This is a genomic window from Rhodococcus gordoniae (genome assembly GCF_001646655.1).
GTDB classification, from domain to species: Bacteria; Actinomycetota; Actinomycetes; order Mycobacteriales; family Mycobacteriaceae; genus Rhodococcus; species Rhodococcus gordoniae.
This window is the reverse complement of sequence record NZ_LPZN01000032.1, coordinates 1-56,080: the sequence shown is the minus strand read 5'-3', so window position 1 is coordinate 56,080 and position 56,080 is coordinate 1. Positions and strand designations below refer to the sequence as shown.

The 56,080-nt window shown below is 67.4% G+C and carries 54 protein-coding genes and 2 pseudogenes (1 of these 56 cut by a window edge); 19 read left to right on the top strand and 37 right to left on the bottom strand.

Annotated elements, in window-relative coordinates; genetic code table 11:
• The 6 genes from A8G18_RS13760 to A8G18_RS13735 form a co-directional block, all read right to left on the bottom strand.
• Window positions 1–356, bottom strand: partial view of a (2Fe-2S)-binding protein gene (locus tag A8G18_RS13760; RefSeq protein ID WP_064064321.1) — the 5' portion only. 316 nt of this gene lie to the left of the window's left edge; the window shows 356 of its 672 coding nt (coding positions 1–356); it begins with the start codon at window positions 354–356; the stop codon falls past the left edge of the window.
• Window positions 353–1,267: an FAD binding domain-containing protein gene (locus tag A8G18_RS13755; protein WP_064064320.1), complete on the bottom strand. Its 915-nt coding sequence runs from the start codon at window positions 1,265–1,267 to the stop codon at window positions 353–355. Before A8G18_RS13755 ends, A8G18_RS13760 begins: the two co-directional genes overlap by 4 nt.
• Before the next feature lie 87 nt (window positions 1,268–1,354).
• Window positions 1,355–2,803: a uracil-xanthine permease family protein gene (locus A8G18_RS13750; protein WP_064064319.1), complete on the bottom strand. Its 1,449-nt coding sequence runs from the start codon at window positions 2,801–2,803 to the stop codon at window positions 1,355–1,357.
• A 177-nt stretch (window positions 2,804–2,980) separates the two neighbouring features.
• Complete coding sequence (locus tag A8G18_RS13745; RefSeq protein ID WP_064064318.1) at window positions 2,981–4,663, bottom strand: helix-turn-helix domain-containing protein; 1,683 nt, start codon at window positions 4,661–4,663, stop codon at window positions 2,981–2,983.
• Between the two features lie 53 nt (window positions 4,664–4,716).
• A complete protein-coding gene (locus tag A8G18_RS13740) occupies window positions 4,717–5,811 on the bottom strand; it encodes an XdhC family protein (RefSeq protein ID WP_064064317.1) in 1,095 nt (364 codons plus the stop codon).
• 43 nt (window positions 5,812–5,854) lie between these two features.
• Window positions 5,855–7,252, bottom strand: a complete 1,398-nt coding sequence (locus tag A8G18_RS13735; RefSeq protein WP_064064316.1) for an amidase — start codon at window positions 7,250–7,252, stop codon at window positions 5,855–5,857.
• A gap of 141 nt (window positions 7,253–7,393) precedes the next feature.
• On the opposite strand from A8G18_RS13735, the gene A8G18_RS13730 reads away from it, so the two are divergent.
• Window positions 7,394–8,569 carry an MFS transporter gene (locus tag A8G18_RS13730; RefSeq protein ID WP_064064315.1) on the top strand — a complete coding sequence of 392 codons (1,176 nt, stop codon included), beginning with the start codon at window positions 7,394–7,396 and terminating at the stop codon, window positions 8,567–8,569.
• Here A8G18_RS13730 and A8G18_RS13725 read toward each other — a convergent pair.
• Window positions 8,539–9,090: an alpha/beta fold hydrolase gene (locus A8G18_RS13725; protein WP_245207876.1), complete on the bottom strand. Its 552-nt coding sequence runs from the start codon at window positions 9,088–9,090 to the stop codon at window positions 8,539–8,541. The genes A8G18_RS13730 and A8G18_RS13725 overlap by 31 nt on opposite strands.
• 257 nt (window positions 9,091–9,347) lie before the next feature.
• Window positions 9,348–10,319 carry an LLM class F420-dependent oxidoreductase gene (locus A8G18_RS13720; RefSeq protein WP_064064339.1) on the bottom strand — a complete coding sequence of 324 codons (972 nt, stop codon included), beginning with the start codon at window positions 10,317–10,319 and terminating at the stop codon, window positions 9,348–9,350.
• A gap of 106 nt (window positions 10,320–10,425) precedes the next feature.
• On the opposite strand from A8G18_RS13720, the gene A8G18_RS13715 reads away from it, so the two are divergent.
• The gene (locus A8G18_RS13715; RefSeq protein WP_064064314.1) at window positions 10,426–11,181 is read left to right on the top strand and encodes an MOSC domain-containing protein; all 756 of its coding nucleotides are present in this window, start codon (window positions 10,426–10,428) and stop codon (window positions 11,179–11,181) included.
• Between the two features lie 6 nt (window positions 11,182–11,187).
• Here A8G18_RS13715 and A8G18_RS13710 read toward each other — a convergent pair whose 3' ends face one another.
• Window positions 11,188–12,621 (bottom strand): acyl-CoA synthetase, encoded by a 1,434-nt coding sequence (locus tag A8G18_RS13710; protein ID WP_026002989.1) that lies wholly within the window; start codon window positions 12,619–12,621, stop codon window positions 11,188–11,190.
• A gap of 140 nt (window positions 12,622–12,761) precedes the next feature.
• Here A8G18_RS13710 and A8G18_RS13705 point away from each other — a divergent pair, with 140 nt between their 5' ends.
• The 3 genes from A8G18_RS13705 (at window position 12,762) to A8G18_RS13695 (ending at window position 14,516) form a co-directional block, all read left to right on the top strand.
• Window positions 12,762–13,499 carry an IclR family transcriptional regulator gene (locus tag A8G18_RS13705; RefSeq protein WP_064064338.1) on the top strand — a complete coding sequence of 246 codons (738 nt, stop codon included), beginning with the start codon at window positions 12,762–12,764 and terminating at the stop codon, window positions 13,497–13,499.
• A 124-nt stretch (window positions 13,500–13,623) separates the two neighbouring features.
• Complete coding sequence (locus tag A8G18_RS13700) at window positions 13,624–14,298, top strand: hypothetical protein (RefSeq protein WP_064064313.1); 675 nt, start codon at window positions 13,624–13,626, stop codon at window positions 14,296–14,298.
• Window positions 14,298–14,516: a helix-turn-helix domain-containing protein gene (locus A8G18_RS13695; RefSeq protein ID WP_016932798.1), complete on the top strand. Its 219-nt coding sequence runs from the start codon at window positions 14,298–14,300 to the stop codon at window positions 14,514–14,516. The genes A8G18_RS13700 and A8G18_RS13695 overlap by 1 nt, the downstream gene beginning before the upstream one ends.
• A 98-nt stretch (window positions 14,517–14,614) precedes the next feature.
• On the opposite strand, the gene fahA is transcribed toward A8G18_RS13695, so the two are convergent.
• From fahA to A8G18_RS13675, 4 genes are all read right to left on the bottom strand, one after another.
• Window positions 14,615–15,799, bottom strand: a complete 1,185-nt coding sequence (gene fahA / locus A8G18_RS13690) for a fumarylacetoacetase (protein ID WP_064064312.1) — start codon at window positions 15,797–15,799, stop codon at window positions 14,615–14,617.
• On the bottom strand, window positions 15,796–16,677 hold the full coding sequence (locus A8G18_RS13685) for a hypothetical protein (RefSeq protein ID WP_064064311.1): 882 nt from the start codon (window positions 16,675–16,677) through the stop codon (window positions 15,796–15,798). Before A8G18_RS13685 ends, fahA begins: the two co-directional genes overlap by 4 nt.
• The gene (locus A8G18_RS13680; RefSeq protein WP_064064310.1) at window positions 16,674–17,876 is read right to left on the bottom strand and encodes a homogentisate 1,2-dioxygenase; all 1,203 of its coding nucleotides are present in this window, start codon (window positions 17,874–17,876) and stop codon (window positions 16,674–16,676) included. Before A8G18_RS13680 ends, A8G18_RS13685 begins: the two co-directional genes overlap by 4 nt.
• Before the next feature lie 116 nt (window positions 17,877–17,992).
• Window positions 17,993–18,520, bottom strand: a complete 528-nt coding sequence (locus A8G18_RS13675; protein ID WP_064064309.1) for a MarR family winged helix-turn-helix transcriptional regulator — start codon at window positions 18,518–18,520, stop codon at window positions 17,993–17,995.
• Between the two features lie 157 nt (window positions 18,521–18,677).
• On the opposite strand from A8G18_RS13675, the gene A8G18_RS13670 reads away from it, so the two are divergent.
• The 3 genes from A8G18_RS13670 to A8G18_RS13660 are packed head-to-tail and all read left to right on the top strand — an operon-like array spanning window position 18,678 to window position 21,091.
• Complete coding sequence (locus A8G18_RS13670; protein ID WP_064064308.1) at window positions 18,678–19,328, top strand: DedA family protein; 651 nt, start codon at window positions 18,678–18,680, stop codon at window positions 19,326–19,328.
• Window positions 19,329–19,337: 9 nt separating this feature from the next.
• The gene (locus tag A8G18_RS13665; protein WP_064064307.1) at window positions 19,338–20,429 is read left to right on the top strand and encodes a sensor histidine kinase; all 1,092 of its coding nucleotides are present in this window, start codon (window positions 19,338–19,340) and stop codon (window positions 20,427–20,429) included.
• A complete protein-coding gene (locus A8G18_RS13660) occupies window positions 20,417–21,091 on the top strand; it encodes a response regulator transcription factor (RefSeq protein WP_064064306.1) in 675 nt (224 codons plus the stop codon). Before A8G18_RS13665 ends, A8G18_RS13660 begins: the two co-directional genes overlap by 13 nt.
• A gap of 13 nt (window positions 21,092–21,104) precedes the next feature.
• Here A8G18_RS13660 and A8G18_RS13655 read toward each other — a convergent pair whose 3' ends face one another.
• From A8G18_RS13655 to A8G18_RS13630, 6 genes are all read right to left on the bottom strand, one after another.
• A complete protein-coding gene (locus A8G18_RS13655; RefSeq protein WP_064064305.1) occupies window positions 21,105–21,509 on the bottom strand; it encodes a hypothetical protein in 405 nt (134 codons plus the stop codon).
• Between the two features lie 133 nt (window positions 21,510–21,642).
• Window positions 21,643–22,974 (bottom strand): MFS transporter, encoded by a 1,332-nt coding sequence (locus tag A8G18_RS13650; protein ID WP_064064304.1) that lies wholly within the window; start codon window positions 22,972–22,974, stop codon window positions 21,643–21,645.
• 36 nt (window positions 22,975–23,010) lie between these two features.
• Window positions 23,011–24,471 carry an FAD-dependent oxidoreductase gene (locus A8G18_RS13645; RefSeq protein WP_064064303.1) on the bottom strand — a complete coding sequence of 487 codons (1,461 nt, stop codon included), beginning with the start codon at window positions 24,469–24,471 and terminating at the stop codon, window positions 23,011–23,013.
• Window positions 24,468–25,265: an SDR family NAD(P)-dependent oxidoreductase gene (locus A8G18_RS13640; protein WP_064064302.1), complete on the bottom strand. Its 798-nt coding sequence runs from the start codon at window positions 25,263–25,265 to the stop codon at window positions 24,468–24,470. Before A8G18_RS13640 ends, A8G18_RS13645 begins: the two co-directional genes overlap by 4 nt.
• Window positions 25,258–26,088 carry an SDR family NAD(P)-dependent oxidoreductase gene (locus A8G18_RS13635; protein ID WP_064064301.1) on the bottom strand — a complete coding sequence of 277 codons (831 nt, stop codon included), beginning with the start codon at window positions 26,086–26,088 and terminating at the stop codon, window positions 25,258–25,260. Before A8G18_RS13635 ends, A8G18_RS13640 begins: the two co-directional genes overlap by 8 nt.
• Before the next feature lie 48 nt (window positions 26,089–26,136).
• Window positions 26,137–26,565: a nuclear transport factor 2 family protein gene (locus tag A8G18_RS13630; RefSeq protein WP_064064300.1), complete on the bottom strand. Its 429-nt coding sequence runs from the start codon at window positions 26,563–26,565 to the stop codon at window positions 26,137–26,139.
• Window positions 26,566–26,745: 180 nt separating this feature from the next.
• Between A8G18_RS13630 and A8G18_RS13625 the strand changes: the two genes are divergently transcribed.
• From A8G18_RS13625 to A8G18_RS13615, 3 genes and pseudogenes are all read left to right on the top strand, one after another.
• Window positions 26,746–27,408: an IclR family transcriptional regulator gene (locus tag A8G18_RS13625; RefSeq protein WP_172506064.1), complete on the top strand. Its 663-nt coding sequence runs from the start codon at window positions 26,746–26,748 to the stop codon at window positions 27,406–27,408.
• A 107-nt stretch (window positions 27,409–27,515) separates the two neighbouring features.
• Window positions 27,516–29,023, top strand: a pseudogene (locus A8G18_RS13620) (YhgE/Pip domain-containing protein).
• Window positions 29,024–29,154: 131 nt separating this feature from the next.
• Window positions 29,155–30,720, top strand: a complete 1,566-nt coding sequence (locus A8G18_RS13615; protein WP_064064297.1) for a bifunctional 3'-5' exonuclease/DNA polymerase — start codon at window positions 29,155–29,157, stop codon at window positions 30,718–30,720.
• Here A8G18_RS13615 and A8G18_RS13610 read toward each other — a convergent pair.
• Genes A8G18_RS13610 through A8G18_RS13595 form a run of 4 tightly spaced genes read right to left on the bottom strand, consistent with a single transcriptional unit; the run spans window position 30,693 to window position 33,202 of the window.
• A complete protein-coding gene (locus tag A8G18_RS13610) occupies window positions 30,693–31,589 on the bottom strand; it encodes a DNA-3-methyladenine glycosylase family protein (RefSeq protein WP_064064296.1) in 897 nt (298 codons plus the stop codon). The genes A8G18_RS13615 and A8G18_RS13610 overlap by 28 nt on opposite strands.
• Complete coding sequence (locus A8G18_RS13605; RefSeq protein WP_064064295.1) at window positions 31,586–32,182, bottom strand: methylated-DNA--[protein]-cysteine S-methyltransferase; 597 nt, start codon at window positions 32,180–32,182, stop codon at window positions 31,586–31,588. Before A8G18_RS13605 ends, A8G18_RS13610 begins: the two co-directional genes overlap by 4 nt.
• On the bottom strand, window positions 32,170–32,685 hold the full coding sequence (locus A8G18_RS13600; RefSeq protein WP_026003439.1) for an RNA polymerase sigma factor: 516 nt from the start codon (window positions 32,683–32,685) through the stop codon (window positions 32,170–32,172). The genes A8G18_RS13605 and A8G18_RS13600 overlap by 13 nt, the downstream gene beginning before the upstream one ends.
• A complete protein-coding gene (locus A8G18_RS13595) occupies window positions 32,672–33,202 on the bottom strand; it encodes a methylated-DNA--[protein]-cysteine S-methyltransferase (protein WP_064064294.1) in 531 nt (176 codons plus the stop codon). Before A8G18_RS13595 ends, A8G18_RS13600 begins: the two co-directional genes overlap by 14 nt.
• A 108-nt stretch (window positions 33,203–33,310) precedes the next feature.
• Here A8G18_RS13595 and A8G18_RS13590 point away from each other — a divergent pair, with 108 nt between their 5' ends.
• Window positions 33,311–34,033, top strand: coding sequence for a hypothetical protein (locus tag A8G18_RS13590; protein ID WP_064064293.1), 723 nt, complete (start codon window positions 33,311–33,313; stop codon window positions 34,031–34,033).
• Window positions 34,034–34,058: 25 nt separating this feature from the next.
• On the opposite strand, the pseudogene A8G18_RS23425 reads toward A8G18_RS13590, so the two are convergent.
• The 6 genes and pseudogenes from A8G18_RS23425 to A8G18_RS13560 form a co-directional block, all read right to left on the bottom strand.
• A pseudogene (locus A8G18_RS23425) lies at window positions 34,059–34,211 on the bottom strand (TetR/AcrR family transcriptional regulator); the annotation flags it as partial.
• Window positions 34,212–34,297: 86 nt separating this feature from the next.
• The gene (locus A8G18_RS13580; protein WP_064064291.1) at window positions 34,298–35,032 is read right to left on the bottom strand and encodes an SDR family NAD(P)-dependent oxidoreductase; all 735 of its coding nucleotides are present in this window, start codon (window positions 35,030–35,032) and stop codon (window positions 34,298–34,300) included.
• Window positions 35,029–36,057, bottom strand: coding sequence for a phosphotransferase family protein (locus A8G18_RS13575; protein ID WP_064064290.1), 1,029 nt, complete (start codon window positions 36,055–36,057; stop codon window positions 35,029–35,031). Before A8G18_RS13575 ends, A8G18_RS13580 begins: the two co-directional genes overlap by 4 nt.
• The gene (locus A8G18_RS13570; protein ID WP_064064289.1) at window positions 36,054–37,265 is read right to left on the bottom strand and encodes an acyl-CoA dehydrogenase family protein; all 1,212 of its coding nucleotides are present in this window, start codon (window positions 37,263–37,265) and stop codon (window positions 36,054–36,056) included. Before A8G18_RS13570 ends, A8G18_RS13575 begins: the two co-directional genes overlap by 4 nt.
• A 91-nt stretch (window positions 37,266–37,356) precedes the next feature.
• Entirely contained in the window at window positions 37,357–37,983 is a 627-nt protein-coding gene (locus A8G18_RS13565; RefSeq protein ID WP_064064288.1) for a TetR/AcrR family transcriptional regulator, read from the bottom strand.
• Between the two features lie 66 nt (window positions 37,984–38,049).
• Window positions 38,050–39,177, bottom strand: a complete 1,128-nt coding sequence (locus A8G18_RS13560; protein WP_016932977.1) for an NDMA-dependent alcohol dehydrogenase — start codon at window positions 39,175–39,177, stop codon at window positions 38,050–38,052.
• A 151-nt stretch (window positions 39,178–39,328) separates the two neighbouring features.
• Between A8G18_RS13560 and A8G18_RS13555 the strand changes: the two genes are divergently transcribed.
• Window positions 39,329–39,769, top strand: a complete 441-nt coding sequence (locus A8G18_RS13555) for an SRPBCC family protein (RefSeq protein WP_064064287.1) — start codon at window positions 39,329–39,331, stop codon at window positions 39,767–39,769.
• An 8-nt stretch (window positions 39,770–39,777) separates the two neighbouring features.
• On the opposite strand, the gene hppD is transcribed toward A8G18_RS13555, so the two are convergent.
• Window positions 39,778–40,983, bottom strand: coding sequence for a 4-hydroxyphenylpyruvate dioxygenase (hppD, locus tag A8G18_RS13550; RefSeq protein WP_064064286.1), 1,206 nt, complete (start codon window positions 40,981–40,983; stop codon window positions 39,778–39,780).
• Between the two features lie 186 nt (window positions 40,984–41,169).
• On the opposite strand from hppD, the gene A8G18_RS13545 reads away from it, so the two are divergent.
• The 3 genes from A8G18_RS13545 (at window position 41,170) to A8G18_RS13535 (ending at window position 44,518) form a co-directional block, all read left to right on the top strand.
• Entirely contained in the window at window positions 41,170–41,679 is a 510-nt protein-coding gene (locus A8G18_RS13545) for an Lrp/AsnC family transcriptional regulator (RefSeq protein ID WP_016932974.1), read from the top strand.
• 141 nt (window positions 41,680–41,820) lie between these two features.
• Window positions 41,821–43,074, top strand: a complete 1,254-nt coding sequence (locus tag A8G18_RS13540; protein ID WP_064064285.1) for a Glu/Leu/Phe/Val dehydrogenase dimerization domain-containing protein — start codon at window positions 41,821–41,823, stop codon at window positions 43,072–43,074.
• Complete coding sequence (locus tag A8G18_RS13535; RefSeq protein ID WP_064064284.1) at window positions 43,067–44,518, top strand: amino acid permease; 1,452 nt, start codon at window positions 43,067–43,069, stop codon at window positions 44,516–44,518. The genes A8G18_RS13540 and A8G18_RS13535 overlap by 8 nt, the downstream gene beginning before the upstream one ends.
• On the opposite strand, the gene A8G18_RS13530 is transcribed toward A8G18_RS13535, so the two are convergent.
• The gene (locus A8G18_RS13530) at window positions 44,500–44,916 is read right to left on the bottom strand and encodes a VOC family protein (protein WP_064064283.1); all 417 of its coding nucleotides are present in this window, start codon (window positions 44,914–44,916) and stop codon (window positions 44,500–44,502) included. The genes A8G18_RS13535 and A8G18_RS13530 overlap by 19 nt on opposite strands.
• A 132-nt stretch (window positions 44,917–45,048) precedes the next feature.
• On the opposite strand from A8G18_RS13530, the gene A8G18_RS13525 reads away from it, so the two are divergent.
• Both A8G18_RS13525 and A8G18_RS13520 read left to right on the top strand, forming a co-directional pair.
• Window positions 45,049–45,663 carry a dihydrofolate reductase family protein gene (locus tag A8G18_RS13525; RefSeq protein ID WP_064064282.1) on the top strand — a complete coding sequence of 205 codons (615 nt, stop codon included), beginning with the start codon at window positions 45,049–45,051 and terminating at the stop codon, window positions 45,661–45,663.
• 105 nt (window positions 45,664–45,768) lie between these two features.
• Window positions 45,769–46,389: a class I SAM-dependent methyltransferase gene (locus A8G18_RS13520; protein ID WP_064064281.1), complete on the top strand. Its 621-nt coding sequence runs from the start codon at window positions 45,769–45,771 to the stop codon at window positions 46,387–46,389.
• Between the two features lie 83 nt (window positions 46,390–46,472).
• Here the strand turns inward: A8G18_RS13520 and A8G18_RS13515 are convergent, their stop codons facing one another.
• The 6 genes from A8G18_RS13515 to A8G18_RS13490 all read right to left on the bottom strand — a co-directional run bounded on the left by A8G18_RS13515 (window position 46,473) and on the right by A8G18_RS13490 (window position 55,272).
• The gene (locus A8G18_RS13515; RefSeq protein WP_064064280.1) at window positions 46,473–47,588 is read right to left on the bottom strand and encodes an NDMA-dependent alcohol dehydrogenase; all 1,116 of its coding nucleotides are present in this window, start codon (window positions 47,586–47,588) and stop codon (window positions 46,473–46,475) included.
• A 46-nt stretch (window positions 47,589–47,634) separates the two neighbouring features.
• Entirely contained in the window at window positions 47,635–49,065 is a 1,431-nt protein-coding gene (locus A8G18_RS13510) for an aldehyde dehydrogenase family protein (RefSeq protein ID WP_064064279.1), read from the bottom strand.
• A 134-nt stretch (window positions 49,066–49,199) separates the two neighbouring features.
• Complete coding sequence (locus A8G18_RS13505; protein WP_064064278.1) at window positions 49,200–49,979, bottom strand: enoyl-CoA hydratase family protein; 780 nt, start codon at window positions 49,977–49,979, stop codon at window positions 49,200–49,202.
• Between the two features lie 19 nt (window positions 49,980–49,998).
• On the bottom strand, window positions 49,999–52,014 hold the full coding sequence (locus tag A8G18_RS13500; RefSeq protein WP_064064277.1) for an acetyl/propionyl/methylcrotonyl-CoA carboxylase subunit alpha: 2,016 nt from the start codon (window positions 52,012–52,014) through the stop codon (window positions 49,999–50,001).
• 7 nt (window positions 52,015–52,021) lie between these two features.
• Window positions 52,022–53,620, bottom strand: coding sequence for an acyl-CoA carboxylase subunit beta (locus A8G18_RS13495; RefSeq protein WP_064064276.1), 1,599 nt, complete (start codon window positions 53,618–53,620; stop codon window positions 52,022–52,024).
• Window positions 53,617–55,272 carry an acyclic terpene utilization AtuA family protein gene (locus A8G18_RS13490; protein ID WP_245207879.1) on the bottom strand — a complete coding sequence of 552 codons (1,656 nt, stop codon included), beginning with the start codon at window positions 55,270–55,272 and terminating at the stop codon, window positions 53,617–53,619. Before A8G18_RS13490 ends, A8G18_RS13495 begins: the two co-directional genes overlap by 4 nt.
• Window positions 55,273–55,637: 365 nt before the next feature.
• Between A8G18_RS13490 and A8G18_RS13485 the strand changes: the two genes are divergently transcribed.
• Window positions 55,638–56,057, top strand: coding sequence for an amphi-Trp domain-containing protein (locus A8G18_RS13485; RefSeq protein ID WP_064064274.1), 420 nt, complete (start codon window positions 55,638–55,640; stop codon window positions 56,055–56,057).
• Window positions 56,058–56,080: the final 23 nt, after the last annotated feature.

Below are 56,080 nucleotides of genomic sequence, written 5' to 3'. Positions count from 1 at the left end.
ACGGGATGCAGGGTGCCGTCCGGTTCGACGAGCCCTTCGACCGTCGTCACCGAGCGGCCTTCGAGACTCGCGGCGAGCACGAGGCACGACCGCACCGGCTTGCCGTCGAGCAGCACCGTGCACGCGCCGCACACACCGTGCTCGCATCCCACGTGGGTGCCGGTCCGACGGAGGTGATGACGGATCGCGTCCGATGCCAGCGTGCGCGAGGGCAGCACCACCGTCTGCGTCACACCGTTGAGGGTGAATGTCACGGCGACATGGTGCTCGCCGGTCTCCGCCTGCAGCTCGTCGACCTGTTCGGCGACGGTCCGCCGCGAGGCGTCGCGACCACCCTTGTGGATCGAGTTCGTCATCGACTTCCTCCCGTGTGCATCGGTACCCGTGTGTCGTCGCGGATCGCGTCCTGCGCGGCGGCGAACCCGACACGGCCGGTCAGTGCGGCCACCAACTGCGACCGGTAGCGGTCGGTGGCGTGGATGTCCGCCTCCGTCTCGACGGTCTCGCGTGCCTTCTCCGCGACCTGCTGCCAGAGCGGGTCGCGCTCGTCGTGCGCCGAGGCCCCACGCAGGATGTCAGTGTAGTCGACGACCTGCCCGAGCTCTCCCGCCGAGACGTAGGTCATCCGGGCGGATGTCACCGCCCCGTCCTCGACCTCCACCTGCGCGACCACGCCGACGAGGGCGTAGTCGCCGTGGCGTCGTGCGATCTCGTCGATCGCGGTGCCGGTGCCCGGCCGCGCTGCCGGCACCGTCACGCTGGTCGCGATCTCGTCGGACTCGAGGGTCGATTCGAGCGGCCCGGCGAAGAGTTCGGCGGCGGGGATCAGCCGGATTCCCCGCACGGAGCGGACGGTGAGCGTGCCACCGAGCAGCGACAGGACCGCCGGCATCTCCGCGGACGGATCGGCGTGGACGATCGATCCGACGGTCGTTCCGCGGTTCCGGATGGTCGGGTGCGCCACCAGCCGGAGCGCGCGGCCCAGCAGGGGCTGGACCTGCGCGACCGTCGGGTCGGATTCGAGTGCTGCGTGGGTGGTGAGCGCGTCGAAGGTGACGCCGAGTTCCGGCGAGGCGGAGATCGCGTCGAGCCGCGGGACCGCGCCGATGTCGACGAGGTGAGCCGGTGCCGCCAGCCGCATCGACAGCAGCGGAATCAGCGACTGTCCGCCGGCGAGCACTTTGCCCTCGTGCGCGACCCCTGCGAGGATCTCGCAGGCTTCATCGATCGACCGCGGTCGGTGATAAGTGAGTGGCGACGGTTTCATTCGACAGATCCTGCCCGCATAGTGTGATCGACGTTTCGTGAAGAAGTGACAAAGCTCACCGCTCGACAATGTCAGATGTAATAGAGGTCACGCGAATTCCTTGACTCTCCCGGAGCCGCCCTCTCCGTCCGGGTCGGGCTCTGTCCGTACCGGTTCTCCCTGCTCGGCAGGGGTGTCGGGAGCCTCGGGCGCGACATCCTCGGGAGCGATGACCCGGCACAGGTGATAGAGACCGATGACGACGATGGTGCCCAGCGCGATACCGCTCAGCGAGAAGGTGTCGGTGAACTGGAGGCTGGTGTCGCCGATCGCGATGATCAGTCCGGCCGCGACGGGCATGAGGTTACGGGGGTCGCCGAAGTCGACGCCGTTCTCCTTCCAGATCTTGGCGCCGAGCAGACCGATGATGCCGTAGAGGACCACGGTGATGCCGCCGAGCACGCCACCCGGGGTCGCGGAGATGACCGCGCCGAACTTCGGTGAGAAGCCGAGGAGCATGGCGATGACGCCGGCCGCGGCGTAGGCGGCCGTCGAGTACACGCGGGTGGCGGCCATGACGCCGATGTTCTCCGCGTAGGTCGTCGTCGGCGAGCCGCCGACGCTCGTGGCGAGTGCGGTGGCGAGACCGTCACCGGCCAGAGCGCGTCCCATCATCGGGTCGAGGTCGGTCTTGGTGATCTCGGCTACCGCCTTGACGTGTCCGGCGTTCTCCGCGATCAGGGCGATGACACCGGGGAGGACGAGCACGATGAAGGTGAGGCTGAACGACGGGGCGTGGATGCCGACGACACCGGCTGCCTCGTCCGTGAACGGGGGCAGACCGAACCAGGGCGCGGACGCAACACCTTCCCAGTTCACGCGGAAGTGTTCGGTGACGGCATCGGCACCGGCATCGTAGGAGGTGATCGGTCCGCTGATCCGGTCGAGGATCCACGACAGTGCGTAGCCGAACAGCAGCGCCAGGAAGATGGCGATGCGGCCGAGGAATCCGCGTAGCACGACACTGCCCACGATCAGCGCGACCATGACGGTCAGGGCCACCCACTGGTCCTGCGGCCAGTAGGTACCGGCTACTACCGGCGCCAGGTTGAAGCCGATGAGCATGACCACCGCGCCGGTGACCACCGGCGGCAGGATCCTGAACACCAGCGAGCCGCCGAGGAAATGGATCACCACACCGACCGCGGCGAGCACGAGCCCCGAGACCATGATCGCGCCGGTGACCTCCGAGGGGGAGCCACCCTGGGCGTAGATCGCGGCGATACCACCCACGAAGGCGGCAGAGGTACCGAGATAGCTGGGGATCCGGCCCTTGACGACAGCGAGGAAGAACAGGGTGCAGAAGCCCGAAAGCATGACTGCGAGTTGAGGGTTGAGTCCCATGATGATGGGGAAGACGAAGGTGGCGCCGAACATCGACACCACGTGCTGGCCGCCCAGGCCGATGGTGCGGCCCCAACTCAGGCGCTCCATCGGCGCCACGACCTGTCCCGGTTCTATGTTCTTGCCGTCTCCGTGCACTGTCCAGATGGGCATATCGGACCTTTCAGCAGAGTGTGGGTGCCGATAGCGTTCACGTGGATCGTTACGCCTGTGTTGCCGATCACACGTGTACTTCGGTAGCCGCAAACGCTAACGGAGCAGCTCCGGCCCGGCGTGGGAGGAATCTGCCAGGAGCGACCTTCCGAAATTGGCAAGATCGGTGGTTGATCGTCAGGAGTCGATTCCACGCATCGCGATGATCTTGAGCGCGAGCGACAGGTCCAGCCGCAGTTCGGGCTGCTCGGTGAAGGGACCGAGGATCTTTTCGAGTTTCGCCACACGATAGCGCAGGGTGTTGTAATGAAAATGTAACTGGCGCGCGGCTTCTGCGATGTTGATGTTGGTGGCGAGGAGCACCTCGAGGGTGCGGCACATGTCCTGTGCCTCCGCCGTGCCGTCGGTCAGTTCCTTGAGTGTCTCGCGCGCGAACGACTCGAGTTCCTCGGTGTCCTCGACGAGGCTGAGCAAACGGTACACGCCCAGATCGTCGAAATGGGTCACCGCCCACGGTCCGGAGATCTTGCGTCCCACTTCGAGTGCCGTGCGCGCCTGAGTGTAGAGCGCCGGCAGGTCGTCGGTGGACGACGACGCACGCGAAACCCCGACCCCGAACGGTCGTCGGCCTCCCCCGCCGGCTCCGCGCACCTGGGCAACGAGTTCGCGCACGAGGGTCATGGTGTCGCTGCCCTCCCCCATGAGCACGACGGTCTCGGTCGCCAGCGCAGTGACGGACGCCCCGGAATCGCGGCCTGCCAGCGCACCCGCGAACGCACGGGCCTGCCGTTCCACGACCGGCAAGCGGGCCGGTGTCCCCGACGAATCATCGTCCACGCGATCGGGTTCGACGACGACCACGACGACCCGGCGGTCGAGATTCCAGCCGAACATCTGGGCGTGCACGATCACCTGCTCGGGCTCACCGGCACGGCCGCGCAACATGTCCCGGACGAAGTTGGCCCGGTGCCTCTCCTCGACCGCCGAGACTGCGAGCTCACGGCTGACGACGAGCGCGCACACCGTCGCCGCCTGCTCCACCAGATACAGATCCGGCGCGGAGAGACCACGTGAAGGGCAGAAGAATACGAGCCGCCCGTGGTCGACGCCGTTGGCGGAGATCGCGGCGATCGCCACGTACTCGTCGCCGAAACGGTGCAATCCCAGCCCGCCCTCGATCGAATCGGTCCGCACCCGGCCCGTCTGGTCGACGGCCGCCGTCGACGACAACCAGGCGAAGTCGGATTCCTTTCCGGCCCTGTAGGTCTGCCGGCCGTCGGGGGTGGTGATCAGGGCCGACCCGCCGAGCCGGCGCGAGATACCCTCGGCGAGGGCTCTGTGCCCACCGCCCGCCATGACGATCTCGAGCAGCGCACGACGCAGGTGATCCGCCTCGAAGACCGCCTCCACCTGAGCTGCGGCCATCTCGCGAAGCCCACGCGCGAGCCGATGGTCTGCGACGAGGTCCTCCGGCGTCGTCAGCACCGGGAAGGGAACGCCGTCCGTGAGCCCTTGCGGCAGAGAATGTCCGGCGTCGAGCCGGACCACGAGCGCCGAGACCTCGTTGCGATTCAGGCGTGCCAGGAAGTCCGCGATCGGCACGGCGAGTCGCGCGAGCACCGTGGTGGAGGTGACGAGCAACAATCCAGGACGCAGCCACGGCCCGATCTCCGGGAGCATCATCACCGCGACCTCGACCACAGCGCGCGCCGCAGAGAGGTCGCCGGCGACCACCGTCGGCGCGACGAGGAAACCCGAAGAGACGACGTCGGCGAGCGGGCAGGGTTCGAATCCGACCGCTGCACTGTCTTCCGGTTCGGCGGTGCTGCGTCCCGGTTTCTCAGCCTTGCGCACCGTCACAGCACTATCCGTCCACCTGCCAGTCGTTCACCCCGCTCGGGAGACACGTGACATTAGAGGGCTGCGGCAGCACCGTCAATCACAGGGGGACAAGCCGCAGGTCGGACAGCGCGTCCCCCAGACGCCCGGTGGATGGGTCCGCGCAGCGCCGCGAGGCTGCGCCCGGTGGCGCCGCGCGTGCTCACGAGGATCTCCGCGAGGATCGACACGGCCGTCTCCTCCGGAGTGCGCGCACCGAGATCGAGCCCGATGGGCGAGTGCAGTCGTGCCAGCTCGTCCGCCGACAGACCGGCCTCGCGCAACAGCGCGACCCTGCGCTCGTGCGTGGATCGGCTGCCCATCGCGCCGATGTATCCGGCATCGCACCGGAGCGCACGTTCGAGCAGCGGAATGTCGAACTTCTCGTCGTGGGTGAGAACCGCGACGACGGTGGTCGGGTCGATCGGCGCCGACTCGAGGAAGACGTGCGGCCACGCCACCACGACCTCGTCGGCGTCCGGGAACCGGGCAGGGGTCGCGAAGACGGGCCGTGCGTCGATCACCGTCACGCGGTACCCGGCGAACTTCCCCAGCGTGCACAGGGCGGATGCGAAGTCGATGGCGCCGAAGACGTACATCCTCGGCCTCGGAGCGAAGATCTCCACGATCTGCGCATTCTCCTCGTCGACGTACACCTCCGACTCGCCCTGAGCGAGACGCGTGCGGACCTCGGTCTCGGGTCCGTCCCCGTCGAGGGTGATCATCCGATGGACGACGGGCTCACGGCCGGTCACCACAGCGACCGGTTCCCCCGCCCCGATTCGTCGCGCCACCTCCGCGAACTCCGGGAAGGTGGCGGCATCGACTCGTTGCACGAACACCTCGATGGTGCCGCCGCAGGTCAGACCCACACCGAAGGCGTCGTCGTCGGTGACGCGGAAGACCTCGGTCCGGGCGTGTCCGTCGGCGAGCACGTCGTGGGCGATGTCGTACAGGGCACCTTCGATGCAGCCTCCCGAGACACTGCCCACCACCTCGCCGGACTGCGAGACGGCCATCGCGGCGCCGGGGTCGCGCGGCGACGACTTCCAGGTGCGAACGACGGTCGCCAGCGCGAACGCGTCACCGTCGTCGAACCAGTGCGCCAGCTCGTCGAGAATGTCCCGCACAGCAACCTCCTTCGGTTCTTGCCGGCATGTCGCAGCAGGCGTGTCACAGACGCGCGGCGACGGCCAGCGCGACATGGTCGTGGAACGGGCGCGCAACGATCTGCACGCCGATGGGCATGCCGTCGCTCGCCCGCCCGACGGGGACGACGACGGACGGGAACCCGGTGACGCTGATCGTGCGGCAACTCGCCAGCGCCTCCTGCCAGGTGAGCAGCCGATCGTCGACACCGAAACGCTCGAGACCGAGCGGGGGCGCACCGATGGATGCGACCGGCAGCACCAGCACGTCGCCCATCTCGGCGAGCAGCCGATGGACGAGCGCGGTGCGCTGCGCCCACAGCTCCTCCACCTCCCGTTGCCCCGCCCGGCCGGCCGCGGACAGCAGGTCGCGGATGACGGCCCCGAACCGGTCTACGCTCCCCAGCGCGTCGATGTCGGTGTGGGTCTGGGTGGACCGCAGCCGCCCGAACAGGTCGTTTCCCTCGGCCAGCGCCGACCCCCGGTACGGACGGGCACCCAGTCGCCGCGCGCTCTCCCGGACGACGTCCACGATCTCGTCGGCGACGGGGACGGTACCTTCCCCGGCCGCCCAGGTGATCGTCAGAGCGTCGACGTCGACCGTCGCCGGGTCCGTCCACGCGATGTGCGGCTCGGAGATCACACGCAGGGCGAGGACGAGGTCGCCGAGGGTCCGTGCCATGGGGCCGACGGTCTGCAGCGTGCCGTGCACCGTCGTGGGATTGGCCCACACGTGGTCGCCGACGAGCACCCCCGGGTACTGGCCGTCCGCGGAGACCCTGCCCACGGTGGGGCGGATCGAGCACAGACCGGTGCAGTGCGCGGGCCAGCGCACCGACCCGCCGAAGTCGGTGCCCAGGCCGAGAACGCTCATGCCCGAGGCGATCGATGCCGCTTCGCCCCCGCTCGATCCACCGGGCGAGCGCGGCGAGTCGGGACTACCCAGCGGGTTGACCGTCGGTCCGAACATCTCGTTGTCGGTGAGTCCGGAGGTCCCGAATTCGGGCGTGTTGGTTTTGCCGATGAGGATCGCGCCGGCCGCCCTCATCGCGGCGACGGCAGGTGCGTCGACGACGGGGACGTTCGCTGCCAATGCCGGCGAGGCCGCCGTCGTGCGCACGCCTGCCGTGGCGATGAGGTCCTTGACGGTGAACGGCACTCCGGCGAGTGGACCGGCCGGGCCGCCCCGGTCGAGGCGGTGGTCGAGGGCGTCGGCTTCCTCGCGCGCACCGGCCGCCGCGACGGTGACGATCGCGTTGAGGCGCGGGTTCTGCTCGGCGATCAGTGCGAGATGATCCTCGACCACCCGACGTGCGGTGATCTCGCGACTCCGGACCCTCGTGGCGATCGACCGCGCGTCCGCGCCGGTCGCCGGACCGATGCGTTCGGTGTCGCGTGTCGGGGATCGACCGTCTACCGCCACTGGCCCTCCTTCGTCTGCGATCGACGAGAACGCTATGACGGGCTCCGGGCCCCTCCTACGTCCACACTCCACAGGAAGGCGGTCGCCGTGGTGTGAAGAGTTGATACTTTCCCGCCGGAGCGGGCCTGGGAGGATCGGGGAATGATTCCGTCCTGGGCCCGTCTCGCGTTCGCCGTGTTCGCGGTGAGCTGGGGTGCCAATCAGTTCGCTCCGATGCAGTTGGTCTACCGCGATCATCTCGGGCTCGGCAGCGGGTCGTTCACCGCCATGCTCGGGTCCTACATCGTGGGGTTGATCCCCGCCCTGCTCTACTTCGGGCGGGTGGCCGACCGGATCGGCCGTCGCCCGGTGATCCGGGCGATGATCCCGGTGAGCGTCGTGTCGTCGATCGTTCTGCTCCTCGGCGCCGACATCCCCGCCCTGCTCTATCTCGGGCGGGTCCTCGCCGGATTGGCGTCCGGGATGGCGTTCGGAGCGGGCACGGCCTGGATGAAGGAACTCAGCGAGGGACCGGGTGTGGGAGCACGCCGGGCGGCCGTCTCACTGTCGGCAGGATTCGGCAGCGGTGCCCTGTTCGCCGGCCTGATCGCGCAGTGGCTGCCCGCCCCCGACCGTCTGCCCTATCTGGTGCACATCGCCCTGATGGTGGTCGCGCTGGTGCTGGTGTGGGCCGTCCCCGACGCTCACCGGCCCCGCACCGTGCAGGGTTCGTGGCGCCTGTCGACCCTGTCGTCCCCACGCTTCCGGTGGGGTGTCGTCCCTTGGGCTCCGTGGGTCTTCGGGTGCGCGACCGTCTCGTTCGCCACGATGCCGCCGATCGTGTCGGATCGGGTCGACAGTGTGGCCGTCGCGTTCACCGGTGTGGTCGCCGCACTGACGCTGCTCACCGGTGCACTGGTCCAGCCCGTGGCCCGGCGCATCACCCGGCACGGTGAGGATCGTGGGGTGTGGACCGGGGTGGGCCTCGGTGTCCTGGGGTTCGTCTCGGCCGCTGTCGCGGTGCTCGTGGACGGTCCGGGATCGGTGTTCGCCGTCCTCGTCACCGCCGTCTTCCTCGGCGGGGGTTACGGCATGCTGCTCGTCTCCGGCCTCGTCACCGCCGAGAACATCGCGCCCTCCGACGAACTGGCGCAGACCGTCGCCGTCTTCTACTGCCTGATCTATCTGGGCTTCGCGGTGCCCTTCGTCATCTCGCTCGCCGCGCCGCATATCGGCTTCGTCGCGTGCTTCGCGATCGCCGTGGCCCTGCTCGTGCTCGCGCTCGTCCCCCGGAAGCTGATCGCCGATCAGGACGCGACCCTCGTCGGTTCGCGCTGAGCGGTGGCGACAGGGCTCCCCGCGCGCACCTGCCCGAGCAGGTCCGACAGTGCGCGGGCGACCTCCTCGGGCCGGTCGGCGAGCACACGGTGACCGGCACCCACGAACCGCACGAGGTCGGCGTGCGGCAGGCCGGCCGCCATCACCTCCGACAACGCCAAGGGCACGAAGATGTCCTCCGTGCCCGCCGCGACCACCACCGGCACTCTCGCGAGCACGGCGAGAGCGGCGGACTCGTCGAGGACCGCGAAGTCGGCCAGCAGCCGCGACCAGGTGACGACCGACGTCTCGTTCGACAGCGACGACCCGACCACCCCTAGCCAGGACTCCTCCGTGCGCCTGCGAGCAGCGACCGTGCACACGCGACCACCGGCGCGCTTCGACAGTTCCATCACGCGAGGTACGCGCGAGACCGCCCGGTGCACGATGGACGCGGCGGGATGGCGCAGAAAGCGCCCGATACCCCCGTCCGCGAGTCCCGATGCGGACGTCCTGCACGTCCAGGCCGTCGCAGACGGCATCCCAGCTCGCGGCGTCCTGGCAGTGCCCGTGCAGGCACACGAGGGTCAGATCCGCATTCCGCGGGCCGGTCACCGTGGCGGCCAACGGCACTCCGTCGTCGGCGACCACGGTGACCCCGGTGGCCCTGCAGGACATGTTCCGGTCCGTACTCGATATCGGCTCGGCCATGTCGCCTCCTGCACAGCGCATCTGCAGGAGTTGTCGCGTCACCTTCGGGTGTCGTCAACCGCCGACACCGAATCGTGACGTCCGGTCGTCAGCGTGGGGCGAGCGCCCGGATCATCGGTGCGGGATCACCCGAGGGCACCAGGGCGATGGCGGGGGTGGTCACCCCCGCCTCGACGTACCGCTCCACGTGCTCGCGGCACGCCTCGGGTTCGCCGTGGATCACGAGAGCATCCACCACGTGGTCCGGGATCGCTTCGAGGGCAGCCTTGCGGTCACCTTCCGCCCACGCCTTCCACATACCGGCGAAATCGTCCGAGCGGCCGAGGAATTCGTGGAAGGCCCGGTAGACGGGGACGTTCATGTAGGCGGCGATCATGCGCCGGCCGATGGCGCGGGCCGTCTCGGTGTCGAAGCCGGGGAGCACGAAGATCCGCGCGACGATCTCCTTGTTCTCGCCGCCCTCGTGGACGTAGGGCGCCACGGTGCGCACGTCGTCGGCGGACAACCAGTTGATGATGGCGCCGTCGGCCTCACGTCCGGCGAGACGCAACATGCCCGGCCGCAGCGCCGCCAGCAGCACCGGCGGCGCCGGGTCGGGCACGACGCCGGCCCGGAAGCCGTCGACGGCGAAGGTGTCGTACTTCTCGGAGACCTTCTCCCCTGCCAGCGCCGAACGCAGGAACCGGAGGGTGTCGCGGGCGCGCTTGAACGGTTCCTCGAAGGGAATGCCGTTCCACTTCTCGACGATGACGTCGGACGATGTGCCCACCCCGAGCACGAAGCGGCCGGGCGCGGCGGCAGCGAGGCTCGCGGCCGACATGGCCAGCGTGGCGGGGCCTCGGGTGTAGACAGGGACGATCGCGGTGCCCAGGCGCAGGCCGGGAGCCCACACGCTCGCGAGGGTGAGCGGGGTGAACGCATCGGCGGCGCCGGCCTCGGACGACCACACGTCCGTGTACCCGAGGTCGGGGAGCTCTTCGATGATGCGTCGCTGGTCGAGCAGAGGGATGCCGTCGAGGGGGACGGTCAGGCCCCATCGTCGTGTCGTGTTCTCCGTCATGACCGCCACCTAACCACACTGTGGTCCACGTCATAGCCGGACGTCTTCCGGGCCGGCCGGTCGGGCCCGCCCCGCGGCCGCTCCGGTCCCCGTATGCTCGCGAGTCGTGCGTATCGATCAGTTGTGGCGTTATCCGGTGAAGTCGTTCGGGGGTGAACGGCTCGACACCGCAGCGATCGAAGCGGACGGTCTGCGCGGCGATCATGTGTGGGCGCTGGTCGACGCGGAATCCGGAAATGTCGCGAGTGCGAAGCGCTTCCGCCGCTACGGTCTGCTGCTGACCTGCTCGGCGCGACTGCTGAGCGACGACGATCCTCGCGATCCGGCGGCACTCGAACTCACCCTGGCCGACGGCACGGTGATCCGCGGCGACGATCCCGAGGTCGACGACCTCCTGTCGAAACTGGTCGGTCACGACGTGCGTCTCGAACCGCGCGACCGCAGCTACGACGAGGCGCCGCTGCATCTCGTCTCCCGCTCCGCGGTGGAGGCGCTCGGCACCGGCGACCCCACCGACGTGGCCCTGCGGCGGTTCCGTCCGCAGCTGGTCGTCGACATTCCCCACTCGCCCGGTTTCGTGGAGGACGAGTGGATCGGCCGACGGGTCTCGATGGGTTCCGTGGTCCTCGCACCGCACGAGCGCACCGCGCGGTGCGTCATGGTGACGCTCCCCCATCAGGAGGTTCCCGCGCGGCGCGGCATGCTGCGCGAGGTGACGGCCGCGCATCAGGTGCCCACTGCGCCGGGGGGCAAGCCGATGCCGTGCATCGGTGTCTACGCGACGGTCCGGACTCCCGGCGACATCACCGTCGGTGACGAGATCGGCGTCGGCCGAGCCGACTGCTCGAGCACAGTCGAGTAGATCGGGTCACTTCCCGGCGAGGTAGTCCTCGACGAGAAGCTTCTTCTGCACCTTGCCCATGGCGTTGCGCGGAAGAGCGTCGACGCTACGGATCTCGCGGGGGCGCTTGTGGATCGAGAGGGTCTGCGCGACGAAGTCCGAGAGTTCGCCCGGATCACGGAGATCCCCGACGACGTAGGCGACGATCCGCTGTCCGAGATCGTCGTCCGGCACACCCACCACCGCGGCCTCCTGCACGCCGGGATGGTTCAGCAGCGCGTGCTCCACTTCGCCGGCGCCGATCCGGTAGCCACCGGACTTGATCATGTCGACCGATTCGCGGCCGACGATGCGGTGGAAACCCTGGTCGTCGATCACGGCGATGTCGCCGGTCTTGAACCAGCCGTCCTCGGTCATCGACTCGGCGGTCTTCTCGGGGTTGTTCAGGTAGCCGTCGAACAGGGTCGCGCCGGACACCTCCAACTGGCCGAGGGTTTCACCGTCGTGCGGCACGAGGTTGCCGGCCTGGTCGCGCAGGCGGGTGGAGACGCCCTGGATCGGCAGTCCCACCCAGCCGGGTCGGCGCTCACCGTCGTGGCGTGTGCTGATCGTGATGATCGTTTCGCTCATCCCGTACCGCTCGATCGGCGCTGAACCGGTGAGGGCGAGCATGCGCTCGAAGACCGGAACAGGAAGGGGCGCACTGCCCGACACCAGAAGTCGCGCGGACGACAGTGCGCGAGCGGATGATTCGTCGGCAGCGACCCGCGACCACACGGTAGGAACACCGAAGTACAGCGAACCACCGGCTGCCGCATAGGCTTCGGGTTTCGGTCGCACCGTGTGCACGAGTGGCGAGCCCTGCCGGAGCGCGCCGACGACACCGAGGATGAGTCCGTGGACGTGGAACAGGGGAAGTCCGTGGACGAGCGTGTCGTCGGACGTCCAGTTCCATGCCTCGGCGAGACCGTCGAGACCGGCCGCCACGGCGGACCGCGAGAGCACGACTCCCTTGGGGGCGCCCGTGGTTCCCGAGGTGTACATGATCATCGCGGCACTGCCCGGATCGGCCTCCGCGTGCGAGGACGACGAACGCGCGCTCGCGTCGACAGGGATCGCAGGCAGGGTGACATCCTCGGGGGCCGTGCCGAGCCACACCTGCGCACCCGAGTCCTTCAGGATGTGGGCGCGCTCGGCAGGACCGGAATCCGGCGGCACGGGCACCGCGGCCACACCGGCCATGAGGCATCCGGTCGTGGCGATCACCGTCTCGATGCTCGCGGTGGCGTCGACAGCGACCCGCGAGGAACCTGCGACCTCGTCGGCCACAGCGGCGGCAGCCGCGATCAGTTCGGATCGGGTGAGCGAGACGTCTCCGACGCGGACAGCGCTGCGGTCGTCACTGCCTGCTCCGGACTCGGTGAGCGAGGTCAGCAACGGCACGGGCGTGGTGGTGGTCATCGGTGGTGGTCCCTTCTCGACGTCCTGCCGGACGGTGTCGCGCGGCGCACGGTCCACATTGTGGACCGACGTGCTACGATGCGGTCCGGCTCAACTTATAGCCCGTGCCGCCTGCCGTCAACGACGCGCGAAAGGTTCCGATGAACAGCGTTCTCACCGCACTCCGCGTGTTCGAGGAGGTCGCGACCACGCAACCGGTCGGACTCTCGGACGTGAGCAAGCGACTCGACGTCCCCAAGAGCACCGTTCAGCGATGCCTCAAGACCCTCGCCGAAGCCGGCTGGCTGCGCCCCTCGACGACGAACGCCGGGCAGTGGGTCATCACCGGCCGCGCGTTCAGCCTGGGCAGCGCGATGTCGTCCGGCGACGACCTGCGCGAGGTCGCACTCTCCGAGTTGAACCGCCTGCAGACCGAGACGGGCGAGACCGTTCATCTCGCCGTGCCGGACGGGAACGAGCTGGTCCTGATCGAGCGACTCGACAGCGCCCACCAGCTGCGCGCCTTCCTCGCCCTCGGCACGCGCCTGCCTCTGCACGCCGCGTCCACCGGCAAGGCCTATCTCGCGTCGCTGCCCGACGAACGGATCGAGAATTTCCTCGCGACCGAACTCCCCTCGCTGACCGAGCACACCGTCACCGATCCGGCGGCTCTGCGCGAGGAGATCGCCGAGATCCGCGCCCGCGGGTACGCCGTGACCGAACAGGGGCTGCACGACGGCATCGCCGCCGTCGCCGTCGCCCTGCGCGGGCGCGGTGGCACCGTGCGCGGCTGCTTCAGCATCTCCGGTCCGGCTTCGCGACTGACCCCCGACCTCTTCGCCGACTACGGCGCGAAGGCGCTGGCAGCGCGGGACGCGATCGAGCGTCGCCTGCCCTGATCCGCTCCGGGCGGGACCGGCGGGAACGCACCCTCTCTGGACATATCGTTTCTCGATATGTATAACGATTATCGATGGTATCGACAATCGATAGTGCCGCCGCCCGGCGAGTTCGGAGACGACCATGAATTCCACCCACGACACCGACCGCCCCCAGAGCCCGGTCTCCGAACCCGACACGCTCTCCCCCACCGAGACGTCGAAGAAGGACCGCACCGATCTGTGGGCGTCCCTCACGGTCTTCGCGCTGACGTCGTTGATCGTGCTCTTCACCTATGTTCGCGACCTCGCAAGCTCTCTCGGCGACGGCATCGTGACCGCGCGGGTCCGGTTCGACGACGCGGCAGCGGCGCCGGTGCTGTCCACCCCGAACGGCGTCGACCTCCGGACCACCTCGACGACGGTGATCGACGTTCCGACCGACGTCCTCTCACCCGTCAGCGTCGCCCTCCTCCGCGCCGGGGAGGCGGTACAGACCCTCGGCTACCTGACGGCCCTGGCCCTGCTGAGCTGGATCATGGTGCGATTCGTCCGGGGCCGGTTGTTCGACCGCGGTGTCATCCGGCTCGTGTGGATCACATCCATCGTGGCGATCGCGACCATCATCGTCCCGATGATCCCCCGCACGCTGGGCACCAACATGCTGATCCGGGACGTGGACATGAACTACGTCCTCTCGAACGCGCCTCTCGGACCGGAGTTCTGGTACGCCTACGTCTTCTGCATGGTGATCTCGGCCGTGGGTGTGGTGCTGCGGATCGGCAGCCGCATGGCGCGCGACAACGAAGGACTCGTCTGATGCCTCCGGAAACCGAGCATGCCGTCCGGTGTCATCTCGACGAACTGCTGGCCGATCGGGGCATGACGCTCACCGAGTTGGCCGAGAAGGTCGGCGTCAGCGTGGTGAACCTGTCGGTACTCAAGAACGGACGCGCCCGCGCGATCCGCTTCTCGACCCTCACCGCCCTGTGCCGCGTACTGGATTGCTCTGTGGGCGACATTCTTTCGGTCGATTGACCGACCCCGAACACGGCGATGCCCGGAACCTCGTGGGTTCCGGGCATCGCCGATGGTCCGGCCGGTGGCGCTCCGGCTGACGCACGGACCTGTTTTCTTTATTCCCCGATCGCGGGAAGAATGCGGGTGCGGACCTCACCGAAGCCGATGCGCGTCCCGTTCGGGCCGGGAGCGGTGGCCGAAATGGCGATTTCGTCGCCGTCCTCGAGGAAGGTGCGTGTCTCGTCGCCCACCTGCACGGGTTCTGCTCCGCCCCAGGTGAGTTCGATGAAGGCGCCACGCTGGTCCTTCTCCGGGCCGGAGATGGTGCCGGATCCGAACAGGTCGCCGGTGCGGGTCGCGGCACCGTTGACCGAGGTGTGGGCGAGCATCTGCGCCGGCGACCAGTACATCTGCGCGTACGGCGGGCGCGACACGACGTGTCCGTTCCACTCGACCTCGAGATCGATGTCCAGGCCCCACTTCTCGGCGCCCTTCAGGTACGGCAGCGGCTCCGGGTCCTGCACCGGGGTGTCGATGCGGGCGGCCTCGAGGGCGGCGAGCGGAACGACCCACGGCGAGATCGACGTCGCGAAGGACTTGCCGAGGTTCGGGCCCAGCGGCACGTACTCCCACGCCTGGATGTCGCGGGCCGACCAGTCGTTGAGGATGACCGCACCGAAGCAGTGGTCGGCGAACTCGTCGGGAGTGATCTGCGAACCCATCGGGGAGCCGACACCGACGATGAAGCCCATCTCGGCCTCGATGTCGAGCCGGATCGACGGACCGAAGACCGGTGCAGGGTCGTTGGGGCCCTTACGCTGTCCGCTCGGCCGCACGATGTCGACCCCCGAGGTCACGACGGTGCTCGACCGACCGTGGTAACCGACGGGAAGGTGCTTCCAGTTCGGCATCAGCGGGTCGGGGTTCTGCGGGCGGAACAGTCGGCCGAGGTTCGACGCGTGGTTCTCCGAGGCGTAGAAGTCGACGTAGTCTGCCACCTCGATCGGCAGGTGCATCGTCACGTCGGCAACGGCGAAGACCGCCTCGTCGGCGACATCGCCGGTCACGAGTTCCCTGATCGCAGCGCGAACTTCGTCCCACCGTGCACGACCCTGGGCCATGAACGCATTGAGCGAGGGCTCGGCGAAGACGACGTCGTCCTCGAAGACACGGCTCAGGTCGAGAACCGCATCTCCGACGCGGACACCGACACGGGGTTCGCTGTCGGCCGTGGAGAAGATGCCGTACGGCAGGTTGTCGATGCCGAAGAGCGAACCCTCCGGAATGGCGATGGTGGTCATGCGTTCGTTCCTTCGGTGATCGGGGAAACGGTCGAGGGCGCCAGGCCGAGGTCGAGCAGATCCTCGAGCGGTTCGGCGATGCTGCAGGTGCCGTACGACAGGAAACGGCGCCGGACCTCTGCGGCCCGCTCGTCGGAGAGTGCGCCGAGACGTGCGGAGAGCACTGCCCCGTCACGTTCGGCCAGCACGGAAGCGACCTCGTCGATGTCGGCTCCGGACAGCACCGCGTCCACCGCGGCCAACAGGTTCACGAACCCGTGCTGTTCGAAGCCCGTCCTCGGGTCGGTGTTGCGCACCGCGTGGTGCAGACCGGCGGTCGCCTTGAACGGAACTCCCGTGGTGACGACCGTCGAGACCGCTGCGGCGAGCTCGGCCTCGTCCGGATACGCCTCCGCCACGATCCCGCCGGTGCGGAACTTGGCGGCGTACGGCGTCCCGGTCAGTCGGGCGAGGATCTCGGCTCGGCGCTCGTCACGCGGAACCTCGACGAATACATCGATATCCGGTCGACTCACCCTGATCTCGTCGAGCGCCGCGAACAGCTCGTCGACGGATTGCTCTGCGGGGACCGCGATCTCGAGGGCCACCACGGACACCGAGTCCATCGCGTCGACCTGCTCGAGTGCGGGCCGGACGGCGGCGGTGCCGGTCGGTGCGGTCAGGCTCAGGGCCAGCTCACCGGGATACGGGTGCTGCGCCAGGTGATCTGCGAGTTCACCGAGGCGACCGGCCGGGAAGACGAACGCTCCGACGAGCGGTGCGTGCGCGGACGAGCGGTGCCCGGCGTGGGCGGGGACGGCGACGGGCAGCGGGGCGTTGCCCGGAGGGAACAGCGCAGCGTCGTCGCACAGTCCGGTCAGGAGAGGTCCGAAAGTCATTTGGCCGCTCCTGCATTGCGGTTCCAGCTGCCGGCGTAGGCGGCGTCCTCGCACGCGAGCGCACCCTCACCGAGTTCGAGCGGGCGGAAGGTGTCGACCATGACGGCAAGTTCGTCGAAGAACTCCACACCGATGCTGCGCTCGTAGGCACCCGGCTGCGGGCCGTGCGCGTGACCACCGGGGTGCACCGAGATCGAACCCTGGCCGATGCCCGATCCCTTGCGGGCCTCGTAGTCGCCGCCGCAGTAGAACATGACCTCGTCGGAATCGACGTTCGAGTGGTAGTACGGCACCGGTACGGCCAGCGGGTGGTAGTCCACCTTGCGGGGCACGAAGTTGCAGATGACGAAGTTGTTGCCCTCGAACGCCTGGTGCGCCGGCGGCGGCTGGTGGACGCGACCGGTGATGGGCTCGAAGTCGTGGATCGAGAAGGTGTACGGGTACAGGCAGCCGTCCCAGCCGACCACGTCGAAGGGGTGGTGCGGCATCAGGTAGCGGGTGCCGACGATGCCCTGCGAGGTGCGGTGCTTGACCAGCACCTCCACGTTCTCTTCCTCGACCTGCATGAGCTCGGTCGGTCCGTGCAGGTCGCGTTCACAGAACGGCGCGTGCTCGAGGAACTGCCCGAACTTCGACAGGTAGCGTTTGGGCGGGACGATGTGGCTGTTCGCCTCGATCGTGTAGGCGCGCAGCGGTCCGTCGCCCCGGGGCACCCAGCGGTGGGTGGTGGCCATCGGCAGCAGGACGTAGTCGCCGGCCTTCGCTTCGAGCGGACCGAAGACCGTCTCGACGGTGGCCTCACCGGATTCGACGTAGACCATCTCGTCGCCGACGACGTTGCGGTACAGCGGCGAGGGCTCGGTCGACACGACGTACGAGATGCGGACGTCGGCGTTGCCCAGGACCAGGCGGCGACCGGTCACGACATCGGTTTCGGCCCAGATCGTCTCGGGGAACAGATCGTGCAGCTTCAGGTGCCGCGGCTTGAGCGGATGGTTCGGTGTGGTGGTCTGATCGGGCAGCTTCCACTCCGTGGCGTCGACGATCGCCGACGGGATGTACCGGTGGTAGAGCAGCGCCGAGTCGGACGAGAAGCCCTCCTCGCCCATGAGCTCTTCGTAGTACAGGTCGCCGTTCTCGTCGCGGTGCTGGGTGTGACGCTTCGGCGGGATGACGCCGAGCTGTCGGTAGAACGCCATGATCTGACTCCTCGCGGATCTCGGGCGTGCGAGGGACGGTCGCTCGCCTGGAATTAGTAAATACGTTAACTAAACCGAGGCCGTGAGCGCAACCACAGAGAGGTCACGACCCTGCGTCAGTTGCGTCCGCGCACGTCGAACTGGCTGCGGTTGGTGATCAGCTTGTTCAGCAGCATCACGAGAATTTGCTGTTCGGTGGGGGTGAGCACCTCCACCCAGGCCTCTTCGCGCTCGTTCTGGGCACGGAAACTGTCCCGGATCTCTTTCTCTCCCGCTTCGGTGAGCGACAGTTGCACCGAACGCGCGTCGTGGCTGACCGGAGTCTTCTGGAGGATTCCCGCCTCGACCAGGGGTTTCGCGAGGTTCGACACGGCGGCGCGACTCATCCCGGTGAGCCGCGCGGCGACATTCGGTTCGATCGGACCCGCGAGCCAGATGACGAACATGAGCCGATAGGCCGACCACGACCGGCCACGCGGACGGTGAACCGCGGCCTCGAGGTCGTAGGTGACGATGTCCGAGGCCCGGTTGAGCGTGAGCAGGACTTCGGTCGCACTGCGGTGATGTTCACCGAACTTGCTGTTCAGACGCTCCTGCGCGAGTTCGACGAAGGACCAGTAGTCGAGGTCGCGGGGTCCGGACATGCGGTCACAGTACCGCAGGCCCGGAATAATTCATCTATTTACTATCCGGTAGATCGGCCGGAGATCGGCAGGACTATGGAAAACCACACCCCGAACACCTCGAAATCGGCGGAAAACCGCAGTGAACTGCGCATTCACTGCTCATAGCGTTCCGGACATGAACCTCGAACACACCCTCTCGCAGTCACCCACCGACGAACTCGACGGCCTCGCGGGCCTCTCGCTGCAGCTGATGGAGATGCTCGGAGCACCCGGCGCCGGTCTCGTGGTCGCCGCGGAAAACCTCTTCCCGCCGATCCCGAGCGAGGTGATCCTTCCCCTCGCCGGCTTCGCGGCCTCCCGCGGGGAGATCTCCCTCGTCTCGGCCGTCGTGTGGACCACCCTCGGCTCCGTCGTCGGCGCGCTGCTGCTCTACCTCACCGGACGAGCCTTCGGGCGTCCGCGGATGTATGCCGTGGTCGAGCGACTCCCACTGGTGAGCATCTCCGATCTGCGGCGCGGCGAAGAATGGTTCGCCCGCCACGGTGAGAAATCGGTGTTCCTCGGCCGGATGGTGCCGCTCGTGCGGAGCGTGATCTCGGTTCCCGCCGGGGTGGAGGCCATGCCCGTCGGCCGCTTCGTCGTCCTGACCGTTCTGGGCAGCGCACTGTGGAACTCGATCTTCGTGCTCGCCGGATACCTTCTCGGTGAGAACTGGGGAGTCATCGAACCGTATGCGGATGTGCTGCAGAAACTCGTGATCGTCGCGGTGGTCGGGGCAGTGGCGGTGTTCGTCGTCCGCCGTGTCCGATCGATTCGCGCCCGTTAGGGTCGGTCCGTGATCGATCACCTTCGGCGCTCACTCGGGACCTCGGTCCGCGCCGTCGTCGGGCTCCTGCTCGGGATCGTCACCGCGGTGGCGGGTGCGGCGGCATCGGTCCGCCGCACCACCGACGGACCGGGCCGGGCGGCCGAACGCGACCGCACCCGTCTCGTGCGATGGTTCGACGCCGAGACTGTCCGGGATCTCCCGGATCGCGAGCCGACGGGGTACTTCCTCGTCCGTCTGGCCTACGGTCCACTTGTCGGCATCGTCGTACTGCTCGTCCTGATCGCCGCGACCGGCTACGGGGGCTGGGCGATCGTCCTGCTGGTCGGCGGTCGCATCTCCGTCGCCGACGGCCTCGTCTCGCTCCTCGTCGCCGCCGTCATGATCTACCTCGCCGTCCGGATGGCGATGATCGTGGGCCAGTGGGACGTCCGCACGGCACTGCGGCTGCTCGGTGACGACGCGACGCAGCATCGTCTCCGCGACCTGCAGCGCACCCGTGCCGACGTCGTCACCGCCATCGACGACGAACGCCGGCGGATCGAACGCGCCCTGCACGACGATGTCCAGCAGCGGGCCGTCGCACTCGCGCTCGATGTCGGGCGGGCGCGACGCACCGCCGAACGCGGCGGCGGGAATCTCGTCGCCGACCTCGACAACGCCGTCGCCCAGGCACAGGCATTGCTCACCGAACTGCGCGACGTGACGTGGCGGATCTACCCGGCCGCCCTGGACGAACACGGACTCGCCGCGGCGCTGGAAGGGTTGTCCGCGCACACCTCCCTCCCCGTCGATCTGGATCTGTCGATCCATCCGGAACCGCTGCACGATGTCGCGGCAGCCGCGTACTACGTTGCCGCGGAAGGGGTCACGAACGCGACGAAGCACTCCGGCGCCGACAGTGTGTCGGTGACCGTCGCGGCGGACGGTCGCGTCGTCACGGTCACGGTCGTCGACGACGGATGTGGCGGGGCCGAGATGACGGGCTCCGGGCTGACAGGTCTCGCGCGCCGTATCGCCGCGCTGGACGGGCAGTTCTCCGTACACAGCCCTCGCGGAGGGCCGACCGTCGTGGAAGCGAGGATCCCGTGCGCATCGTGATTGCCGAGGACTCGACCCTTCTCCGCGAGGGTTTGTCGCGGTTGTTCGCGGACGAAGGCCATGAGGTGATCGCCGGCGTGGGAAATGCCGTCGAGTTGCATCATGTCGTCGAGCGCGACGTGCCCGATCTCGTGCTGCTCGACGTGCGTATGCCACCGACCTACTCGACGGAGGGCATCAACGCGGCGCGGCGCATCAAGGAGGAGCACCCGCAGGTCGCTGTGCTCGTGCTGTCGCAATACGTCGAGCACCGGAACGCCACCGGTCTGCTCACGAACGGGTGGGGTGGCGTCGGCTATCTGCTCAAGGATCGTGTGTCGGACGTGGGGGCATTCCTCACCGATCTGGAACGAGTGGCTGCGGGCGGGACGGCGTTCGATCCCGAGGTGGTGCGGCAACTGTTCGCGAACACCCGCCGCGCCGACCCCATCGCCGCCCTCACCGAACGCGAACGCGAGGTACTCGAGGCCCTCGCCCAGGGTCTGACGAACACCGGCATCGCCGGTCGTCTGACGATGTCGGTCAGTGCCGTGGAGAAGCACGTCAATTCGATCTTCGTGAAGCTCGACCTGCCGCGCGAAGCCGACCGTAGTCGGCGGGTACGGGCGGTGCTCCTCTATCTCGAGAGCACGGGCACCCCGAGCTCTCGGGACGACCGCTGACGCCCCGTGCGGATCAGAAGAGCGGATACACGAAGTGCCCGACGCCTCCGCCGGGTGCGCTCGACCCCGTCACGTTGGGCAGGTTCGCGGGCAGACGCTGAAGCTTGTGTGGACGGCCTTCGAGGTCGGCCTGCCAGCAATCAGTCGTCACGCCGTGGAAGCCCTGGCACACGATGCGGGTGTTCGCGCCGAACGGCGAGGTCAGGCGCGGCTCGTTCACCAGCGGGTTCCAGTAGGCGAGTTCGTCGGGGGTGAGCCAGTTGGCGGGGTCCACGTCGTACACGTAGATCGGACTGTTGGGTTGCTGGACCGGCCACTCGTCCTGTGCCGCCGCGATGCCGGCGCCGCCGAGGACGATCCCTCCTGTCACTGCAGCGACCGATCCGGCTCGCAGTACCCGTCGAAATCCGTTCGCCATCGTTCCCCTCCACCCCGTGTCTCGAGGACCCGTGCCTCCCGGACATCGAAACACGGACCACGCGGTCCGGATATGGGAATGCCGGAATTGTCGGCCCCCGACGGGTTCCGACAATTCCGGCTGCACCACAGGACTAGTCGGTGCGGAGTTCGATGCCCTTCGTCTCCTCGATGAAGAAGACCGCACCGAGGGTGAGCAGCGCACAGAACACGAAGTACCCCGCCGGTGCCAGCGAGTTCCCGGTGACGTCGATCAGCCACGTCGCGATGAACGGTGCGGTGCCACCGAGGCACATGTTCGTCACGTTGTTCCCGAGAGCGATACCGCTGTATCGCACGGACGCCTTGAGCATCTCGACATAGGTGACGAAGGAGGCACCGTTGACCACCGACACGCAGATGAACAGCACGGACTGGCCGACGACGGCCTGCCAGACGGTGCCGCCGGACATCAGCATGAACATCGGAACACCGACGATCGCGGATGCGGCACTACCGGCGAACAGCACCGGCTTGCGCCCGTACTTGTCGGCGAGATAACCGGCGATGGGCAGCGTGATCACACCGAGCACGAGAGCGAGGCAGGTCGACAGGAACGCGACGGAGGACGACAGTCCACCCGTGGTCTGGAGGTAGGTCGCGGCATACACGGAGGCGATGTAGTAGCCACCGATGATGAGCGCACCGAGCAGGATGATCTTGACGACGCTTCCGCCCGACGTCTTCAGCAGCTCCGCGATGGGCAGCTTCTTCGTCTCACCCTTTTCCTCGAGTTCCTCGAACTGCGGGGTGTCCTCGAGATGATTACGGATCCAGATGCCGACGACACCGATGACCACGCTGAGCAGGAACGGGATGCGCCATGCCCATTCGAGGATCTGCTCCTCCGAGAAGGTGGACGTGATGCCGAGCGCCACGAGAGACGCCACCAACGACCCCAGGTAGGTACCCGAGTTGACCATGGACGTCTGCGTCGCGCGCCAGCGTGCCGGTGCGGATTCGGAGACGAATGCGTTTGCGCCGCCGAGTTCACCGCCGGCCGCGAAGCCCTGCAGACAGCGGGCGAGCACGAGCAGAACCGTCGCCCACACGCCCAGAGTGGCGTAGGTGGGCATCAGTCCCATGGCCGCGGTCGCCACGACCATGAGCAGGATCGTCCACGACAGCGCATTCTTCCGGCCGTACTTGTCACCGATGTGCCCGAAGAAGATGCCACCGGGCACCCGGAGGAAGAACGCCACGGCAAAGGCCGCGAATGTTCCCAGCAGAGCAGCCGTCTCATCTTCCGAGACGAAGAACAGGGTGGCGACCATCGTCGCCATGTAGCCGTAGATACCGAAGTCGTAGTACTCCACGATGGTGCCCACGACGGCAGCACGAATGACCTTCGTCGTCGACTGCTTCGGCTGCGGAGTGCCGGCCTGGGGTGGACTCACTGCGGGGGATGCCGCGTCCGATCCGAGCATGTTCGTGTCCTTTTCGAATGTGAGGGGGAGGTGGCGCTACACGCCGGCAACGCCGAGTGCGGCGCGTGGAGCGGCGCCGGATGCAGCCCAGCGGGCCGCGTTGAGGCCGGCGATGCGACCCATGGTCACTGCGTTGGCGACGGCGTTGCCGCCGCCCACATAGCGGAGGCCGAGGATGCCGGCGCCCGCTTCTCCGGCCGCGTACAGGCCGGGTACGACGTTCCCGAGGGTGTCGAGAACTTCCGCGTTCGGGTTGATCTCGAGTCCGGCGTGGGTGCAGACCAGTTCGGCGGGCAGCATACGTGCCGCGTAGAACGGTCCCTCCGTGACGGGGTCGGGGTTCGAGGTCGATCCCTTGTTGGCGAGGGTGCGATGCCGCAGGAAGTCGGGATCGTTCCCGTTGGGCAGCCGGGTGTTCCAACGATCGATCGTGGTGACCAACGCATCGGCCGGTACGCCGATGAGGTCGGCGAGTTCGGGAATGCTGTCGGCACGCAGGGTACGACCGGCGTCGGCTTCCTCTGCGATCCGGTCGGCGTCCCAGTCGGTGTAGCCCGACGGCAGCCCGGTGCGGGCCTTCTCGTCGAAGATCACCCATACCGGTCCGTCCTGACGATCCATGAGACCGCCGGAGACCGCGTACGACGCATCCTCGTCCATGAACCGTCGGCCGGACTTGTTCACGTACACCCGCGACTTGGGCGGGAAGCCGGCCTGCCAATGGTGGTAACGCTGGAAGTATGCGGTGGGCATGGTCAGTCCCCAGTCCGTGCCGGCGATCGACGAATCGACCTGCTCGCCGAAGCGGAAGTGGTCACCGCGGCTACCCGGCGCGGCCACGACGAACAGCGACTCCCCTGCTCGGAGCGGATACGGATAGTACTGCTCCAGCAGGTCGCGGTTCTGCGCGAAACCACCGGACGCGACCACGACGGCATGTGCACGGACCTCGATGTCGTCCGCGACGACACCGACCACACGTCCGCCCTCGACGAGCAGCTTCTGGACCCGGGTACCGAGCACGGCTTCCACACCGTGCGTGCGACGCGCACGGTCGAGTGTCTGCACGAGTCCGTAGCCCTGATCCTTCGGCACGTGCCCGCGCCAGACGTCTTCGACACCGGCCTGGCACAGACCGGGCATGTGCGCGTTCGACGATTCGCGGGCGGGGATCTCCACGCCGAGACCGATCAGCCATTCGAGCGTCGGGCCCGCGTTCTCGCAGAACGCACGGACCAGGCCGGGTGTGAGGACCCAATGGTTCAGATCCATGTAGTGCTGGAAGAACTTCTCGGCGGAGTCCTCGATACCGAGACCGCGCTGCACACTCGTCCCTGCCGCGGTGAACAATCCCGCGGACAGCTGGGTCGACCCGCCCAGTTCGGTCTCGGATTCGAACAGCAGCACACTCGCCCCGGATTCGGCGGCAGACACTGCGGCAGCGAGACCGGCACCGCCACCACCGATCACCACGACGTCGATGATGTCGTCGTTCATGAGAGTTGATCTCCCGTCTCCGCGATGATGCGGTGATAGAGGCCGTTGGACGTCATGCCACCGTCGACGGTCACTTCGCTGCCGGTCATGTAGCTCGAACGATCCGACAGCAGGAAGAGCACAGCGTCGGTGATCTCGTCGACGGTGGCCATCCGGCCGGCCGGAACGCTGTTCAATGCGGCACCGACGAACGCGTCGGCGCCGCCGAGCAGGGCCGTGCCCACGAGGCCGGGGTGAACCGAATTGACGCGGATACCCCAGCGCGCGAAATTCCCTGCCGCCGATTTGGACAGACCCCGCAGTCCCCACTTGCTCGACGAATAGGCCGGAGAGAAGTAGCCGATCTGTCCCGAGATCGACGAGATGTTGACGATCGACCCGCCACCGCTCTCACGCATGAGCGGAGCCACCGCTTTCATCCCGTAGAAGGGGCCGAAGAGGTTGATCCGCATGGTCTTCTCCCAGATGTCGTCCGGGGTGTCCATGAATTCGAGGCGCCGGGAGATCCCGGCGTTGTTGACGAGTCCACCGAGTTCACCGTGCCGGGTGCGGATCTCGTCGACGACCCGCCCCCATTCCTCGGCGTCGGCCACGTCGAGTGTGTGTGCCGTCGCGGAACCGCCTGCAGCCCGGATCTGTTCGACGACCTCGGACGGGTCGTGGATATCAGCAAGGCACACATGCGTTCCGCGTGCAGCGAGCACCCGTGCGTGGTTGGCGCCCATCCCCCCGGCCGCACCCGTGACGAGTACGACCGAGGGGTACGACACCGATTCGACGACGCGGTCAGACATGACGTGATCCGCCGTCGACGGCAATCGAGTGTCCGGTGACGTAGCGGGCGCTGTCGGAGAGCAGGAACAGCAACGGTCCGAAGACCTCTTCGGGGGCACCGAGCCGGTGCAGCGGGACGACGTCGAGCGCGTGCTTCAAGGCGGCCGGGTCCTCCTGGACCCACCGGGTCATCTCGGTGTCGATATATCCCGGCGCGATCGAGTTGACGCGGATCCCCTTGTCGCCGAATTCGACTGCCAACGATTCGGTCAGATGGGCGACGGCGGCCTTGGAGGCGCAGTAGGCACCGCGGCCCTTGCGCACGCGCAGCGCCGAGACCGACGACATGTTCACGATCGCGCTACCGGGCTCCATGTGCCGCGCCGCGGCCTGCGAACCGAAGAGAACGCCTTCGACATTGACGTCCAGAGTCGCCGCGATCTGCTCCTTCGAGATCTCCTCGGCAAGGGCGAACGGGAAGATGCCGGCGTTGTTGATCCAGAAGTCGATGCGGCCGAACTCCTGGAGTGCGACCTGCGCGAGCGCCTCGTGGTCGGCCGGATCGGTCACGTCGACACGTGCGCCGATCACCGTGCCGGGCGTCTCGACGAGGGCTTCCACGGCGAGATCGGTATCGATCTGCTCTGCGGCCTCCTTCATCTGCACATCGTTGATGTCGCCGCCCACCACGTGCACGCCGCGCGTGGCCAGACCGCGCGCGAACTGGGCACCCATACCGCGCGCCGCGCCGGTGACGACGGCAACTTTGCCTGCCATCTCCGGGTAGAGGGCGACGATCGGGGTGGTGACGGTACGGCCCGGGTTCTGGGCGTCGACGGTCATGGGTGATTCCTCCGAGAATATGAAGCGAAGTGGAAAGAGGTGTGACGATCAGCTGTCGTCGCGGGAGACGACGCGGCGGGCTATGCGCCATTCGCCGCCGGTGCGCACGACGTGGTCGTCGATGGTGGTGAACCGGACGAGTCGGGATTCGCCCCCACGAACGGTGGCCACAATCTGCAGATAGGCCCGTACACGGAGGGCGTCGTCGTCGACGCGGTAGGCCGCGAGGTCGGTGACGACGTGCCGGTGCACTTCACCTGCTGCCTGCGCGCCGACATGGAAGCGCTCGGCGAAGGCCACGAGATCGTCGGTACCTGCCACGGGGGCCGGGTAGCTGGGCGAGCAGAACTCGCCGTCGGCGGTGAACGTTTCGGCCCACTCACGCGCAGAGCCCTCGTCGATGAGGTGGCTCTGTCGCCCGTAGAGCTGGTGGATATGAGCGAGAACCGCCGCGTCCACGTAGTCGGTTCGTGTCATGTCGTACGAAAACCATCCGTGAGTGTGTGCGATAATCGCACTTAGTGTGCGATTAACGGAAATGCTAGGTGTTACAGTTCACAGACGTCAAGGGAGGTAATGGGGGTCATGACGCAAATGCGGGATGTACCTGCGCAAACCGGGGATCTGGACCTACCGCGGATCGAGCCGGACGCAGGCATGTCCAAGACGCTCCACAACGGTCTCGAAATCCTGGAACTGCTTGCGCGGAACCCACACGGCCTGTCCGTCAGCGAGATCGCCGAGAGCCTCGACGTACACCGCACGGTCGCCCACCGACTCGTCCGGACTCTCGAGGCACACCGGCTGTGCCGCCGCGACGACCACAAGCGCATCTCACTGGGCACCGGCCTGGTGACACTCGCCGAATCGGTCGAACAGGACCTGCGGACCCTCGCGCGGCCGATCCTCGAGGAACTCGCCGACAGCGTCGAGGCCACGGCCCACCTCGTCGTCCGCGAGTCCGACACCACGGTGCGGGCGATGATGGTGATCGAACCCCGGCGCTCCGATGTCCACATCGCCTTCCGTCCGGGTCAGGTCCATCCGCTGGACCGCGGCTCCGCCGGTCTGGCAATCCTCGGATCCATGCCACCGCGTCCCGACGAGCGGCCGGAAGTGACCCGGGCGCGGCAGACGGGCTATGCCGTCTCCGCCGGCGAGGTCGTATCCACCACCATCGGAATCTCGGCCGCGGTGCCGAGCCGCCCCGGGGGTACTCAGGCGGCGATAGGCGTCTCGGTCTTCGACGCCACCGACGAAACTCGCCTCGCGGCGGCCGTACTCTCTGCGGCGTCGACCCTCGGCGACCTGCTCCGGTGACCGATGACGGGTGACGACCTGCGGAGTGCCAGATCACGCAGCCCGGTTCCACGTGTACTCGAGCACTCGGGACCTCGACAGCACACACCTGTGTGCACAATTGACAGGTGAGTCCAACCCAGTCGTCCATCGACCCGCACCACAGCACCCTGCGCAGCGCGCGCTTCTGGCTCGCGCCCTTCGCTGTCGTCGCGGCGGTGATGAGTGCCTTGGCGTACTTCTACCTCGGCGCCCTCCTCGATCCCAGCGAGAACCTGAGGCAGTTCCCGATGGCCATCGTCAACCAGGACGTCGGCGACGTGCTGCCCGGATCGGACGAACGACAGAACTTCGGCGACCAGATCACCGAGGGCATCCTCGACGGCATCGATCCCGAGGAGATCGACCTGCAACAGATGGGCATCTCGGCCGCCGACCGCGGGCTCGACGACGGCAGCCTGTACGGGGCGATCGTCATCCCGAGCGACTTCACCAAACGCATCTCGATCCTCGCGCAGGCCTCGGTGGTCCCCGGCGACATCGAGAAACCGATCATCACCCTGTACACGAACCCCCGCACGGGGGCGTTCGCGACGGGCATCGTCACCACGATCGGCGACCGCGCACTGACCCAGGTGAACGACTCTGTGGGTGAACAGCTGACCGAGACCGTCACCGCCACCCTCGCCGACACCGCCCCCGACCTGCAGCTCTCCGGAGCCGGTAGCCTGACGCTGGCCCAACCGATCGATGCGCTCACCGTCGAGCACAAACCGCTGCCGGGTGGGACGGGCGCGGGTCTGTCCGCCTTCTTCTACACATTGCTGCTGATCCTGGCCGGCTTCACCGGTGCCACGATCATCAACGCGGTCGTCGACACCAAGCTCGGCTTCGTACCCACCGAATACGGCCCCCTCTACATCGCACGGGAGACCACCCGGATGTCGCGCCTGCAGGTGCTGGCACTGAAGTGGGGCATCACGGTGATCATGTCGTTGATCGTCTCGGCGTTGTACGTGTGGATCGCCACCGGACTCGGTATGCCGGCACCACGCGCGTTGCTGTTGTGGGAGTACGGGGCACTCGCGATCTCGGCGGTGGGCATCACCTCGCTCGCCGTGATGTCGATCTTCGGCGCGGCGGGCCTGCTGGTGAACCTGATCGTGTTCATCGTGCTCGGACTTCCTTCGTCCGGTGGCACCATCCCGATCGAGGCCACGCCGCGATTGTTCGAGTGGCTGTCGACCTTCGAGCCGATGCACCAGATCTATCTCGCGGTGCGCGCCATCCTCTACTTCGACGGACGCGCCGGCGCCGGGCTCGGCCACGGTGCGACCATGACGATCGTCGGACTCGTGTTCGGACTCGTCGTCGGCGCCGCCGTGACGTGGATCTACGACCGCGTCGGATTCCACCGGGCACCGGACGCACCGGTGCGACTGCCCTGGCGGCCGTCCCGACAACGCGATCAGGATTCGGCGATCGTGGGCGATCCGGTCCATTCGGACGACACCGTCGATGAACGTGGGCAGGACGATCGCGACGACACGGGCGAATCTTCCGGCGGCAGCGAGCGTTCGGACGACAACGACGGGCCCGTCGACGAAATGGGGGCCCCGCCGCGCGTCGGGGGTAGCGGCGGAGCCCCTCCACTATCACGGTAGTGCCGGTTCTCTCGGGGGTCGCTCTCGGTACGGGTGAATTCGAGGGTGAATCGTGGGGCATGGCGCGCCGAAAGCTGTCGCCGTGATGAAGCACACTGTATGGATGCGCACGGTCGTCGTTCCTCATCCTGCGGACGGCCGGGGCCGTCGCGGTGCAAGCATCGTCGAGGTCGACGCATCGGGTGCGCCACTCGGACCGATACGTGAGTATCCCGAGTTCGCAGCAGCTGTCGCAGCGATCGAAGCCGAATCTCGACCGCGCTGGGTGTGGACCTCGACGGCAACCGTCTATCCCGAGCTTCTTCGCGCCGGCGTCCGGGTGCAGCGATGCCACGACCTCGCCACCACCGGCGTCATCCTCGCCGTACGGGAAGGTCTGCCCCCACCTGCCTCGGAGGAGCCGATCGACGAGCGACCCGGCCTCTTCGATGCCGCACCCGCGATCGACGTCGAAGCAGTCGTCGAACAGGTCGCCGATCAGCGTCGGCGCATCTCCGGCGATGCCCGCCTGGAACTGCTCACCGCCGCCGAATCGGCCGGCACGCTCGCAGCGGCCGAGATGAGTTTCGACGGGTTGCCGTTCTCGGCGCGGGCGCATCGTCGTCTGCTCGAGGACACTCTCGGGCCACGCCCGACCGGTTACGACCTGCCGAGCCGCATCGCCGAAGTCGTCGAGGAGATCAGCGCCGTCTTCGGTCGTGCCGTGAATCCCGCCTCGCACAGCGAGGTGCTCGAGGCGTTCCGTCGCGAAGGCATCACGGTCGAGTCGACCCGCAAGCACGTTTTGCAGCGGATCGACCATCCTGTGGTGCCGCTGTTGCTGCGGCACCGCGAGCTGTCGAAGTTGTACAGCACGAACGGCTGGCACTGGCTCGACACCTGGGTACGCGACGACCGGTTCCGCCCGGTGTACGTTCCCGGCGCCGTCGTCTCGGGCCGGTGGGCGAGTCGGGGCGGCGGTGCTCTGCAGATCCCCAAGGCGTTGCGGTCGAGCGTGGTCGCCGATCCCGGACGGTCGTTCGTCGTCGCCGACGCAGGCCAGCTCGAGCCACGCATCCTGGCGGCGATGTCGGGTGACCGGCGCATGGTGGCAGCTGCCGGTTCGGACGATCTGTACGCCCCCGTCGCAGCGGCGTCCTTCGGCGGCGACCGCGCGAAGGCGAAGGTCGCGGTGCTCGGCGTGTTGTACGGGGCCACCTCCGGCGACGCGCGCGCCCTGCTCGCGGTGCTGCGTCGCAGTTTCCCCACCGCCGTCGACTTCGTCGAACGTGCGGCGCGCGCGGGCGAGCGTGGCGAGGTGGCGCATTCGTGGCTGGGCCGCGCGTGCCCACCCGCCCCGGAGGGGTTCCACTCGCACGGCGATGCGCACGCGCGCGGGCGCTTCACACGGAACTTCGTCGTGCAGGCCACCGCAGCCGAGTGGGCATTGTGCGTGCTCGCCGAGCTGCGCCGGCGACTGACCACCGATCCCGACCCGACCGCCGGCGATCTCGTGTTCTTCCAGCACGACGAAGTCGTGGTGCACACCGGCAATCCGGAGCTCGCGCGGTCGCACGTCACGGCCTCCGTTGAGGTGGCGACGCGATTGATGTTCGGCGACACGCAGGTTCGCTTCCCGATGGATACCGCAGTGCGCGCCGTCTATGCCGAGGATTCCGGCGGCGAGTAGGTGGCGTGTGTCCACAGATGGGTGACGGCATAGGCCCGCCACGGCCTCCACTGCTCGGCCCGCTCAGCGGCTTCGCGCGCGCTCGTCACCTGCAGAGCGCGCCGGAGAACGAGATCGCCGGACGGACAAGCATCGCGGTCGCCGAGCCGCAGGGCCAGATAGTCGACGGTCCACGGACCGATACCGGGGAGCGCGAGGAGATCTTCGGTGAACGACGGCTGCTCCGGACCCACTCCGTCGGCCACGGCTCGGGCCAGTTCGGAGACGGTGCGGGCACGGGACCGCGTTGTGCCGATAACGGCACGCAGTTCGCTCTGCTCGACGCCCGCGAGTCGGTGCGGCGCGGGAAAGCACCGTAATCCGCCCGGTGCGTCGTCGCCGAACGCCGCGACGAGACGCCCCGCGAATGTGCACGCCGCGGCAACACTCACCTGCTGCCCGAGCACGGTCGCCACGGCGGTGGCGAACCAGTCGGTGGTACCGACCACGCGCAGACCGGGATGGGTTCGGACGAGAGGCCCGAGCACGGGATCGGACACGAACGCCGCATCCACGACGGACGGGTCGACCCCGAGATCGAGCCACGTCCGTATCGTGTCGCCGACGTCGGCGGCATCCGCGCGACCGGCAGTCTCGACGAGAATCTCGAGATGCCGGGCATCTCCACCCTTTCCGAGCGCGGATGTCGCCAGGTCTCCGAGGCGGACGGTGACGTGTGCGGTACCGCCGTTCGTGCGGAGCGCACGGTGGTGGGTACCGGTTGCGCTGTCGTGCTGTTCGTAGCCGGGGACGGTGTGGTTTCGCAGCGACGCCAGCATCGGCCCCACCGCAACGGGTTCCGCCACCGGGATGCGAAAGGTTGTGGTCATGCCACCGACTCGAGTTGCAGCAGTGCCTTCTTCGCGTCGACTCCCCCGACGTACTGCCCCATACTGCCGTCGCTGCGTACCACCCGATGGCACGGCACCACCACGGGCAGTGGGTTCTTCGCGCACGCCGTACCGACCGCCCGCACCGCCCGAGGGCTGCCCGCAGCGGCCGCGATCTCCGCGTAGCTCGCCGTGTGCCCGTATTCGATGTCGGGTAGTCGCGTGATCACCTCGCGGCGGAATCCGTCGGCGAGGCGTAGATCGAGCGGGAGGTCGAAATGTGTCCGGGTACCGGCGAAGTATTCGTCGAGTTGCCGGACGACGGGGTCGAGTCGCAGCGGTGCGTCGAGGACGCGCGGACTGATCCGGCGGGAAAGTTCGTCGAGCACGGCGTCGGATCCGTCGGCGACGTAGGCGACCCGCACCAGTCCGACGGTGGTGGTGGCCAGCAGGAGCGGACCGACGGGGGTGTCGACGACGCGGAACGCGACATCGAGCAGTCCGGCTGCCCCGGCGTCGAGTACGAGCTTCTCCCGCAACCACGCGAGGTCGGTCGGGCCGACCGAGGGTTGTGGAAAGTTCATGAGCGACATCCTGTTCCGTATTCGATCCGACGACGCAGCGCCGTCCGCCCGTCGGCTGCCGCGCGACGCGCCGCAGCCGGGCTGTTGCCGAGGATCGTGCCGATCTCGGCGTAGGGCAGGCCGCCGACGTAGTGGTAGACCAACGCCGCCCGTTGTGTGAAGGGAAGCTCTGCAACCGCGGTCCACAGCTCGTCGTCGCCCTCACCGGGATTCCCCGTGGTCGACGTGGGTTCGGGCAGGTTCTCGGTGGGTACCGGGGTTCGCCCGCGCACGCGGTGGATGTCGACGGCCTTCCGGTGCGCGATGGTCACGAGCCACGCTTCGACATTGCTGCCCGGCGGAAGTTCGGGATACGCGCGCAATGCCGCGAGGAAGGTCTCCGACCAGGCGTCGTCGGCGTCGACGGATCCGAGCAGTGCGCGGCAGACCCGGAGAACCGTCGCGCCGTGGCGGGTGACCACCTCCTCGAACGGCGGGAGGCTCGTCCGCACTATGTGATCAGGCAGAGACATGGGTGTCGCCGGGGACTCCGGCATCGCCGGAACACAGCACCTGCGCTTCCTGGTCGAGCAGGAACCGTTTGCGCTCGATGCCGCCGGCATAGCCCGTGAGCTTGCCGCCGCTGCCGATGACGCGGTGGCACGGGACGATGATGCAGAGGGGGTTGCGGGCATTGGCCGCGGCCACCGCCCGTACCGCAGTGGGCCGGCCGAGGGCGAGTGCGATCTCCGAGTAGGTGCGTGTGGTGCCGTACTCGATCGTCTTCAGCGACTCCCACACCTCGTGCTGGAAGGGGGTTCCGACGGGAGCGATCGGGACGGTGAACCGGGTGCGACGACCCGCGAAGTACTCCACGAACTGGGCGATCGCCTCGTCGAAACCATCGGCCACCTGCTCGCCGAAGCCGGTGCGATCGGGCGCGGGGCGATGCTCGGCCATGTACACGCCGCTCAGGACGCCGTCTGTGTTCACCAACGTCAGCTCGCCGATCGGTGAGTCGATCACGGTGTGGGTGCGCAATGCGGTCACGGCTTCGATCCTTCCATTCGGTGTGTGCTCTGTACCGGGTAGACGAACGGGACGCCGAAAATGTGAGGTCCGTGATCACGACGACCGGTCGTACTGCACTATGGCGACATGATCTCGCTGCCTGTGCCCGCGCTCGGACTCTCGGTCGCCGGTTCCCTCGTCGACGTCACCCGGACCGTGCTCGGACGCACACGCGAGACCGCCGAGTTCGCGCTCTCGATCCCGGCGCGGGTGGAAGGCCTGCTCGACGATGCCGAATCACTCATCGGCTCCGTCGAGTCGTTGATCCGCCGCATCGACAGCGTGGTCACCGACGCCACCGACATCGTCGAGGGAGCATCGGTGGCTGTCGCACAGGCGACGCAGGTGATCGCCTCGACCATCGGTGTGGTGGAGGAGGCCGCCGACGCGGTCACACGCGCAACGGAGATCATCGACTCCACGGGCGGGGTCGTACGCGACGCGACGACCGTGGCGTCGGATGCGCGAGTTGTCGTCGAATCCGCAGGTCGCAGCTCCGATGCCGCCGCGGAGCTACTCGAGACCTACCGTCCTCTCGCCGATCGGGCGGCGCCGCTGGCCACCCAGTTCGTCGAGGAGTTCTCTGCGGTGGAGTTGCACGCCGCGATCAGGCTCATCGACCGGCTCCCCGAGATCACCGAGCGGGTGGATGCCGTGCTGCCGATCATGGCCACACTCGACACCGTCTCACCCGAGATCCACGAACTGCTTCTCGTCGCGAAGGATGTCCGCCAAGCCATCGTCGGCGTCCCCGGCTTCAACTTCCTGCGCCGACGCGGGGAGGAGAAGGAGACCAACGGTGACGATTGACCGCACCGCACCGCGGTCGGCGACGATCGACCGCACCGCGTTCGGGCGGCCACGTCCGGTCGCCGAACATGCGGGTCGCTTCGTCGGCGACCATCTGGGCGAAACTCCGTAGCGACGCTCGCCTGTGGGTGCGCGGGGGTTCGAAGCCGGCGGACTCGATGAGTGAGACCCGGCCCTTCACGTCGCTGCCGTTCCCGTCCGACGGGCAGCCGGTCGACCTGCGACTGCGGTCGACCGCCCCCGACCGTCAGGCCGCGTAGAGGGTCAAGCGGTGTAGAGACCTGCGCCGGCGCGGCTGAGCACGAGCTTGGGCACGACGGCCCGCGACGACAGCTCGAGCAGCGCGTCGACGATCTCGACGACGTCGTTCACCTCGATCATGGACTCGGCCGGGATCTTGTCCTTGATCCAGTCGGACATGTCGGTGTCGACGTAGGCGGGTGCCAGCGCCGACGCCGAGATGCCGTTGCCGGATTCCTCGGCGTTGAGCGTCTCCACCAGTGAGATCAGCGCGGCCTTCGTCGCACCGTAGGCGGCGAGACCGGCCTCGGCGTAGACACCCGTGATCGACGAGAGTGCAACGATCTTCGATCCGCGGGTCGGATTGTTCTCCGCCTCGGCGCGCAGCAACGGCAGTGACGCCTGGATGAGCGCGAACGGAGCGTTGAGGTTCACGGCGACCGTCTTGTCGAACCGGCGGGCCGGGAACTCGGCGATCGGACCTGCCGTGCCGACACCGGCATTGAGGATCAGCGCCTTCATCGAACCGAACGCCTCGCGATGCGTCTCCACGACACGGGCGGTGGCTTCCGGATCGGCGAGATCGGCTGCGACAGCGCGTACTTCCTTGGCACCCACCTCCCGCAGACGCTCGGCGACGCTCTCGAGGCGTTCCGCCCCGCGAGCGCTGATCGTCAGTGCGTAGCCGCGTTCGGCGAGACGGGTTGCGATACCGAGGCCGATTCCCCTCGATGCTCCGGTCACGAGCGCGCTGCTCACGCGTGGGCTCCCTTCAGTGCTGCGAGTCCTGCTGCCACCAGGTCCGGCACGGCTTCCCCGGCGCGGTCGAAGCCGTCGCCGACGGTCGCTCCGGCACGCCACCGGTGGTGGATGCCCTCCGCGATGACGGCGAGCTTGAGGTAGGCCAGGCTCAGGTAGAAGTTCCAGTGGGCGATGTCGCGACCCGACGCGGTGGCATACCGCTGCACCAGATGGTCCGTTCCGGGGAGGCGATCGCTCGACCATGCGGCCGGGAAGCCGAGCACGTCGTCGAGGGCAGGATGCCGGTAGACGCACATCATCGCGAGGTCGGTGAGCGGGTCGCCGAGGGTGGACAGTTCCCAGTCCACCACGGCGACGACACGTCCCGTGTCGCTCGCATCCAGGATGGTGTTGTCGATGCGGTAGTCGCCGTGGACGATCGTGGGAGCGGGTGACTCCGGAATCGATTCGGCGAGTGCGGCGTGCAACCGTTCGAGGTCGGGCAGCTCGCGGGTCTTGACGCGACCCCACTGGCTCGCCCACAGCTTCACCTGACGGGTCACGTAACCGTCCGGTCGGCCCAGTCCCCCGAGACCGACGGCTTCGAAGTCGACGTTGTGCAGTTCGGCGAGGATACGCACGAGTTCACCGACACAGCGGTCGATCTCGTCGTCACCGAGCGCGTCGAGGTCGGCCTTGCTGCGCACCACACGTCCCTCGACGAAGTCGACGAGCGTGAACGGCGCACCCATCACGGACTCGTCCTCGCACTGGACGACGGTGGGTGCGACCGGCACACCGGTGTTCTTCAGTGCCGAGGTGATGCGGAATTCGCGGGCGACGTCATGCGCCGACGGCGTCAGACCTGCGGTGGGCGGACGTCGCAGCACCCAGTGTGAGGTGTCGTCGAGGATGCCGTAGGTGAGGTTGGACTTGCCGCCCGCGATCAGCTCGGCGCGCAGTTCACCGTCGACGGCGACGCCGGAGTCGGTCAGGAACCGTTCGAGCGCAGCGAGATCGAGTCCTTCGTGTACCGCGGTCATTTCGCGGCCTCGCGGGCTGCCTTGCGGACGGCACCGACGGCGCGCTTGGCGATGGCCCAGCGGTGCACCTCCGACGGGCCGTCGTACACGCGGAACGGCCGGACCTCACGGGTGAGGCGTGCGATCGGAAGATCTTCGGAGACACCGAGACCGCCGCACATCTGAGCGGACCGGTCGACGATGCGGAAGATCGCTTCGGCGGCGAAGGTCTTGGCGATCGACGTGGCATTCGCGGCGTGGGAACCCTGGTCGAGTTCCCAGCACGCCTGCACGAGCAGCGCCCGGGTCGCCGCGATGTCGATTTCGTTGTCGGCGATCATCTTCTGGATCATGCCGAGATCGCCGAGGCGGGAACCGAATCCTTCGCGTTCGGCGACATAGCGGACGGCGGTGTCGTGACCGCGGCGGGCGGCACCGAGCCAGCGCATCACGTGCGTCATGCGGGCAGGTCCGAGACGCACCTGCGCGTAGGCGAAGCCTTGGTCGACCTCGCCGAGCACCGCCGAGTCGGGGACGAACAGATCCTCGAAATCGACCTCGCAGTGACCGCCGATCATGGAGCGGTCGAGGGTGTCGATATGGCGGCCGATCTTCAGACCTGCGGTGTCGGCGGGGGCGAGGAACATCGTGGCGCCGCCGCGCTGCCCGGGCTCACCGGACGTGCGGGCCATGACGATGAAGAATCCGGCACCGTCGGCACCGGTGATGAAGTGCTTGCGGCCGTTGATCTTCCAGCCGCCGGGCACCTTCTCGGCGCGCGTGTTCAACGCGTTCGGATCGGCACCGGCACCGGGGGCCGGTTCGGTCATTGCGAAGGCCGAGCGCACGTCGCCGGCGGCCAGCGGTGCGAGGAATTGCTGTTTCTGCTCGTCGCTCGCGATGTGCGCGAGCATGTGCACGTTGCCCTCGTCGGGGGCAGCGATGTTGAGCGCGGTGGGGCCGAAGAGCGAGTATCCCGCGGCCTCGAAGACCGGGGCGCGGTCGGACATGTTCAGGCCGTGGCCACCGTATTCGACGGGCGCGTGCGGAGCGAAGACACCGGCGGCCTTGGCGGCCTTCTGCAGATCCGCCCGGATCACGTCGCCGCCGGCAGCGGTGATGTCGCCACCGTGGGCGTCCTCGACGGGAAGCACTTCGTCGCGGACGAACTGCTCGGTCCGTGCGATGAGGTCCCGGACGTGGTCCGGGTAGGACAGGTCGACCGCCATACTGAGCTCCTTCCGTACCGACCGATCGATCGCTCGGTGAAGTTCACCGTGACATACCCTCACGATCGGGTCAAGCCCAAGGGGTGCTCGGCTACGCCGCCCCGACCGCATTCCGCGCGACCTGCAGGTATCGGCGCACTATCTCGTCGGGAGACAACGAGCCGTCGGGCCGGTACCAGCCGGCCACCGCGACGCACATCGTCGTCACCGCGCGACTGGCGTCCTTCGGGAAGGACGTGGAGAAGGTGCCGTCGGCAACGCCGGCCTCGACGATCTCGTCGATCATGCGCTGCTGCTCGTCGCGCAGCGCGACGAAGGCCCGGCGGGCCTGGGGCTCCATGCTTCGCATCTCCGTCGACGCCACGAACGCCTGGTCGCGGCGGAACATGTGGAAGCGCAGCAGCGACTCGACGACCGCGTCGAATCGCTCGGACGGGCTGGGCCCGGCCTCGGCGAGCGCCTGTCTGCTACGGGCGAGCAGGTCGTGCAGCACGGTGGTGGTGAGCGAGACCAGCAGCGCCTGCTTCGACGGGTAGTGGTGGTACAGCCCCGGCACCGACAGACCGGAGCGCGACGCGACCTCCCGGATGGACGTGCCGTCGTAGCCGCGTTCGGCGAACGCCTCGAGCGCAGCGACGAGCGGCTTGGGCAGATCGGCCGGGCCGTAGTGCCGCCACGACCCGACGTCGCCGGAAACCGGATCCTCACGCGTGTCCATGGTCAACACCGTAAGGGACGGCTCCGGCGACCTCGGCGCTCGCAGGAGCGGTAGTCGCTCGCAGGATCAGTAATCGTCCTCGCCGTAGAGGACGACACCGCGGAGGTTCTTGCCGGCGTGCATGTCGGCGTAGCCCTCGTTGATGTCCTCGAGCTTGTAGGTCTTGGTGACGAGGTTGTCGAGATCGAGCTGCCCGTTGCGGTACAGCTCGAGGAGCCTGGGGATCTGCGAGCGCGGACCGGTGCCACCGAAGATGGCCCCCTGCAATCGCTTCTGCAGCAGCGTCAGCTCGAACAGGCTCATCGTCACCTGCGAGTCGGTGGCGTGGCCCATGCCCACGACGACGACCTGCCCGCCCTTGGCCGTGAGACCGAGTGCGGGACCGATGATGTCGCCGGTGATCTCGCCGACGGTGATGACGGTGACGTCGGCCATCTGCCCCCAGGTGATCTCGCCGATCACCGGGGCGGCCTCCTCGATCGATGCGAAGACGTGCGTGGCACCGAACTCCTTGGCCTTCTGCCGCTTGAATTCGACGGGGTCGATCGCGACGACGAACCGCGCACCGGCGTGCGCCGCACCCTGTACGGAGTTGATGCCGACACCGCCGACACCGATGACCACGACGGTGTCGCCGAGCTTGGTGCCGCCGATCTCCGTGGCCGAACCCCAGCCGGTCGCGACGCCGCACCCGAGCAGGGCGGCCTTCTCGAGCGGGATGTCCTTCTCGATCTTGATGACCGACGCCTCGTTGACGGTGACGTACGGCGCGAACGTGCCGAGCAGGCACATCTGCAGCACCGGGTCGCCGTTCAGGGTCGCGCGGTAGGTCTTGTCGGAGATGGCCTGACCGGTGAGCAGGCCGGCGCCCTCGTCGCAGATGTTCTGCAGACCCTTCGCGCAGGACCGGCAGCGCCCGCAGGCCGGAATGAACGCGAGGACGACGTGGTCGCCCTCCTCGAGACCGCTCACTCCCGGCCCCACCTTGGTGACCACGCCCGCCCCTTCGTGACCGCCGAGGACCGGGAAGAACGGAAGTGGTGTCGCGCCCGAGCGCAAGTGCTCGTCGGAATGGCACAGACCCGAAGCCGCGAGACGGATCTGCACCTCACCTGCTACGGGATCGCCGAGATCGATCTCCTCGATCTCCCACGGGCGGTCGATTCCTTTGATGATTGCTGCCTTCGTCTTCACCCGAGCCTCCTGAGCCGAAAGTGCATGTGACGTGCGTCACGAAATTCAAACACTTATCGAACAGGGGGGCAACGGGGTGCGAACCCCTTCCGGAGTGTGCAGTTAACCGCTACATTCGGTAACAGACAACTTCTCGTAAAGGGCTACCGCCATGATTCACGTCCGCCACAGCGCCGTCGCAGACATCCCCGTCGACCTCGCGTTCTCCTACGTCGACGACTACCGGAACGTTCCCGACTGGATGTTCGGAGTAGCCCGTTTCCAGCCCGTGGGCGGGCAGGTCTCCGGCCTCGGCGCCGTCTACGACTCGACCATGCGGATCGGCCCCAAGGATCTCGACTCGCGTGTGGAAGTCGTCGAATGGGAACGCAACCGCACGATCGTCCTCGACTCGATCGCCGGATTCCGCGCCGCATCGTCGTGGACCTTCACGGACCTCGGCGACGCGACGCGGCTCGACGTCGACTTCGGCTACCGGCTGCCCGGCGGGATCGCCGGCCGCACACTCGGCATACTCATCGAACCGATTGTGGGAACGGCGATCCGGCAGACCGAGCACGCGTTGCGCACGCGGCTCGGTCGGCTGATCTAGGACCGGACTCAGAAGTTGCCGCGCGCGGCCTGCTCCCGCTCGATCGCCTCGAACAGCGCCTTGAAGTTGCCCTTGCCGAAGCCGAGCGAACCGTGCCGCTCGATCAGCTCGAAGAACACGGTCGGACGGTCGCCGACGGGCTTGGTGAAGATCTGCAGCAGGTAGCCGTCCTCGTCGCGGTCCACCAGGATGCCCCGCTTCTTCAGCTCCTCGATCGGCACCCGGACCTCACCGATACGAGCGCGCAGCTCCGGATCGTCGTAGTACGCATCGGGAGTCGCGAGGAACTCCACGCCCTCCTCGCGCAGCGAATCGACCGCGGTGAGGATGTCGTTGGTGGCCAAGGCGAGATGCTGTGCGCCCGGTCCGCGGTAGAAATCGAGATATTCGTCGATCTGCGAACGCTTCTTCGCGATGGCGGGCTCGTTGAGCGGGAACTTCACGCGGTGGTTGCCGTTGCACACCACCTTGCTCATGAGCGCCGAGTAATCGGTCGCGATGTCGTCGCCGATGAACTCCGCCATGTTCGTGAAACCCATGACGCGGTTGTAGAAGTCGACCCACTCGTCCATGTGCCCGAGTTCGACGTTGCCGACGACGTGATCGAGCGCCTGGAAGATCCGCTTGGGCGCACCCTGACGCTTGCGGTAGGTCGAGGTGCGCTCGACGTAGCCGGGCAGATACGGACCGTTGTAGCGCGACCGGTCGACGAGCGTGTGCCGGGTGTCGCCGTACGTCGCGATGGCGCCGATGCGGACCGTGCCGTTCTCGTCACTGATCTCGTAGGGCTCCTCGAGGACGGTCGCCCCCTGGCGCCGGGCGTGCTCGATGCACTTGTCGACATCCGGGACCTGGAGCGCGATGTCGACCACGCCGTCACCGTGGAGGCGATGGTGCTCGATCAGCGGGCTGTCCGGATCCACCGCACCCTTGATCACGAATCGCACGGCGCCGCTGCGCAGTACGTAGGCGTGATGGTCGCGGTTGCCGGTGGTGGGTCCGGAATAGGCGACGAGTTCCATACCGTAGGCCGACTGGAAGTAGTGCGCCGTCTGCGTAGCGTTGCCGACCACCCACACCACAGCGTCCCAGCCGCTCACCGGGAACGGATCCCGCTCACTGTCGTACTCCACGAGACCGACGAGGCGCCGGAGCTCCTCGGCGTCGAGCTGAGCGAGGCGTTCGCTGTCGGTCAGGGTGTATTCCAGAGTCATGGCTGCAACCTCCTGCCGCTCACTGCGGCACAGTCGTTGTGTCGTGTGTCACCAGGAGAAACCCACCCGGTGGTGGGACGCAACGTCGCCTTCGACAACTGGTCCGACTGACTCGAATTCGTCGGAATCCTTGTGCTCACCTATACAATCAGGCTAGTTTTCGGCGCTCGAGGGGAAGGAAGCGCAATGCGCGAGCCCGTACAGCTGGACGAATTGGATTTCGCTCTCCTCGAGGCCCTGCATGCCGACCCGAAGGTCGGCGCGCTCGAGCTGTCCCGTCGCCTGAAGGTCGCGCGCGCCACCGTCTCGGCACGCCTGCGACGCCTCGAGGACACCGGGGTGATCGCCGGCTACGAACCCCGGATCAACCTCGCCGCAGCAGGTTTCGACGTGCAGGCATTCGTGACGATGGAGATCGTGCAGGGCGCTCTCGAAGACGTCACCGAGGTCCTCGAACGCATCCCGGGTGTGCTCGAAGCGTTCGCCACCACCGGCGCGGGCGACGTTCTGTGCCGCATCGGGGCCGAATCGCATCTCGGTCTCCAGCAAACCCTCATCGAACTGAACCGCTCATCGATCGTCGCGCGGTCGACGAGCGTCATGGTGCTCTCGGAGGTCGTGCACTACCGGGCGATGCCGCTGCTCCGCACCCTCCAGCCCGAACGATCCGCGAAAGCACCGGCCTACCGGCGGTGAGCCGATCACCGCCACAATCTCGTTCCGGCTAGCCGGATTGCACAGAAAAAAGTGCTTCGGGCGTCCGGACCCTCCGCACGCTGCACAGTTGACCGAGCCACAGTTGCGCAGCATTTGTTACTGCCGTCACAGTCGTTCGCCATGAAGAACCTGCTGACCCGATTCGAAGAAAAAGCCCCTGAGATCGTCTTCGAGTGGCACGACACCGAGACCACCGCCCGGGGCTGGGTCGTCATCAACTCGCTGCGGGGCGGTGCGGCCGGTGGCGGCACCCGCATGCGCCGCGGCCTCGACCGGCGCGAGGTGGAGTCGCTGGCGAAGACCATGGAGATCAAGTTCACCGTCTCCGGACCCGCGATCGGTGGTGCCAAGTCCGGTATCGATTTCGATCCGTCCGACCCCCGCAAGGAGGGCGTGCTGCGCCGCTGGTTCGCGGCAGTCACTCCCCTGCTGCGGGCCTACTACGGCACCGGTGGCGACCTCAACGTCGACGAGATGAACGAGGTCGTTCCGCTCACCGAGGCCAACGGCCTGTGGCACCCGCAGGAAGGTGTCGTCAACGGGCACTTCGGCAAGGACGAGCGCCAGCGCATCCAACGGGTGGGCCAGCTGCGGCTCGGCGTCGCGAAGGTCGTCGAGGACGCGCGGTTCACTCCCGCCACCAGCACGAAATACACTGTCGCCGATCTGATCACCGGCTACGGTGTGGCCGAGTCGGTCCGTCACCATCAGCTCGTCTACCGGGGCAGCGACCTCGCGGGCAAGCGCGTGGTGGTGCAGGGCTGGGGCAATGTCGGCGCCGCCGCTGCCTACTATCTCGCTCAGGCCGGCGCGTCGATCGTGGGCATCATCGACCGCGACGGCGGCATCCTCGAACCCGAAGGACTCTCCTTCGACGAGATCCGCATCCTGCTGCTCGAGCGCGACGGCAACGCCCTGCGCAGCGACCGGATGCTCCCCTTCGACGAGGTGAACGCCCGCATCTGGGATCTCGGAGCCGAGATCTTCCTGCCGTGCGCCGCAAGCCGGCTCGTCACCCGCGAACAGGTCGACCGCATGGTCGCTGCGGGACTCGAGACGATCGCCTCCGGCGCCAACGTCCCGTTCGCCGACGACGAGATCTTCTACGGCCCTACCTACGAGCACGCCGACAAGTCCGTCGCCGTGATTCCCGACTTCATCGCCAACTGCGGAATGGCCCGGGCCTTCGCCCAGCTCATGGAAGGCGACGTGGAGGTCTCCGACGCCGCGATCTTCGGCGATGTGTCCACCACCATCGAGACGGCCCTGCGCCGGTGCCACGACCGCTCGACCGAGCTCACCGGACTCGCCGCGACGGCCTTCGAGATCGCACTCGATCAGCTGGTCCCGGCCGGGGAGCGCATCGATGACTGACACCCTGGCTACGGCGACGACGACGGGTGCCCAGGGCCCCGCAGGGACCACGACGGGTGCCCAGAGCATCGCGGGCCTGCATCGCGCCATGCGGCCCCGCCAGCTCGTCATGATGAGCCTCGGCGGCGCCATCGGGGCCGGCCTGTTCGTCGGGTCGGGGGCGGGTATCGCCGTCGCCGGCCCGGCGATCCTGATCTCGTTCCTGGTCGCGGCCGTTCTCGTCGTGTTCGTGATGCGCATGATGGGCGAGATGGCCGCGGCCAACCCCGCCAGCGGTGCGTTCTCCGAGCACACCGAGAACGCGCTCGGTCCCGTCGCGGGGCGCACAATCGGCTGGCTGTACTGGGTGCAGGTGATCATCGTGATCGCCGCGGAGGCCACCGGTGCCGCCGCGATCACCGCGGTGGCACTGCCCGGCATCCCGCAGTGGGCGTCCGCGCTGTTCTACATGGTCGTGCTGACGGGCGTGAACCTCGTCGGCGTGCGCCGCTTCGGTGAGGTCGAATTCTGGTTCGCCGCAATCAAGATCGTCGCGATCCTCGGGTTCCTGGTGATCGGTGTCGCGATGATCGCCGGGTGGATGCCCACCTTCGAGACGACCGGCTTCGCGAATCTCACGGCCCACGGCGGGTTCGCTCCCACCGGTATCGCCGGTATCGCCGCCGGCCTGCTCATCGTGGTGTTCGCGTTCGGTGGCACCGAGATCATCGCGATCGCCGCCGCGGAGACCGCCGATCCCCGTCGCAACGTGGGCCGCGCGGTACGCACCCTGGTGTGGCGCATCCTCGTGTTCTACATCGGGTCGGTGCTCGTGATGGTGACGATCCTGCCGTGGACCTCCGAAGATCTCGCGACCGGTCCGTTCGTCGCCGTGCTGGAGGCCGGGGCCGTCCCGGGTGCCGCCGCGGTGATGACCGTGATCGTCGTGGTCGCACTGCTCTCCTCGCTCAACGCGATGCTGTTCAGCGCTTCCCGGATGATCTTCTCGCTGTCGCACCGCGGATCGGCGCATCCCGTCTTCGGGCGACTGTCGTCCAACGGCGTTCCCCGCAATGCGGTGCTCGCCTCGGTGGCGTTCGGCTTCGTCACGGTCGGACTGAACTACCTCTACCCCGACCGGGTGCTGCCGCTGCTGCTCAACGCCGTCGGCTCCACGATCCTGGTGCTGTGGACGTTCGTCGCGGTCTCGCACATCGTGCTCCGTCGTCGCGCACGCCGCAACGGCAGCGAGGACGCACTGCCGCTGAAGATGTGGGGCTTCCCGTACCTGTCGTACGCGACGCTCGGTCTGCTCGCCGGCATCGCGGTGCTCGCCCTGTTCGACCCCGCCGCTCGTACACAACTGCTCGCGACCGGCGCGCTGACCGCAGCGATCGCCGGTACCTGCACGGTGCTGGCACGGCGACGCGCTGCGGCCGAGACGGTTCAGGGGCGCCAACCGTAAGGGCGCGTGATGATCTCCATGAAGTGACCGGCGGGGTCGAGGAAGTAGGTTCCTCGACCCCCGTCGTTTCTGTTGATGCCGTGCGCCGACTGCCGAGGATCGGCCCAGTGTTCGATCTTCTGCTCGAGGATCCGGGCGTAGATCTCGTCGAATTCCTCCTCCGACACCAGGAATGCATAGTGCTGCGGCGGATACTCCACGTCCGGTGGCGGTTCGGCGAAATCGAGGGTGACACCGTTGCCGAGTTCGACGGCGAGGAAGTGCCCGGCGGGCACCGGGTCGGGCAGCCCGAACAGGGTGGTGAGGAAGTAGGCCGAATGCTGCTTGTCGTCGGCCGCGACGATGGTGTGGTTGAACGCAATACTCAAGGAGAACTCCTTGTGGTCCCGCGCCTCCATGCCTGACGCAGTCCGTCATCGGCACGCGACGCTGCGTCCAGCAGATACCTTCCGTGCCCGAGGGATGCAAGCGATGAATTTTTCACGGTGCCCGGGTCGGTACTCGGCGACGACCTTCGAAAGGGGACGACGATGAAGCTCACGGTGACGACCTTCGTATCGGCCGACGGCGTGGCCCAGGGGCCCGGCGGTCCCGACGAGGACCGCAGCGACGGCTTCGAACGCGGCGGATGGGTGGTGCCACTGTTCGACGAGGACACCGGCAAATTCATCGACGAGGTGTTCTCGAAGGTCGATGCGTTCCTGCTGGGCCGGAACACCTACGACGTCTTCGCTGCGTCGTGGCCGAACTCGACCGACCCCGACGACCCGGTCGCCCGTGCACTCGACACCCTCCCGAAGTACGTCGCCTCCACGACGCTCACCGACCCGAAGTGGCAGAACACGACCGTCCTCGACGGCGACGTGCCCAACGCGGTCGCGGAACTGAAAAAGCAGCCGGGACGGGAACTGCAGGTCCACGGCAGCATCGGGCTCGTCCACACCCTCTTCGAGCACGATCTGGTGGACGAGTACCGCCTCATCACGTTCCCCGTGGTCCTCGGTCAGGGGCGGCGACTGTTCCCGATCGGGGGTCGCGACACGAAGTTGGATCTCGTCGACTCGCGCACTACTCCGTCCGGCATCGTCATCACCGTGTACCGCCCGGCCGGGCGACCCGAGTACGGACTCGCCGAAGTGGAGTGACCCGGCGACGGGCTGCGCTGAGTCCGCGTCGGGGGTTACGTTCGGCGCCGCAGATGCCATCATGGAACGGAGCAGATCGGTACGCCACGAGGCGAAAGGACTGCCATGGGCCTCTACAACGATCACGTCGTACCGCGACTGGTGAACATCGCCTGTGCACCGTCGTTCACCGAGGCGAACCGGAAGCGAGTGTGCGCCGGACTGAGCGGCCGCGTCCTCGAGATCGGATTCGGTTCGGGCCTGAACGTTCCGTACTACCCCACTTCGATCGAATCGGTCAGCGCCGTCGAACCCGCCGATCTCGGATGGAAACTCGCCCGATCACGCATCGAGGACTCACCCGTCCACATCGAACGATCCGGTCTCGACGGGCAATCGCTTCCGTTCGAGGACAACACCTTCGACAACGCACTGACGACCTGGACCCTGTGCACCATCCCCGATGCCGACGCGGCCCTGCGCGAGGTACGTCGTGTCCTCACGCCCGGGGGCACGCTGCACTTCGTCGAACACGGGCTCGCCCCGGACGAGAGCGTCCGACGGTGGCAGCACCGGCTCGAACCGATCCAGAAGCGGATCGCCGGTGGTTGCCACCTGACACGACGGATTCCCGACCTCATCCGCGGTGCGGGTTTCGACATCCGCGAACTCGACACCTTCTACGAGGAGAAGACTCCGAAGTTGTTCGGTGCGCTGTCGCTGGGAGTCGCCGAGGCCGCCCGGTAGCCGGGGAGGAGATTGCGCCCACCCCATTCACCCGGGCGGCTCCACGCGTCTTCGCCGATGCGCCGGCGGCGATGGGTCCCTGCTCAGAACAGGACGACTCCGCGCAGGTTCCTGCCCTCGTGCATGTCGACGAATCCCTGGGCGATGTCGTCGAGCTTGTAGGTGGTCGTCACGAGCTCGTCGAGCTTCAGCACGCCCGAGGTGTACAGGTCGATCAACCAGGGGATGTCGGCGGTCGGCGTCGACGCGCCGAACAGCGAACCCTGCAGGCGCTTCTGGTAGAGCACCAGCTCCATCGGGCTGATGGGGATACCGAAATCCGTCATCTTGCCCAGACCCGTGACGACGCAGATTCCCGCTTTGCGGATCGCCGAGAATGCCTCCGCGATGTGCTCACCCGTCGTCACTCCGACCGTGACGATCGCGGAGTCCGCACCCTGCCCGTTGGTGTACGACCGAGCGATCTCGGTCGCTTCCGTCATATCGGCGACCGCATGGGTGGCCCCGAACCGCAATGCCGACTCCCGTTTGAACGGCACCGGATCGACCGCGATGATCCGAGCTGCCCCCGCGTGCGCAGCGCCCTGGACCGCGTTGATCCCGATACCGCCGATCCCCTGGACGATCACGGTCTGCCCCGGATACACCTCGGCGGAGTTGACCGCCGCACCCCAACCGGTGCCGACTCCGCAACCGAGCAGGCACAGCTTGTCGAGCGGCAGATCCTTGTCCACCTTGATCGCCGAGTCGACGCTGACCGTCGTGTACTGACTGAAGGTCGACAGCCCGCACGTCTGGGCCACCGGTGTTCCCTCGAGGCTCAGGCGGAAACTCGTCGGATCGTCGGGACGACTGCCGGTCATGATCGCCGCGCCGCGGTCGCACAGGTTCTGCATTCCCTTCGCGCACCACCGGCACCGACCGCACGCTGCCAGGAACGAGAAGACCACATGGTCTCCGACGGTCCATCCGTGCGTTTCCGGCCCGACCTGCACGACGACACCGGCACCTTCGTGCCCGCCGCAGATCGGGTAGACCCCGACCGCGTGGTCACCGGCGGCGATGTGGTCGTCGGAATGACACAGCCCCGCGGCCACCATCTCGACGGTCAGTTCGCCGCGGCGCGGCTCGTCGAGGTCGAGGTCGACCACCTCGTAGGTTCCGGGCGTGCTGCGGATGATCGCGCCGCGAGTTCTCATCGGTTTTCTCCTGAAGGCATCGAAGGACGGGACAGCAACGGCGAAATCACGGCGTCACCTGGGCGGACATTCCGGCTCTGTAACCGTCCGCGTAGGGCGGCAACGTCCCCCATTCACGCCGGGGGTCGTAGTCGGGAGAAACGAAAATTGTTCTGGCATGACTGAATTCGAGGAATCCCTCCAGGCCGTTGTAGTGCCCCATCCCGGATGCCCCGACCCCGCCGAAGGGCGCATCGAGCATGCCCGGATGCATCGCGATGTCGTTGATGGTGACGCCGCCCGAGGTGGTGCATTCGAGGACGCACCGTCGTTCCTCGTCGTCCTGCCCGAAGTAGTAGAGCGCGAGCGGCTTCCGACCGGAATTGATCGTGCCCAGCACCTGTCCGAGGTCGTCGTACGTGCGTACGACCATGACCGGGCCGAAGATCTCCTCCTGTGAGACGGCTGCGGACTCCGGCGGGTCGATCACGATGCGGAGCGGGCGGCGGCGTTCGGCGATGGCGACGGGCTCGTCCGGTGCCACCACGATCCTCGCTCCGAGTTCCTGTGCCTGACGGACATATCCGTCGATGCGGGCCGCGTGCCGGTCGTCGACGATCGCGGTGACGTCCGGATTGCCGGCGATGGTCGGGAACAGTTCCCGGTAGGTCCCGCACACGACGTCGAGGAACGATTCGAGCATCTCGGCCGGCACGTGGACGGTGTCGGGACCGACACACAGCTGACCGCTGTTGATCGACTTGCCGACCGCGATCCGGTAGGCAGCCGTCGCGATGTCCGCGGAACGGCCGACGATCACCGGAGACTTGCCCCCGAGTTCGAGGGTGACGGGTACGAGATTGAGGGCCGCGTTCGCCATCACCGAGCGCCCGGCCGCTTCCCCGCCGGTGAACACGATGTGGTCGAACGGAAGGGAGGTCAGCGCCTTCGCGACATCCGGTCCACCGGTGACCACCGCGACGTCGGCGGGATCCAGGAATTCCGCCGCGGCGTCCGCCAGTGCCCGGGATGTGCGCGGCACGATCTCGGACGGTTTGAGAACGGCGCGATTGCCTGCGGCCAGGACCCCGGCCAGCGGGGCGAGAAGAGTGAACACCGGGGCGTTCCAGGTGCCGATGATCGCGACCGATCCCTTGGGTTGATAGTGAACCGAGGCGGTCGCACCCAGCTGGTCGTACGGCGAGAAGGGGGCTCGCTGCTGCGGCCGCATCCATTCTTCGAGGTGGTCGCGTGCGTACTTCAGGGCCGAGAGCGAACCGAGCACATCATTGGTCGTGGAATAGCCGGGATGGCGTCCACCGAAGTCGGCGTCGATCGCGTCCACGATCTCGTCCGTGCGGGCGACGAGCATGTCGATCACGCTCTGGATCCGCTCTCGTCGTTGCACGGCCGTGCTGGTGCGTTGTGCACGGAACTGTCGGCGCTGCTTCTCGAGCAACTCGCCGAGAACGGGATCGGCGCTGGTCACGATGGTCATGCGGCGGACGCTATGATGCGAATCACAGTCCTACGCGCCGATTCCCGCTCACCGGGACCCACGTAGATCGAGCGACAACGGACCGCACACGCCGACCACCGCGAATTCGAACGGCCCCCGTGCGTGTCGCGTTCTCACCGGTCGGCCCACCACGGGGACCGCTTCTGCAGGAACGCCGTCATCCCTTCCACCGCTTCCTCGGAACCGAACAACCGGGCCGAACGCGCTGCCAGGTCGTCTCCGTAGCGATCGAAGTCCGCGAGGATCCGCTCTGTGACGAGACGTTTCGATTCGGCCAGACCCTGCGGTGAGCATGCACGGATCTCCGCGAGCAGTTCCGCGACGGCAGTTCCGGTATCCCCTGTCGAGACGGTGACGAGACCCTCGGAGCACGCCTCCTCCGGGCCGAACCGTTCGCCGGTCAGGAAGTACCGTGCTGCCGCACGCGAGGACAGTCGTGGAAGTACGGTCAAGGAGATGATCGAGGCGGCCAGACCGAGCCGTGCTTCCGTGAGGGCGAACGTCGACTCGGGGCCGGCCACGACGATGTCGCAGGCTCCGATCAGGCCCATACCACCGGCGCGGACGTGCCCGTCGATACGAGCGAGGACCGGTTTGGGCAGTTCCAGGATCTGCCGCAGCAACGCGGTCATGTCCCGGGTGCGGGCGGAAGCCGCCTCCTGCGCAGATCCGGAGGATCCACTCAGATCTGCTCCGGCACAGAATGTTCCACCGGTGTGGGTGAGGACGACCGCGCGGATATCAGGGTCGGTGGCCGCGGCATCGAGTCCGTGGCTCAGTTGTGTCAGCAGCGAGGCGGACAGGGCGTTGCGGTTGTGCGGGGAGTCGAAGGTCAGTGTCGCGACGCCGTGGTCGACGTCGTAGTGCACCACCACGGGGTTCGGTTCGGTCATGACGGCTCCTGAATAACGCTCATGGTCTGCCTTCCGGGCCGGGACTGTCGGACGGCGCGTCGTCGTGCGGCGTGACCACGGCGAGGACGGTACCGACGGCGACCTGATCTCCGACCTCAACCCCAAGTGCCGTGAGGGTGCCGGCGGCGGGTGCGGTGACGGTGTGCTCCATCTTCATCGCGTCGAGCCACACGAGCGGCCGGCCCGCTTCGACCGCATCGCCGACGGCAGCACCGAGCCGGATCACCGATCCCGGCATGGGTGCGAGCAGTGATCCGGCGGCTATCCGGGCCGTGGGGTCGACGAAGCGCGGGACGGCGGTCAGGCGCACCGGTCCGAGCGACGAATCGACGTGCACCGCGTCGCCGTACCGCGTCACCGCGACATGCCGGCGGACACCGTCGACGTCCAGGACCACCCGCTCCGGTGCGAACTCGACGACACGGAGGTCGCCACGGCCGTCGACGTATGCCCCGTCACGCGTGATCCGGTAGCGCACCTCGTGGTCGCCGTGCACGCCGGTGAAACGCGTGAGCTGCGGCTGGGAGGGCAGATTCCGCCATCCCGAGGGCAGGCCCCTATTCACCGTGGCGGCAGCGCGGTTGCCGGCCGACTCCGCCAGAGCGGCTGCGATCGCGGACACCGCTTCCGCGTGCGGGGAGGCGAGCGGGGCCGACAGTTCCGCGAGTCCGTGGGTGTCGAAGAAGGCGGTGTCGGTCTCTCCCGCACCGAAGGCGGGATGTCGCAGCACCGCGACGAGGAGATCGCGGTTGGTGACGATGCCGTGAATCTCGGTGCGTGCCAACGTCGACGCCAGCAGACGCACCGCGTGGTCGCGGGTCGGCGCGTACGAGATGACCTTGGCGAGCATCGCGTCGTAGTGGACCCCGACCTCCGTTCCCGCGACGACACCCGAATCGACGCGCACACCGGGCTGCCGGAGCACGTCGAACTCACGTGCCTCGTGCGGCAACGCTAAACGGTGCAGGGTGCCGGACTGCGGTTGCCAGTCCCGGGCCGGGTCCTCGGCGTAGAGCCTGGCCTCCACGGAATGACCTTGTACAGGTGGAGGTTCGGGGTCGAGGCGGTCGCCGTCGGCGATGCGGATCTGCAGGTCGACGAGATCGAGTCCGGTCGTACATTCGGTGACGGGATGCTCGACCTGCAGGCGTGTATTCATCTCCAGGAAGTGGAACTGCCCGGAGCGGTCCGCGAGGAACTCGACGGTGCCGGCGCCCTCGTAACCGATGGCCTGTGCGGCGCGGTGAGCGGCATCGAACAGGCGCCGGCGCATCCCGTCGATCGCGTCGACGAGCGGCGACGGTGCTTCCTCGATCACCTTCTGGTGGCGTCGTTGGATCGAGCATTCACGTTCACCCACCGCCCACACCGTGCCGTGCCGGTCCGCGAGGACCTGGACCTCGATATGTCGTCCGTTCTCGAGATAACGCTCGCAGAACACCGTGGGGTCGCCGAACGCCGACGCCGCCTCCCGGCGGGCCGCCTCGAGTTGCCGCGGCAGGTCGTCGAGCGTGCGCACCACCCGCATTCCGCGTCCTCCGCCGCCTGCGGACGCCTTGACGAGCACCGGGAGGTCGGCGTCGGTGATGTCGGCGGGGTCGAGTTCGGCGAGAACGGGGACACCCGCGTCGGCCATGATCTTCTTGGCTTCGACCTTCGAGCCCATCCGTTCGATCGACTCCGGGCGTGGTCCGATCCAGATCAGCCCCGCCTCGAGCACCGCACGTGCGAATCCGGCGTTCTCGGACAAGAATCCGTAGCCCGGGTGAACCGCGTCGGCACCCGCGGCCAGTGCAGCCGCGACGATCTTCTTCCCGTCGAGGTAGGTCTCGGCGGGAGAGACTCCCGGAAGTCGCACAGCGGCATCGGCATCGCGCACGTGCGGACTGTTCGCGTCGGCATCGGAGAACACGGCGATCGCGCCGAGACCGGCCCGGCGGCACGAGGCGAACACGCGGCGGGCGATCTCCCCGCGATTCGCCACGAGCACGGTGGTGATGGTCGATTCGGTCACGGGAACCTCACATCCGGAAGACGCCGAAGGATTCGGCGCCGCTGATCGGGGCGGTGGCAACAGCCGATAGGCACAGTCCCAGCACAGTACGGGTATCGCGTGGGTCGATGATGCCGTCGTCGTAGAGACGACCGGACAGGAACATCGGCAGCGATTCGGCTTCGATCTGGTTCTCGACGGCCGCGCGCATCGCCTCGTCGGCGGCTTCGTCGAAATCCTGTCCACGCGCCTGCGCGGCCGCGCGTCCGACGAGGGAAACGACCCCGGCCAGCTGGGCACCGCCCATGACCGCGGATTTGGCGCTGGGCCACGCGAACAGGAACCGCGGATCGAATGCCCGCCCGCACATGCCGTAGTGGCCGGCGCCGTAGGACGCACCGAGCAGAACGGAGATATGCGGCACCGTGGAATTGGCGACCGCGTTGATCATCATCGCCCCGTGTTTGATCATGCCGCGTTCCTCGTACTCCCGGCCCACCATGTACCCGGTGGTGTTGTGCAGGAACAACAACGGGGTGTCGGCGCGGTTGGCGAGTTGGATGAACTGTGTTGCCTTCTGCGATTCCTCGTTGAACAACACACCGCGTGCGTTGGCGAGAATCCCGATCGGATAGCCGTGCACCTGTGCCCAACCGGTCACGAGCGAGGACCCGTACAGCGGTTTGAACTCGTCGAAGTCGGAATCGTCGACGATACGGGCGATGACTTCTCGCGGATCGAAGGGCTGCCGGAGATCCTCGGGGACGATCCCGAGCAACTCCTCGGAGTCGTACCGGGGTTCGCGTACCCCGGTACGGGGCGCCGGACCGGCCTTGCGGTGGTTGAGACGCCGCACGATGCTGCGCCCGAGGCGCACCGCGTCCTGTTCGTCGACGGCGAAGTGGTCGGCCAGACCCGAGATACGCGCGTGCATTTCGGCACCGCCGAGCGACTCGTCGTCGGATTCCTCACCGGTGGCCATCTTCACCAGAGGCGGTCCGGCGAGGAATACCTTCGACCGGTTCTCGATCATCACCACGTGGTCGGACATGCCGGGAATGTATGCGCCGCCGGCGGTCGAATTGCCGAACACCAGCGCGATGGTGGGGATGCCCGCCGCCGACAACCGGGTCAGATCACGGAAGAGCCGTCCGCCGGGGATGAACACCTCCTTCTGCGTGGGCAGATCCGCACCGCCCGATTCGACGAGGGATATCAGCGGCATCCGGTTCTGCAGGGCGATGTCGTCGGCACGCAAGGTCTTACGCAACGTCCACGGATTGCTGGTGCCGCCGCGCACGGTGGGGTCGTTGGCCACGATGACACATTCGACGCCTTCGACCACGCCGATACCTGTGACGACACTGCCGCCGACGGGAAAGTCGGTGCCCCAGGCGGCGAGCGGCGACAGTTCGAGAAACGGCGAGTCGCGGTCGAGGAGCAATTCGATGCGCTCCCGCGCGAGCAACTTGCCTCGATCGTGGTGTCGGCGGACGTACTTCTCACCACCGCCGGCGAGGGCCTTGGCGTGTTCGGCGTCGAGGTCGGCCAGGCGAGCGCGCATCGTGTCGGCGGCCGCGCCGTATTCCGTGGAACCGCGGTCGAGGGTCGAGATCAATATGCTCACGTGCGCTTCTCCAGGAGGACGGTGGGAATGTCGAGGTATCGGGCGCGCAACCATTCACCGAGTCCCTTGGCCTGCGGGTCGAATCGGTTGCGCGAAGCGACGCCACGGCCGAGGATGCCCTCGATCACGAAGTTCACGGCCCGCAGGTTCGGGAGCAGATGCCGCGTGACGGACAGGGGCTCGATTTCGGGAAGCAGATCCTTCACAGCGTCGACGGTGAGGAAATGTGCGAGCCAACGCCATTCGTCGTCGGATCGGACCCATACTCCGATATTGGCATCACCGCCCTTGTCGCCGCTGCGGGCCCCGGCGAGCGTGCCGAGCGGAACGCGGCGAGTCGGTCCGGGCGGCAACGGCGCGGGCACACCCGGGTCCGGCAACGGCTCGAGGACACGGGTGACCGCCGCGACCGGAATGTCGAGGCGGGTGCCGTCGGGCAGCACCGCGACATGCGGCACGCGTGTCGCCTCGACGTACTCGGCCGTGTAGACACCGTAGGCGGTGCCCGGACCGGGCGGAGCGGTGACGAAGAAACCGGGATATCCGGCGAGGGCGAATTCGACCGCCGTGGAGGTGAAGGCGCGTCCGACGACGTCCGGATCGGGATCACGTGCAGTACAGCGCAGCAGCGCACTCGCGGTCTCCTCCGTATCGGCATCGGCATGATCGGTGCGAGCGAGGATCCACTCGAGTTCGGCAGGCCGCCTGGGCAGGTTCGATTCCATCTGCGATCGCACCAAGTGCGCCTTCGCGTCGATGTCCAATCCGGTCAGGACGAAGACGACCTCGTTGTAGAACCCGGCGAGCGCGTTGAGGCACACCTTCAGCGTCGGCGGGGGCGGCTCGCCCCTCACTCCTGTGATGCGGACACGATCGGGTGCGTGCAGGCTCAGCCGGGCGGTGTCGATGCGCGCGGTGACGTCGGGGTTCGCGTACCGTCCGCCCGCCACCTCGTACAGCAGTTGCGCGGTGACCGTGCCGACGGTCACGGCTCCTCCGGTGCCCGGGTGTTTGGTGATGGTGGCCGCTCCATCGGCCTCGATCTCGGCGATGGGAAATCCGGGGCGGACGAGATCGTCGAGTTCGGTGAAGAATGCGTAGTTTCCGCCGGTGGCCTGGGTACCGCATTCGATGACGTGCCCGGCGACGACGGCACCTGCAAGTGCATCGAAGTCATCGGGTGCCCAGCCGAAGTGAGCGGCGGCGGGACCGACGATCACGGACGCGTCGGTCACGCGCCCGGTCACGACGATGTCGGCTCCGGCCTCGAGACACCGGGCGATGCCCCACGCACCGAGATAGGCGTTGGCGGTGAGCGGGCGGGGGTCGGCGGCGAAACCGAACTCGTCGATGCGGGCGACGAGATCGTCGCCCTCGACGTGGGCGATGCGCGGTGACAGGCCGAGCCGATCCGCAACCGTGCGTAGCGCCGCGGCCAGGCCTGCGGGATTGAGCCCACCGGCGTTCGCGACGATCCGCACCCCCTTGTCGAGGGCGAGGCCCATACAGTCCTCGGCCTGCCGCAGGAACGTCTTGGCGTAGCCGAGACCCGGATCCTTCAGACGGTCACGACCGAGGATGAGCATCGTGAGTTCGGCAAGGTAGTCACCGGTCAGATAGTCGAGTTCCCCGCCTTCGAGCATCTCGCGCATCGCAGACAGACGATCGCCGTAGAAGCCGGAGCAATTGCCGATACGCACAGGATTGCTCACGCGGTCCCCTCCTGGACCGGACGCCCTGTCGGCGACGAATATGTCCGACTCGATAGTCGCGGCAACTCCATCATGCGGTCAGCGTCACATGTCATCGCCCTCAAAGCAAGCAATCGTGATTGTTTTGCCCTGGGCGCATGGTCGCTACCCGCGCCCGGAAGCGGTTGCGGCGAGCACGTCGGGATACCCGGCGAATTCGATCTTTCCCACTGCACGAACTCGTCGCCGAGACGTCTCGTTCACAACACCTACCCCCACCGGGGCAGATACCGTAGATGCATACTGCACCGAGGTCAGGAGTCGCTGTGCCGAAGCTGGAAATCAAGCAGAAATCTCAACTCTCCCGCAAACAGGTTTCCGAGCGGTTGATTGCACTCGGACGCGCCCTGGCGACGGGATCCGAAGTGGACCTGGACTCGGACGGAGGCTCGATTTCGGTCGATGTCCCCGACCGGCTCCGATGGGAACTCGAGATCGAGGTGGACGGAGACGAAGTCGAGATCGAAATCGAATTCAGCTGGAGCGACACCCCTTCCGAGAGTTCGGAAGAAGATTCGGATGCGGACGAAGAGGAGAGCGAGAGGGACGAGAGCAAGGACGAGGACGAAGGCGAAGACGAGGACGAAGAGGAGGAGGACGAACCGCCGCACACCACTTCGCGTCCGAAAGCCCCGATCAAGAAGGCGGTGCGGCGCGGCCGGCCACGCAAGAGGACCGCCGACTGATCTACCTGCGCCTTCCCCCCCCC

What these genes read in the sequence shown, in the direction of transcription:
- A8G18_RS13535 (WP_064064284.1), top strand. Translation starts at nt 43,067, where the DNA reads ATGACTGACACCCTGGCTACGGCGACGACGACGGGTGCCCAGGGCCCC.
- A8G18_RS13685 (WP_064064311.1), bottom strand. Translation starts at nt 16,677, where the DNA reads ATGACTTTCGGACCTCTCCTGACCGGACTGTGCGACGACGCTGCGCTG.
- A8G18_RS13590 (WP_064064293.1), top strand. Translation starts at nt 33,311, where the DNA reads ATGATCTCGCTGCCTGTGCCCGCGCTCGGACTCTCGGTCGCCGGTTCC.
- A8G18_RS13510 (WP_064064279.1), bottom strand. Translation starts at nt 49,065, where the DNA reads ATGACCATCGTGACCAGCGCCGATCCCGTTCTCGGCGAGTTGCTCGAG.
- A8G18_RS13525 (WP_064064282.1), top strand. Translation starts at nt 45,049, where the DNA reads ATGAAGCTCACGGTGACGACCTTCGTATCGGCCGACGGCGTGGCCCAG.
- A8G18_RS13505 (WP_064064278.1), bottom strand. Translation starts at nt 49,979, where the DNA reads ATGACCGAACCGAACCCCGTGGTGGTGCACTACGACGTCGACCACGGC.
- A8G18_RS13575 (WP_064064290.1), bottom strand. Translation starts at nt 36,057, where the DNA reads ATGACCGCGGTACACGAAGGACTCGATCTCGCTGCGCTCGAACGGTTC.
- A8G18_RS13610 (WP_064064296.1), bottom strand. Translation starts at nt 31,589, where the DNA reads ATGACCACAACCTTTCGCATCCCGGTGGCGGAACCCGTTGCGGTGGGG.
- A8G18_RS13705 (WP_064064338.1), top strand. Translation starts at nt 12,762, where the DNA reads ATGAACAGCGTTCTCACCGCACTCCGCGTGTTCGAGGAGGTCGCGACC.
- A8G18_RS13605 (WP_064064295.1), bottom strand. Translation starts at nt 32,182, where the DNA reads ATGTCGCTCATGAACTTTCCACAACCCTCGGTCGGCCCGACCGACCTC.
- A8G18_RS13630 (WP_064064300.1), bottom strand. Translation starts at nt 26,565, where the DNA reads ATGACACGAACCGACTACGTGGACGCGGCGGTTCTCGCTCATATCCAC.
- A8G18_RS13725 (WP_245207876.1), bottom strand. Translation starts at nt 9,090, where the DNA reads ATGCCGTCTGCGACGGCCTGGACGTGCAGGACGTCCGCATCGGGACTC.
- A8G18_RS13515 (WP_064064280.1), bottom strand. Translation starts at nt 47,588, where the DNA reads ATGAGAACTCGCGGCGCGATCATCCGCAGCACGCCCGGAACCTACGAG.
- A8G18_RS13565 (WP_064064288.1), bottom strand. Translation starts at nt 37,983, where the DNA reads ATGGACACGCGTGAGGATCCGGTTTCCGGCGACGTCGGGTCGTGGCGG.
- A8G18_RS13530 (WP_064064283.1), bottom strand. Translation starts at nt 44,916, where the DNA reads ATGGAGGCGCGGGACCACAAGGAGTTCTCCTTGAGTATTGCGTTCAAC.
- A8G18_RS13730 (WP_064064315.1), top strand. Translation starts at nt 7,394, where the DNA reads ATGATTCCGTCCTGGGCCCGTCTCGCGTTCGCCGTGTTCGCGGTGAGC.
- A8G18_RS13615 (WP_064064297.1), top strand. Translation starts at nt 29,155, where the DNA reads ATGCGCACGGTCGTCGTTCCTCATCCTGCGGACGGCCGGGGCCGTCGC.
- A8G18_RS13750 (WP_064064319.1), bottom strand. Translation starts at nt 2,803, where the DNA reads ATGCCCATCTGGACAGTGCACGGAGACGGCAAGAACATAGAACCGGGA.
- A8G18_RS13625 (WP_172506064.1), top strand. Translation starts at nt 26,746, where the DNA reads ATGTCCAAGACGCTCCACAACGGTCTCGAAATCCTGGAACTGCTTGCG.
- A8G18_RS13555 (WP_064064287.1), top strand. Translation starts at nt 39,329, where the DNA reads ATGATTCACGTCCGCCACAGCGCCGTCGCAGACATCCCCGTCGACCTC.
- A8G18_RS13540 (WP_064064285.1), top strand. Translation starts at nt 41,821, where the DNA reads ATGAAGAACCTGCTGACCCGATTCGAAGAAAAAGCCCCTGAGATCGTC.
- hppD (WP_064064286.1), bottom strand. Translation starts at nt 40,983, where the DNA reads ATGACTCTGGAATACACCCTGACCGACAGCGAACGCCTCGCTCAGCTC.
- A8G18_RS13640 (WP_064064302.1), bottom strand. Translation starts at nt 25,265, where the DNA reads ATGTCTGACCGCGTCGTCGAATCGGTGTCGTACCCCTCGGTCGTACTC.
- fahA (WP_064064312.1), bottom strand. Translation starts at nt 15,799, where the DNA reads ATGACCACCATCGCCATTCCGGAGGGTTCGCTCTTCGGCATCGACAAC.
- A8G18_RS13545 (WP_016932974.1), top strand. Translation starts at nt 41,170, where the DNA reads ATGCGCGAGCCCGTACAGCTGGACGAATTGGATTTCGCTCTCCTCGAG.
- A8G18_RS13695 (WP_016932798.1), top strand. Translation starts at nt 14,298, where the DNA reads ATGCCTCCGGAAACCGAGCATGCCGTCCGGTGTCATCTCGACGAACTG.
- A8G18_RS13520 (WP_064064281.1), top strand. Translation starts at nt 45,769, where the DNA reads ATGGGCCTCTACAACGATCACGTCGTACCGCGACTGGTGAACATCGCC.
- A8G18_RS13570 (WP_064064289.1), bottom strand. Translation starts at nt 37,265, where the DNA reads ATGGCGGTCGACCTGTCCTACCCGGACCACGTCCGGGACCTCATCGCA.
- A8G18_RS13755 (WP_064064320.1), bottom strand. Translation starts at nt 1,267, where the DNA reads ATGAAACCGTCGCCACTCACTTATCACCGACCGCGGTCGATCGATGAA.
- A8G18_RS13700 (WP_064064313.1), top strand. Translation starts at nt 13,624, where the DNA reads ATGAATTCCACCCACGACACCGACCGCCCCCAGAGCCCGGTCTCCGAA.
- A8G18_RS13650 (WP_064064304.1), bottom strand. Translation starts at nt 22,974, where the DNA reads ATGCTCGGATCGGACGCGGCATCCCCCGCAGTGAGTCCACCCCAGGCC.
- A8G18_RS13720 (WP_064064339.1), bottom strand. Translation starts at nt 10,319, where the DNA reads ATGACGGAGAACACGACACGACGATGGGGCCTGACCGTCCCCCTCGAC.
- A8G18_RS13600 (WP_026003439.1), bottom strand. Translation starts at nt 32,685, where the DNA reads ATGTCTCTGCCTGATCACATAGTGCGGACGAGCCTCCCGCCGTTCGAG.
- A8G18_RS13680 (WP_064064310.1), bottom strand. Translation starts at nt 17,876, where the DNA reads ATGGCGTTCTACCGACAGCTCGGCGTCATCCCGCCGAAGCGTCACACC.
- A8G18_RS13675 (WP_064064309.1), bottom strand. Translation starts at nt 18,520, where the DNA reads ATGTCCGGACCCCGCGACCTCGACTACTGGTCCTTCGTCGAACTCGCG.
- A8G18_RS13670 (WP_064064308.1), top strand. Translation starts at nt 18,678, where the DNA reads ATGAACCTCGAACACACCCTCTCGCAGTCACCCACCGACGAACTCGAC.
- A8G18_RS13635 (WP_064064301.1), bottom strand. Translation starts at nt 26,088, where the DNA reads ATGACCGTCGACGCCCAGAACCCGGGCCGTACCGTCACCACCCCGATC.
- A8G18_RS13490 (WP_245207879.1), bottom strand. Translation starts at nt 55,272, where the DNA reads ATGCGCGAGATGCTCGAAGGCGGGGAACTCGACTATCTGACCGGTGAC.
- A8G18_RS13655 (WP_064064305.1), bottom strand. Translation starts at nt 21,509, where the DNA reads ATGGCGAACGGATTTCGACGGGTACTGCGAGCCGGATCGGTCGCTGCA.
- A8G18_RS13645 (WP_064064303.1), bottom strand. Translation starts at nt 24,471, where the DNA reads ATGAACGACGACATCATCGACGTCGTGGTGATCGGTGGTGGCGGTGCC.
- A8G18_RS13710 (WP_026002989.1), bottom strand. Translation starts at nt 12,621, where the DNA reads ATGACCACCACCACGCCCGTGCCGTTGCTGACCTCGCTCACCGAGTCC.